The organism is Actinomycetota bacterium (assembly GCA_016700055.1).
In the GTDB taxonomy this organism is placed as follows: domain Bacteria; phylum Actinomycetota; class Acidimicrobiia; order Acidimicrobiales; family Ilumatobacteraceae; genus Kalu-18.
Genome location: CP064997.1, coordinates 3,132,265 through 3,188,772, shown reverse-complemented (window position 1 = coordinate 3,188,772; position 56,508 = coordinate 3,132,265). Strand labels below are relative to the sequence as shown.

Genomic DNA, 56,508 nt, shown 5'->3' with positions numbered 1-56,508 from the left:
GTGAACAGGTGGACGCCGGCGGCCGCGAGCTCGCCGATCGGCGCGAGGGTCTCGCCGGCCCGGCCGACGGTGATGCAGCCCGCGGGCAGCACCTCGCACAGCCCGGCCCGCTCCCCCTCCGCGCGTACGAACTCGACGACCGACACGTCGTCTTGGGCCGGCTCGGTGTTCGGCATCGCGACCACGGCCGTGAACCCGCCGAGCGCGGCCGCCCGGCTGCCCGTCTCTATCGTCTCGGCCTCTTCCCGGCCCGGCTCGCGCAGGTGCACGTGGAGATCGACGAAGCCGGGACTGACCACGCAGCCGCCGGCGTCGAGCACCACGTCGCCGGCCTGTGGGCCGACCACGTCGGCCACCTCGACCACCTGGCCGTGCTCCACGGCGACGTCGGCGCGCCGCTCTCCGTCGCGGTCGACCACGGTGCCGCCCTTCAGCACCAAGCGTCCCGGCGTACCCGACGCTCCCGCGCTCATCCCGATTCTCCGTTCGTCGATCCGGCCAGGTCGGCGCCGCTGCCGAGCAGGTCGAACAGCACCGCCATGCGCACCGCCACCCCGTTCGTGACCTGGCGCACGATCAGTGATCCGGCCAGCTCAGCGGGGTCGACGGCGATCTCCACGCCTCGGTTCAGCGGACCGGGGTGCATCACCAGCGCGTGTTCGCCCAGCCGGCGGGCACGCGCGACGGTCAGCCCGAAGCGCGCCGTGTACTCCCGCAGGGACGGCACGAGTGCCTCGGCGGTCCGCTCGCGCTGCATCCGCAACAGGTACAAGACGTCGACGCTCGGGAGCACCTCGTCGAGTTGCTCGCAGTGCTCCACCGGCCAGCCCGCGATGCTCGGTGGCAACAGCGTGGGGGGCGCGACGAGCGTGACGCGTGCCCCGAGGGCGGCGAAGGCGGCGATGTCGCTGCGGGCGACCCGGCTGTGCTTCACGTCGCCGACGATGGCCACGTGCACACCCTCGAACCCGTCCGGGCGCCCGAGCGCCTCGCGGATCGTGTAGCAGTCGAGCAGCGCCTGCGTCGGGTGCTCGTGCCAGCCGTCACCGGCGTTGACGATGCTCGCTCCCGTCCACTCGGAGAGCCTCCACGGCACGCCCGAGGAGCGGTGCCTGACGACGAACGCGTCGACCCCCATCGCGTCGATGGTCTCCACCGTGTCACGCAAGCTCTCGCCCTTGTTGACGCTCGACGACGAGGCGCTGAACGTCATCGTGTCCGCCGACAGGCGCTTCGCCGCGGTCTCGAAGCTGAGCCGGGTGCGGGTGGAGTCCTCGAAGAACAGGCTGACCACGGTGCGCCCGCGGAGCGCGGGCACCTTCGGTACCGGCCGGCGGTTGACCTCGGCCATGTGGTCGGTGAGCGCCAGCAGCCGGCGCACCCCGTCGGCGCCCAGTTCCTCGATCGAGCGCAGGTGCTTCATGCCGGCGGACCGCTGATCGTGACCCCGTCGGGGGTGGCGAGGACGGTCTCGTCCGACGCGCTGGGAATGTTCTTGCCGACGAAGTCGGGCCGGATCGGCAGCTCGCGGTGGCCGCGGTCGACCAGCACGGCGAGCTGCACCACCCGCGGCCGGCCGTAGTCATGGAGCGCGTCGAGCGCGGCGCGCACGGTGCGGCCGGTGTACAGCACGTCGTCGACGAGCACCACCGTCGCCCCTTCGAGGGGTACGGGGATGTCGCTCGCCGACGCCGGGCTGACCGGGCGCAGGCCGATGTCGTCGCGGTACAGCGAGGCGTCGAGGGTGCCGCAGGGCACGTCTGCACCGGGCTCGATCTCACGCATCGTCGCCGCCAGGCGCTCGGCGATCCACACCCCGCCGCGCTGGATGCCGACCAGCACCACGCCGTCGAGACCGTGGTTGCGTTCGAGGATCTCGTGGGCGATGCGGGTCAAGGCCCTACGGACGTCGTCGGCGCCGAGCACCGTTCCCCGTCGCCCGCCCACGGTGGGCTCGCCGTTCAGCTCTGGGTTTCGATCTTGTCGAGGCAAGTCTTCATGGCTCCTCCGTTCGGGCCTCTCCGGACCCGTTTGACGGTCGCGGGCACCTTAGCCGGGAGAGGTCGTCCGCCGGAAGAGCTCCCACGAGCGGTTGGCGCGCACCAGCTCGAACTCGCTCTCGATAGCCCGCCAGTCGGTCTCCACTTGCGCGTCACGGTTCAGCGGCAGCAGCACGTACTCGACGTCGTCGGCCTGCGGCAGGCGCTGGCCCTCCAGGTCGTCGTTCGGCCCGTACAGCACGGCCCGAAACGGCGTGGGGAACTGGTAGATGCGCTCGCGGTGGGTGAGGTGGGCGCTGATCGAATGGAACGCCGAGACGACGGCCCCTTCCGGCACGTCGCGCACGATGTCGCGGGCGTCGGCGGCGACGGGGTGGGAGGGCGGCCAGTAGGCGGGCGCCTTCTGCGCCCAGCCCATCGGTCCCCAGAGGAATGCCGTCCACACGCTCATCACCGCCACCGCGTAGACGAGCCAGATCCGCCACCGGTGACGCACGACGCCGAGCGCGTGCACCGTGCCCAGCGCGAGCGCGGGCACGGCGACGAGCGAGTAGTGGTACTCCAGGTGGAACTGGTACCAGAACGTGCTCAGCACGTTGGTGAACAGCACCACCGAGCTGATCAGCGCCACGTCGGGCAGGCGGGCGAACACCCATGCGAACGGGGCGGTCATCTGCCACAGGTACCAGGGGCGGCCCTCGCCGCGGAAGTGGTCGTACACGTCGCCGGGGCGTTCGACGACGGCGCGCAGCGTGCCCGTCGGGCCGCCGAAGGGGATCCGCCAGCTGTTGCGCGTGGGCACGCCGATCAGCGAGCGCATCACGACGAACATCGCGACCAGCATGAACCCGATGCTGCCGGCGACCGTCAGCAGCCCGATGCGGCGGTCGCGCCGCACGGCCACCCAGATGCCGAGCGGCACGAGAACGAGCGCGGCGTCCTCCTTCACCAGCAGCGAGAGCACGACGAACACCGTGTACATGCGCCACTTGCGCTGCAGGGCGGCGTAGATCGCGAACCCGACGAACACGCCGAGGAACGAGTCCGGGTGGAAGTTCTCGATGTTCGTCCACCCGACGGCTGGATGCAGCAGATAGCAGCCGGCGAGCACGAACGCCATGGCCTCGCTCGCCAGGCGCTGCCGCGCGTAGAGGAACACCGGCACCGCGCCGAGGCCGATCGCGAGCGACTGGGCGAAGAGCAGCGTCCCCGCGCTCGGGAACAGCCAGTAGAACGGCACCAGGCCGAGCAGTACGAACGAGGTGTGGTCGCCGAACAGGTTGCGCCCCATCAGCGTCACGAACGGCGCCTTGAAGCGAGACATCAGCCAGACGCCCTGGTCGTACAACCCGAAGTCGTAGCTGGAGGTGCCGAGTCCGTGGTGGATGCGCAGCGTCGTGCGCGTGAAGTACCAGGTGTAGGCGCCGACGATGAGCACGAGGCCTCATTGCCACACCGTCATCGCGCCGAGACGAGTTGCCGCACCCCTGACCGTGCGCCGGACGAATTCCCCCCCCGCGGCTAGCGGTGCGCTCGCGCCCCGACTGCCCGCAGGCACCTCCACGCTCGCCTCCATCGCGGACTTCGTCCCCCTACGCCGCCCGCAGCTTGGCGGCGAGAGCGGAGAGCACGCCGTTGACGAACCGCCCGGAGTCGTCGGTGCTGAACCGCTTGACCAGCTCCACCGCCTCATCGATGACCACGCCCACGGGAACGTCCAGGCGATGGGCGAGCTCGAACGTGGCGAGACGCAGCACGTTGCGATCGATGGCGGGCATCCGCTCGAGCGTCCAGTCGTGCGCGTGCTCGGCGATCAACTGGTCGATCTCCTCACGATGGTCCTCGACGCCCGCGACCAGCAACGTGGTGAGTTCGTCCGGCGCGAGCACCTGCTCGGCCAGCACCACGCGGGGAGCGACGCCTTTCGATTCCGCCTCGTACAGGCGGTACAACGCCCGTTCGCGGGCGTCGGAGCGGTGGTCAGCTCGGGGAGGGCGGCGCCGCTCGGCCACGTCGATCGCCCGGTGCTCGTCAGACTCGTGTGATGTAGTCACCCGAGCGGGTGTCCACCTTCACCCGGTCGCCGATGTTGACGAACAGCGGCACCTGCAGCACCTTGCCCGTCTCGAGCGTGGCCGGCTTGCGGGCGCCGGACACCCGGTCGCCCTGCACACCGGGCTCGGTCTCGGAGATGGTGAGCTCGACCGCGGCGGGGATCTCGACCGACACGATCTCACCGTTGTGGACGGCGATGATCGCGGTCATCGACTCGATCAGGTAGTCGGCGGCGTCGCCGAGAGCCGTCGGCGCGACCGTCATCTGGTCGTACGTGTCGGTGTCCATGAACACGTAGTCGTCGCCGTCGCGGTACAGGAACTGCATGTCCTTCTTATCGAGGATCGCCTGCTCCACCCGCACACCCGCGTTGAACGTGCGCTCGAACACGTTGCCGTTCTTCATGTTGCGCAGCTTCGTGCGCACGAAGGCGCCGCCCTTGCCGGGCTTGACGTGCTGGAACTCGACCACCTGGAAGAGGCCGTTGTCGAGCTCGAGGGTGATCCCGTTCTTCAGGTCGTTCGTGGTGATGGCAGGCATGGTGAATCCTTGGGGCTGTGCGTGAGCACGCGGTGGCCGTCGCTGGTGACCACCACCAGGTCTTCGATGCGGACACCGCCGAAGTCGCCACGATAGACCCCCGGCTCGACGGTCACCACGTCGCCGGCACGCAGGGTCCCCTTCGCGGAGCTGTTCACGAACGGGTCCTCGTGGATCTGGAGCCCGACGCCGTGACCCGTGCCGTGGCTGAACGCCGCGCCCCAACCCGCCTCGGCGATCAGGTCGCGACAGATCGCGTCGAGCCCGGCCACCTCGAGCCCGGGTCCGAGCGCGGCGACCCCGGCCCGCTGCGCGGCGAGGACGAGATCGAACACCTCTCGTTGCCGCGGGGTGGGCTCACCGACGACGAACGTGCGCGTCATGTCCGAGTGATAGCCCTCGACGAGCGCACCCACGTCGACGATCACCGTGTGGCCCTCCTCGACCACCGTGCGGTCCGGGCGGTGGTGGGGCAAAGAAGCGTTCACCGGCCCCGTGGCCACGATCGTGTCGAAGCTCGGGCCGGCGGCGCCGAGCCGGCGCATGCGATGTTCGAGCTCGTCGCGCACGTCGACCTCGAGCGGGCGCTCCCCGAGCATCGGCACCACCGCGGCGAGCGCGGCGTCGGTGATGCGGGCGGCCTCCGCGATGCGGGCGACCTCGGCATCGTCCTTCGTCCGCCGCTCGGCCTCGACCAGACCGCTCGCGGGCACCAGGTGGGGGGCGACGGCGGCGGCCAGGCGGCCGTGGACGGCCACGCTCAGGCGCTCGGCCTCGAACGCGAGGGTGGCCACGGACCTCGTCAGCTCGGCGACGCGCTCGATCATCTCGGCCTCGGTGCGCGCCTCCGCCACGTCTGCACCGACGTCGAGCGCGGCGAGCTCGGCGCGGGCCTGTTCGACGTAGCGCCCGTCGGTGACGAGCACCAGGCGGTCGGGCAGCACCAGCAGCCACGCGCTCGACCCGCTGAAGCCAGTCGTCCACCGCAGGTTGGTGAGATCGGTGACGAGCAGCGCCTCGGCGGCACCGCCGCCGGGCAGATCGCCAAGACGAGCCCGCACCCGAGCCGCGCGGGGGCCGACCGGCAGCGGCGCCAGCTCGCCTGGCGCTGTCGGTGCCCCGCCCGTGCTCACCGCCGCAGCCTGCGCGCCACGGCGTCGACGGCCAGTTCGTAGCCGTCGATGCCGAGCCCGGCGATGGTGCCGGTCGCGACAGGGGCGACGACGCTCGTATGGCGCCAAGGCTCACGGGCCGAGGGGTTGGAGATGTGCACCTCGATCACCGGGCCGTCGAAGGTGGCGAGGGCGTCGTGCAGGCTCCACGCGTAGTGCGTCAGCGCGCCGGGGTTGACGACGATCGCCGCGCAGCGGCCGCGCGCGGCGTGGATGGCGTCGACGAGGTCGCCCTCGTGGTTCGACTGCATCGCCTCGACCGCCAGGCCGTGGTGCTCGGCGGCCGTGCGCACGGCGGCCACGTAGTCGTCGAGCGTGACCGTCCCGTACACCTCGGGCTCACGCTGGCCGAGCAGGTTCAGGTTCGGCCCGTGCAACAGCAGGAGGAGCGGGCGTTCGTCCACCCCCGGCACGCTACCCGCCGCCCTGCGGGGGCCTAGGGCATCGCGGCGAGGGCCGCCCGCACGGCGTCGACGGAGACGCCGGCGACGACTTCGACGCCTGCTTCGCCGTCGAGCACGAAGGTGAGGCCGTCGACGGCCTTCTTGTCGCGCGTCATCAAGGCGACGAGCCGGTCGTGGTCGACGCCGCCGGGCAGGGCGATCGGCAGCCCGTACAGGCCCTCGACGACCGCGTCGTGCTCGGTAACTCTCGCCGCGTCGACGCGGCCGAGACAGTGCGCCAGCCGCGCGGCGAAGGCCAGCCCGACCGCCACTGCCTCGCCGTGGGCGATGCGGTGCCCGTCGGCGATCTCGAGGGCGTGAGCGAGGGTGTGCCCGTAGTTGAGCAACGCCCGCCGGCCCCCCTCCCGCTCGTCGTCGGCGACGACGTCGGCCTTGATCTGCACGCAGCGCGCGACGCGCTCGGCGAGCGGCAGGGCGAGCAGGTCGTCGCCGGTGAGGAAGTGGTACTTCGCCATCTCCCCGTACCCGCAGCGCAGCTCGCGCGCGGGCAAGGTGGCGAGGGTGTCGAGGTCGCAGATCACCCCGGAGGGCTGCCAGAACGCGCCGACCAGGTTCTTGCCCTCCGGCAGGTTCACGCCGGTCTTACCGCCGATCGCGGCGTCCACCATCGCCAGCAGGCTCGTGGCGACGTGCACCACCGGTGTCCCCCGGTGCCACGCCGACGCGGCGAAGCCGGCGACGTCGGTGACCATCCCCCCGCCGACGCCGATCACCACGTCGGCACGGGTGAGGCCGATGTCGGCAAAGCTCCTGCAGAGAGCCTCGACCGTGGCCAGGGTCTTCGCCCCTTCGCCGGCGCCGATCGTCAGCACCTCGAACGGCAAGCCGGGGCCGACGACCACCCCGATCCCCTGCTGGGTGACGATCGCCGCCCGCCGCGCGGTCGCGGGCAGCAACGACGCCAGCTCGCCCAGCACGCCGTGTCCGACGACCACCGGGTACGCGCGCGAGCCGAGCTCGACGCGCACCTCATGACGCTCCCGCGGAACGGGTGAGCCAGGCGGCGTCATCGCAGCACCGCCTCCGCGACCTCGCCGGGGGTGCGCCCGTCGGTGCTGATGATCGCGTCGGCCACCTCTCGATACAGGGCGTCGCGCTCGCCGGCCAGCCGTCGCAACACCCCCTCGGGGTCGCCGTCGAGCAGGGGCCGATGGCCACCACCACGCACCCGACCGGCGAGCACACCGGCGTCGGCGCGCAGCCACACCACCCGCACGGACGACGCCGCCAACGCGCGGCGGTTCTCCTCGCGCAGCACCACCCCGCCGGCCGCGGCGATCACGGACGGCTCCTCGGCCGCGAGCGCGCGGAGCAGCACCTGCGACTCGAGGTCGCGAAACGCCGCTTCGCCGTCCTCGGCGAAGATCTCGCGCACCGAGCGCCCGGTGTGGCTCTCGACGAGCTGGTCGGTGTCGAGCAGCCGGCACCCGAGGCGATGGGCGAGCATCCTGCCGACCGTGCTCTTGCCTGCGCCCATCATGCCGACAAGGACGAGATGGTCGGGGCAGTGTGGGCGCGCCCCCTCAGCCGAGCGCGCCACGGTACGCCTCCGCGTTCCGGACGAACTCGTCCACCGAGTCGCCGCCGAACTTGCGTTGCGCCTCGGCCGCCAGCACCAGCGCGACCATCGTCTCGGCGACGACGCCCATCGCGGGCACGGCGGTGACGTCGGTGCGCTCCTTGAAGCTGACCGTCTCGGCCTTCGTGACCACGTCGACCGTCTTCAGCGTCGGCCGGTTGAGCGTGGCGAGCGGCTTCATCGCCGCCCTCACCACCACCAGCTCTCCGGTGGTGATCCCGCCCTCGACCCCGCCGGCCTGGGTCCCCTCCCGCCGGTAGGTGGCCGCGGTCGCGTCCCAGGAGATGGCGTCGTGGGCCGCGCTGCCGCGGCGCCCGGCCACGGTGAACCCGTCGCCGACCTCGACCCCTTTCACCGCCTGGATGCTCATCACGGCCTGGGCCAGCAGCGCGTCGATCTTGCGGTCCCAGTGCACATGGCTGCCCAGACCCACGGGGACGCCGTACGCGAGCACCTCGACCACGCCCCCGAGCGAGTCGCCGTCCTTTGCCGCTGCCGAGATCTCTTCGACCATCGCCGCCTCGGCCGCGGGGTCGAAGCAGCGCACGGCGGACTCGTCGACGACGGCCAGATCTCCCGGGGTCGGGCGTCGCGCGCACTCGGGCGTGCACGCCGCGCCGAGCTGCACCACGTGGGAGATCACTTGTACGTCGAGCGCCGACAGCAGGGCCTTCGCGAGGGCACCGGCGGCGACGCGAGCCGCGGTTTCGCGGGCACTCGCCCGTTCGAGCACGTCACGGGCGTCGCCGAAGCCGTACTTCTGCATGCCGGCGAGGTCGGCGTGGCCCGGGCGCGGCGTGGTGAGCGGCTCCTTCGTGGCCCCTGGGGCCGGCGACATCTCCTCGTGCCAGCGGTCGCTGCGGAACCACTCGCTGTTGCGGATCTCGATCGCCACCGGAGAACCGAGCGTGCGTCCGTGGCGCACCCCGCCGACGAGCGTCGCCTCGTCCTGCTCGAATCGCTGACGCGGTCCCCGCCCGTAGCCCAGCCGGCGCCGGGCCAGCTCGGCCTGGACGTCTTCGACCGTCACCGCGAGCCCCGCCGGCAAGCCCTCGACGACGACCACGAGTGCCTGCCCGTGCGACTCGCCGGCGGTCAGGAACCTGAGCATCGGGGCAGGTTACCGGCGTCGCTCGCGCCGGATCGTGCTTCAGCCGCCACGGCGGGAGAGCTCGCGTTCGCCGGCTGCGCGCATCACCGCGACGTCGGGGCAGCGACCGGTCCAGAGCAGCTGCTGCAGCGCGGCCTGGTGCACGAGCATCCCCAGCCCGTCGAGCACCGCGGCACCCTGCGCTCGCGCAGCCGCGAGCAGGCCGGTCTCGAGCGGGTGGTAGACGAGATCGGCCACGAGCTGTCCGGCGTGGAGCAGGTGGGGGTCGCAGGGCAGCGACGCCTCGGTCGCCGCCTGCCCCATGCCGACGCTCGTCGCGTTCACCACCAAGTCCGCGTCGCGCACGGCCGTGGGTGTACCGACACGTCCTCGCCCGCCCGCGAGAGCGGCCGCGCGCTCGGCCCGCTCCGCAGTGCGGTTCACCACCACCACCTCCCCGGCGCCGCAGCCGGCCAGCGCGTGGACGACGGCGCGCGCCGCTCCGCCGCCGCCGAGCACGACCACCCGTGTGTCCTGCGGCTCGAAGCCCGCGTCGGCGCGCAGCGACGCGACGAACCCGGCGCCGTCCGTGTTGCGGCCGACGAGGCGGTCGCCGTCACGCACCACGGTGTTGACGCAGCGCAGCGCGGCAGCGCTCTCGTCGGCTTCGTCGACTGCCGCGAAGGCCTCGTCCTTCAGCGGCATCGTCACCGACAGCCCCCCCAGACCGAGCGTGCGCATCGCGTCGAGCGCGGCCTGCGCACCCCCGGGGCCGACCTCGAACGCGGCGTACGTCCAGTCGAGTCCGGCGGCCTCGAAGGCGGCGTTGTGCAGGGCCGGCGACAGGCTGTGGCGCACCGGCGAGCCGATCACGCCGGCCACGACGGTGGCGCCGGTCGGGGTCACAGCACTCCCGCTTCGCGGGCCTTCGCGATGTTCGCCTCGTGCTGGGCGAGGGTGGCCGCGAAGGCGTGGTGGCCGTCTTCGTCGATCAGCACGTAGTACAGGTAGAAGCACGGCGTGTCAGCGGCGAGGTCGGTGCACAGCTCGTCGTCGCCCCGCGGGTTCGGAGCGGGGTTGAGCGCGGCGGCGATGGATGCCCGCCCGGGGTTGGCGATCGGCGTCGGTGGCAGGCCTGTGTGCAGGTAGGTGTTGAAGGGCGTGTCGAGCGCCACGAGCTCGTCGAACGGGGCCTCGGGGTCCTGGCCGTACAACAGGGTGGCGTCGATCTGCAGCGGCATTCCGAGGAAGAGCCTGTTCAAGATGACCCGCGCGATCTTGGGGCGGTCCTCTGGCACCTTGGCCTCGCGCTCGATCATCGAGGCCACGATCAGCGTCTGGTACGGCGTTAGCCCGACGAGGCGCGCCGAGTCGTCGAGGCCCTCCTGGCGCCCGACGCGCTCCATCAGCGCAACCATCCGCCGGGTCACCTGTGTCTCGGTCTCGGTGCCGGCGACGTAGTAGGTGTCCGGGAACAGCAGACCCTCGAGGCTCTCGATGCCGTCGGGCAGGTACAGCGAGTCGACGTAAGCGCTCGTCGCCCTGGCCACGAACCGCTCGGCGTCGATGCCGGGCACCTCCTCACCCAGCCGCTCGCCGATGCGCGCGACGGTGTATCCCTCCGGGAAGGTCACCTTCACGTAGGTCTCGTTGGGCGGGGTGCGCAGCACGCTCAAGATGTTGCCCATGTGGTCGAGCGGGCGCACCGTGTAGAACCCGGCCACGATCTCCAGACCACCGTGGCGTTCGACGTACCAGCGGAACACGCGCGCGTTCTGGATGAAGCCCTCTTCCTGCAGGCGCTCGCTCGTCGTCTGCAGATCGTCCAGCTCGTGGACCGTGAACGTCTCCGCCGGCAGCGGGTCGCCGTCGGGGTTCACCTGGTGCACGTACCACCAACCGAGCACTCCGGCAGCGACGGCAGCCGCGGCCAGCACCAGGGCGAGCCCGAGCACGACCTTCGGCAGCACCCTGGCCCGGCGCGCCTCGGGCGTCGTCGCGTCGAGTGGGATCCACTCCGGGTCGTCCCAGGCGTCGCCGACCCATCCCGCCTCGGCGTCGTCGCGCACGTCGACGACGGTGCGCCGCCCGCTCACCGCGCTTGCCCCGCGCCGCCGGCGCGCCGGGAGTCGAGCCAGGCCTGCAGCATCACCGCGGCAGCGACCTTGTCGACCACGCGCCGGCGGGCCTTCCCCGACAGCTGAGCTTCGCGCAGCGCGCGGTCTGCGCTGACGGTCGTCAACCGCTCGTCGTGGGTCTCGACCGGCACGCCGACCACGGTACCGATCTCGGACGCCTCGGTAAGGGCAGCCCGCGCGGCGGGGCCGATGTGACCGGACAATCCGAGCGGAAGGCCGACCACGACCACCTCGACGTCTTCCTCGGCGACCAGGTCGGCGATGCGGCGGTGGTCGACCCGGCGGCTGCCAGAGCGGGTGAGCACGAGGAACGGCGTCGCGATCGTGCCGCTGCGGTCGCTGACTGCGACCCCGATCCGCTTGGTGCCGAGGTCGAGCCCGAGCGCCCGGACCGGCGTCGGCGGGGCCCGGTCGGGCATCAGGGGCGCGCGGCCTCGCGGGCGAGGCGCAGCGCGTCGGCGAGACCGTCGGGGTTCTTGCCGCCTGCGGTCGCGACGTCGCCCTTACCGCCCCCGCCGCCACCGACTGCGCGCGCCGCGTCGCGGATCAGGTCGCCGGCCTGGAGCCCGGAGTCGGGGGCCACGGCGGCGACGAGGGACACGCCCCCACCGGTGGTCAACCCGGCGAGCACGGTCGCCCGAACGCCGTCCTGCTGGCGCACGGCGATGGCCAGATCGCGCAGCTCCGGCGGAGCGAGCCCGTCGACGCGCTCGACCACCACGCCGTCGACGGCGGCCGCGGCCAGCTCACCTGCGCGCCCGGTGGCCAACTTGTTGCGCAGCACCTTCACCTCGTCGTGAGCGGCCTTCAGTTCGTCGAGCTTGCGCCGCAACCCGCCGAGCACGTCGTCGGTGGCCGTACCGACGAGGCGCGCGGCCTCGGCCAACGTGCGCTCGTCGTGCTGGAGCAAAGCCACGGAGTGCTCGCCGGTGAGCGCCTCGATGCGGCGCAGGTTGGAGCCGATCGAGCCTTCGCTGACGATCTTGATCGTGCCGATGTCACCGGTGGCGCGCACGTGAGTGCCGCCGCAGAGCTCGATCGAGTTGCCCGCCTCGAGCACCCGCACGATGTCGCCGTACTTGTCACCGAAGAACGCGATCGCGCCCATCGCGGCTGCCTCGTCCTTGGTGGTCTCGTACGCCCTCACCGGCGCGTTGGCCAGGGTCTCGGCGTTGGCCAGCCGCTCGATCTGGTCGATCTCGTCGGGCGTGAGCGCGGCGTAGTGGCTGAAGTCGAAGCGCAGGCGGTCGTCGGTGACGAGCGATCCTGCCTGCTTGACGTGCTCCCCGAGGACGCTGCGCAGGGCGAAGTGCAGCACGTGGGTGCCCGTGTGGTTGCGCCGGATCGCGTCGCGCCGAGCGGCGTCGATGGTGGCGGTCGCGCTCTGGCCGGCGACGACCTGGCCGTGGAGCACGCGCGCGAGATGGCGTCGCAGCCCGGGCAGCGCATACGTGGTGTCGACGACCTCGACCGAGCCGGTGTCGGTGGTGATCGTGCCCGTGTCGCCCACCTGCCCACCGCTCTCCGCGTAGAACGGCGTGCGGTCGAGGAACACCTCGACCATCGTGTGGTCGGGTGTGTCTTGCGGATGCTGCACCTCGAAGACGGCGAGCACCCGAGCGTCGGCGTCGTGTTGCGCATAGCCGACGAAGTCGGTGACGCCGAACTGCTCGACCACCTCGCGGTAGGCGTCGAGACGCGCATCGTCGGCAGCGCCGGCAGCGCCCTTCCGCGCGGCCTTGGCCCGCTCGCGCTGGGTGGCCATCTCGGCGTTGAACCCGCCGAGGTCGACGGCTACACCGCGCTCGGCGGCGATCTCCTCGGTGACCTCCAGCGGGAACCCGTAGGTGTCGTGCAACAAGAACGCGGTCGCCCCGGCGAGATCGGAGCTGCCGGCGGCGAGCTCGTCTTCGAGGATGGCAAGGCCGGTCTTCAGCGTCTGGCGGAAGCGCTCTTCTTCCTTGGTCAGCACGCCGAGGATGAAGTCACGGCTCTTCAACACGTCCGGGTGGGCACCACCCATCACGTCGATCGCTGTCTCGACGAGGCGCGGCATCACCAGGTGCTCGGTGCCGAGCAGGAAGGCGTGGCGCACCGCGCGCCGGATGATGCGCCTGAGCACGTAGCCGCGGCCCTCATTGCTCGGGAAAACACCGTCGCCGACGAGCATCGTCGCGGAGCGCGCGTGCTCGGCGAGGACGCGCAAGCTGAAGCTGTTGCGATCGTCGTAGTCGCCGGGCACGTAGCTGCGCCCGGTGAGCGACTGCGCCTCGTCGACGAGCGGGCGCAGCACATCGGTCTCCCAGACGCTGTCGACGCCCTGGACGAGAGCGAGGATCCGTTCCAGGCCGGCGCCGGTGTCGATCGAAGGCTTGGGCAGCGGCGTGCGGGTGCCGTCCGGCGCCTGGTTGAACTGCATGAACACCAGGTTCCAGAACTCCATGAAGCGATCCCCGAGGGGATCGTGGAGTGGGCCGCCGTCGGGGCCGAACGCCGGGCCGCGGTCGATGTGCAGCTCCGAGCACGGCCCGCACGGGCCGGTCTCGCCCATCTGCCAGAAGTTGTCCGCGTCGCCGAGGCGCTGGATGCGCTCCATCGGCACGCCGACGGACTCGTGCCAGATCTGCTCGGCGTCGTCGTCGGACTCGTGAACGGTGATCCAGATGCGGTCGCCGTCGAGGCCGAACACCTCGGTGGCGAGCTGCCAGCTGAACGGGATGGCGTCGGCCTTGAAGTAGTCGCCGAAGCTGAAGTTGCCGAGCATCTCGAAGAACACGAGGTGGCGCTTCGTGCGCCCGACGTCGTCGAGGTCGTTGTGCTTGCCACCTGCACGAGCGCACTTCTGCACGCTGACGGCCCGCTTGTACGGGGGCACCTCGTCGCCGACGAAGTAGGGCTTGAACGGCACCATGCCGGCGACGGTGAACAGCACCGTCGGGTCGTGGGGGATCAAGCTCGCCGAAGGCACCACGGAGTGATCCCGCTCCGCGAAGAAGCCGACGAAGGCGTCACGGAGCTCGTCGGCGGTGCGGGGAGGCTTCGGCATGGCTCGACAGATGCTACCGACCAGGTGCCTTCGGGCTCCTAGGATTGCACCCCGTGCGAAAGCACCCGCGCCCCCCCGCCGACGTCCACGAGTGGATCAGCTTCGACGACCCTGAAGAAGACAGGACCTGGGCGTTCGACGCCACGTTCCTGCGTTCCGACTGGCAGTGCATCTACGGCGCCGGGTGCCTCGGCGTGCTCGACGCCCCCGCGCCCGAGTTGATGCACGGGTGTTGCAGCCACGGCGCGCACTTCGTCGACGACGACGACGTGCAGACGGTGGTTCACGCCGTCGTGCGACTGACGCCCGCCGTCTGGCAGAACCACAAGTCGGGCCGCCGCTCCGGCTTCCTCGCGCCGGGCGAGGAGGGCTCCACCACCACCCGTCTCGTCGACGGTGCGTGCATCTTCTTGAACCGCCCCGGCTTTCCCGGTGGCGCGGGCTGCGCGTTGCACATCGCTGCGGAGCAGGCCGGCGAGCGCCCGCTCGACTGGAAGCCGAACGTCTGTTGGCAGCTGCCGCTACGTCTCGAACACAGCCGCGACGACAACGATCACCTCACGTCGACGCTGCGCGAATGGAAGCGTCGTGACTGGGGCGAGGGCGGCGAGGAGTTCCACTGGTGGTGCACCGAATCGCCGGAAGCGTTCGTCGGCTCCGTGCCCACCTACCGGTACCTGCGCGACGAGATCGTCGAGATGGTCGGCGAGCGCATCTACGAGCTGGCCGTCCCGCTGCTGGAGCGCCCCGACTGGACGCCCTTGCCCCACCCCGCGGTGCGCAAGCACAAGCGCTGAGTGCTCGCGGCTCAGGCCGTGGCCGGGACCCGCCGGGAGGCCCGTCGACGCTCCTCGAGGCCGAGGTGGCGCTTGCGGATGCGGATCGCGGAGGGAGTGACCTCGACCAACTCGTCTTCGGCGATCCACTCGATCGCGGTCTCCAGCGTGTGTTCCACCGGTGCCGCCAACTTCACCCCGTCGTCGTGGCTGTGCGTGCGGATGTTCGTCTTCTCCTTCGCCCGCACCGCGTTGCACACCATCTCGTCGGGTCGGGCATTCTCGCCGATGACCATGCCCTCGTAGACGTCGTCGCCGGGCTGGACAAACAGCTCGCCGCGGAGCTGCAGGTTGTCGAGCGCGTAGGCGGTCACCATGCCGATCCGGTCGGCGACCATCGCCCCTCCGGTGCGGTGCGGCAGGTCGCCGGCCCACGGGGTCCAGCCGGCATGGTGCTGGTGGAGCATCGCCGTCCCCCGCGTGGCCGTCAGCAGCAAGGAGCGGAACCCGATCAGGCCGCGACTCGGGCACTCGAAGGTGACCACCGTGCGGCCCGGGTCGCCGGGGCGCAGGTCGGTGACTCGGCCCTTGCGCGGGGCGAGTGCCTGGGTGACCGTGCCGACGTGCTCGTCGGGCACGTCGCAGACGCCGCGCTCGAGTGGCTCGAAGCGCTTGCCGTTGACCTCTTTCGTGATCACCTCGGGCCGGCTCACCTGCATCTCGTAGCCCTCGCGACGCATCGACTCGATGAGCACCGCGAGCTGCAGCTCTCCCCGGCCGGCGACCTCCATCACCTCGGTCGAGTCGGTCTCGTGCAGCTTGACCGACACGTTGCCGAGCACCTCGCGGTGCAGGCGATCACGCAGGTGGCGGCTGGTGAGGAACTTGCCGTCGCGCCCCGCAAACGGCGAGGTGTTGACTCCGAACGTCATCCGCAACACCGGCTCGTCGACGGTGAGCCGAGGCAGTGCGGCCGGAGCTTCGACCGAGGCGATGGTGTCGCCGATCTCCACCTCGGGGAACCCGGCGACGACGAACAGGTCGCCCGCCGAGAGCTCTTCGACCTCTTCGCGCCCGACCCCGGAGAACGCCATCAGCTGGGACAGGCGCCGCTTGAGCGGCGGCTGGCCGGCGGCGAACTCCTCTTCCAGCAACGCCACCGTGTCGCCCTTGCGCAGCACCCCGTTGTGGACGCGGCCGATCGCGAGGCGCCCGAGGTAGTCGGAGGCGTCGAGGTTGGTGACGAGCGCCTGCAGCGGCGCCGCGGGGTCGCCCGCCGGAGCGGGGATCTGCTCGACGATGGTGTCGAGCAGCGCCGACAGGTCGGCGTCGGCGGCGGGCATCCCGATGCCACGCACCGCCCGGCCCTCACGGGCGACGGCCGAGACGACTTCGAACTCGATGTGGTGGTCGTCGGCCTCGAGGTCGATGAACAGCTGGTAGACCTCGTCGAGCACCTCGTCGGCGCGGGCGTCGGCGCGGTCGACCTTGTTCACGACGACGATCGCCGGCAGGTCCTGGGCAAGTGCCTTCTGCAGCACGTAGCGGGTCTGGGGCAGCGGGCCTTCGGCCGCGTCGACGAGCAGCAAGATGCCGTCGACCATGGTCAGCGCCCGCTCCACCTCGCCGGCGAAGTCGGCGTGACCGGGGGTGTCGACGAGGTTGATCTTCACCCCGCGCCAGGTGACCGCGGCGGCCTTGGCGAGGATCGTGATCCCCCGCTCGCGCTCCTGGTCGCCGGTGTCCATCACCCGTTCGACGAGCTGCTGATGGGCGGCGAAAGTGCCCGTGGCGCGCAACAGCGCGTCGACGAGGGTGGTCTTGCCATGGTCGACATGCGCGACGAGGGCGACGTTACGTAGGGACGGCTTCATCTCGTGAGGGCGTGATGCGCGGCGGGCTCCGGTGACGGGGCCTCGGCCTGGCTGCTCAGTGCTCTTCGACGTCCTCGTCGTCGTCGTCGTCGAACCGCACGCCGTACTTCTCGGCGATGGCGGCGTACTCGTCGTCTTCTGACTCGTACGGGCGGGATTCCTGGGCTCCGAGGCCCAGGTCAGACGCGCTGGGACCGGACTGCTTGAGCTTGCGCGCTTCTTCGAAGCGGCGATGACGACCCTTCTTCACGGTAGGGCTCCGAACTTAGTGTGCTGACATTGGATTCGAGTCTACCGGTTGCACCCTGCAACGAGGGTGTTCGGTCGGGCGACGTATCGTACCAGCTCATGGCGCATGCAGGGCCTTGGTGGCAGTCGGCTGTGATCTACCAGATCTACCCCCGCAGCTTCGCCGACGCCGATGCCGACGGCATCGGCGACCTGGCCGGGATCCTCGCCCACCTCGACCACGTGGAGTGGCTGGGAGTCGACGCGATCTGGTTGTCGCCGATCTTTCCCTCCCCGATGGCCGACTTCGGGTACGACGTCAGCGACTACTGCTCCGTCGACCCCGTGTTCGGTGACCTCGACACGTTCGACCGCCTCGTCGCCGAGGCCCACCGCCGCGGGTTGAAGGTGATGCTCGACTGGGTGCCGAACCACACCTCCGACCAGCACCCGTGGTTCCTGGAGAGCCGCTCCGGGCGCTCCAGCGCGAAGCGCGACTGGTACGTGTGGCGCGACGCCCCGGCCAACAACTGGCGGGCGGCCTTCGACACCGCCGAGCCGGCGTGGACGCTCGACCCGGCGACCGAGCAGTGGTATCTGCACTGCTTCCTGCCCGAGCAGCCCGACCTGAACTGGGCCAACGGCGAGGTACGCGCGGCGATGCTCGACACGTTGCGCTTCTGGCTCGACCGTGGCGTCGACGGCTTCCGGATGGACGTCGTGCACCTGCTCGGCAAGGACGTCGACGCCGACGACCCCGCCGACCTCGTCCACTGGTCGCACGTGCCGTTCAACGACCACCCCGACACCCACCGTTACCTGCGTGAGATCCGGGCGGTGCTCGATTCCTACCCCGGCGACCGCACGAGTGTCGGCGAGGTGTACCTGCTCGACCCGGAAAAGGTGGTCAAGTACTACGGCGACGGCGACGAGCTGCACCTCAGCTTCAACTTCGGCCTCACCCACTCGCGCTGGGAGGCCGCCGAGCTGCACCGCCACGTGCGCGACGGCCTCGCGGTGCTGGAGCCCGCCGGAGCGTGGCCGGTGTGGGTGCTGTCCAACCACGACCAACCCCGCCACCGCGGCCGCTACGGAGGTGACGAGCGCGTCGCCCGTGCAGCCGCCGTGCTGCTCACCACGCTGCCCGGCACACCGTTCCTGTATGCCGGCGAGGAGCTCGGCCTGGTCGACGCCGACATACCCCCCGAGCGCGTCGTCGACCCCGGCGGGCGCGACGGCTGCCGGGCTCCGCTGCCCTGGACCGCGGCGGCGCCGCACGGATGGCCGGCCGATCCGTGGTTGCCATTCCCGCCCGAAGCGGGCGAGCGCTCGGTCGAGGCACAGCGAGGCGATCCGACGTCCGTGCTGCACCTCTACCGCACCTTGCTCGCCCTCCGGCGGGCCGGCGATGCGCTGCGCACGGGCTCGTTCGAGCTGCGCGACGACGCCCCTGCCGGGGTCCTCGCCTACGAGCGGGAGGGCAGCGAGCGGCTCACGATCCAGGTGTCGACGAGCGAACACCCGGCACGATCGCTGACCGACGACGGCGAGGTGCTGCTCGACACCGCCGGCGCGCAGACCCCCGGCGAGGACCTCGCCCCGTTCGGCGCTCGAATCGTTCGCCGTCCCTGAGCGGCAAGGCGGGTGGTGCCAACATGGGCACCCATGGCGTCGAGGGGTGCGATCGCGGCGATCGTCAACCAGAAGGGCGGGGTCGGCAAGACGACGGTCACCGTCGGGCTCACCTCCGCGGCGATGCGCGCCGGCAAGCGCGTGCTCGTCGTCGACCTCGACCCGCAGGGCTCCTCGACGTGGGTGCTCGGGCGAGATCCGACCACCGTCGGCGTGTCGACTGCCGAGGTGCTCCACGGTGCGCCGGCGGAGAACGCCATCGTGGCCTCGTCCTGGAGCGAGCGCGTGCACCTGCTGCCCTCTTCACACCGGCTGCTCCCCCACGAGGTCACCTGCGAGCCCGGGCGGCTCGCGGCGGCGTTGGCGACAGTGGTCGGCCACTACCACGTCGTGCTGCTCGACTGCCCGCCCTCGCTCGGCAGCCTCACCCTGAACGGCCTCACCGCCGCCCAGCACGCGGTGATCGTCGTCGAACCGGCGGCGCTGAGCCTGCGCGGGATCGGTGCGGTGGCAGACGTGGTCGACGAGGTGTGGGACGCCCACAACCCGAACCTCGACCTGGCCGGCGTGATCGTCAACAAGGTGCCGCCGGTGTCGGGCGAGGCCGATCGACGTCTCGAGGAGCTGGCCCGCATCGTCGGGCGCAAGGCGATCTGGGAGCCGTTCGTCCCCCAGCGCGTGATCATCAACCAGGCGATCGGCGACCGTCAGCCGATCCACGCCTACGGGGTACGCGCCGCCGACGTGGTCGAGGTGTTCGACCAGCTCTGGCGACACCTGCGCCGCCACGTGAAAGAGCACCGCCGCTGAACCGGTGACCGCTCACTACCTGGGCCTACTACCTGGTCTAACTACAGGGCGATCCGCCACTGAAGGGCCTTCATCGCCGCAGTGACCAGCCACAACGCAACGAGGACGCTGAACCCGATCGCCAGGCCGGCTCGGTCGGGTGAGGCGTTCAGCACGTCGGCCAGCCACTCGTGCGCCGGGCGGCCGTCCACCGTGGTGTGCTGGAGCGCTCCGTTCACGAATCGCTCCCCCATGTACACGACGAGCGAGTTGATCCCGAGCACGGAGGCCGTCCAGCACAGCTGCTTGCCGACCGGCAGGTGCTCGAGGGCGCGGCACACGAGCAGCAACGTGAGCGCCGCGGCGGCCGTGATGGCCACGTAGGACGGCGTCGCCAACCGCTTGTTCGGATCGACGACCGTCATCGCGATCAGCCCCGCCGCGCCGAGGCCGGCCGCGTAGAGCCATGTGCGGAGCAGGTTCCGCTCCCCCTCCAGCAAGGTGGCCGCGATCCAGCCGAGCAGCACCAGCGCGACCGCGATCAGCATCTGCCCCACTCCCTCGGGGTCGATCCCCGACGCGGCGCCGCGGTAGAGGTGTTGATCGTTGACGATCGCGCGGTCCAGCCAGAACATCGGGCTGCAGCGCCCTTCGCAGGGGCGGCCGACGAGCACTCCCCACCCCATCACGATCACGGCGGTGACGGCAGCGACGGGGAGGCGGCGGCCCCGCGTCGCCCAGATCACGATCGCGCCGAGGCCCCCGGCGATGCCGATCGTCTGCAGCACACCGGTGAAGCGCAGGTTGGTCAGGTCTGCTCCGGTGTCCCAGGCGTTGTAGACGAGTCCGGCGACGATCAGCGCGATCACCCGCTTGACCAGCCGGCGGACCACCTTTGCCGAGAACCCGCGCCTGGTGAGGAACCACAGCGAGAACCCGGACAGGAACATGAAGGCGGGAAAGACGAAATCGCTCACCGTCAGCCCGTCCCAAGGCGAGTGGTGGAGCCAAGGGTACGCGTCGCCCTCCCCGAAGGCCGGCGTGACCAGCATCACGGCGAGCAGCAGGCCTCGCGCGGCGTCGATGTAGAGGCTGCGGGTGCGCGGCGGGTCCGGCGGCACGGGCTCGGCGGGAGCGGTGGCTTCCGGCGCCTCAGCGGCGAGGGCGTCGGCGCCGATGGCGCTAGACATCGGGCGCGGTCACGACCGGCACGGGGATGAGCGAAAGACCGCCCCGGCCGTCGAAGGTGAGCGCGGCGGTGCCTTCCACCAGGTGGCGGATGTCGTCGCCGACCACTGCCGCCCGCCAGCCGCTCGCCAGCCTGGCTTCGGGATCGCCGCGCAGCAGCGCGGCGATGTCGGCCCGTGTCCCGAGCAGCACGGTGTCGATGCGCTCCTTGCGGGCGAGCTCGCTGACCCACGCCGACACGAGGGTGACGGCCGGGCGCAGGTGGCGGTCGAGCTCGTCGGCGTCGTTCGCGGGCACGGCGACCTCTTGGTCGACCCCGCGGGCGACGGCGTCGACGATCTCTCGGCCGAGACCTCCCCGGTAGTGCCGCTCGTCCACCCCGCGGGCGTGCGCGAGCTCTTGCGGCGTGCGCGGCGCCTTCTGGGCGATGCCGAGGATCGCGAGGTCGGGCAACACCTGCCGAGGCGGGATGTCGCTCGCCGCCGCCCGGCGCTCACGCCACTCGGCCACCGCCTGGGCCACGCCGCGCGCCTTCGCCTTCAGCGTGCGCACGTCCTTCAGGCGCAGCCAGGCGTCTGCCGGGTCGTTGCTGCCGTAAGCGCGGGTGCGCAGCTCTTCACAGGCCTCGTCGACCCATGCCGCGCGCCCGAGCGCGGCCGCCTGCGCGGTGAGCGTGTCGTGCAGGGCGAGCAGGTGCGTCACGTCGGAAGCCGCGTATTCGCGCTGGGCCTCGGTGAGCGGCCGGCGCAGCCAGTCGGTGAGGCGGTCACCCTTCGGGAGCGTCGTCGCCAGCTCGCCCTGCGCCAGCGCGCTCAACGCCGGCGTGCTGTAGCCGACGAAGCCCGCCGCGAGCTGGGTGTCGTAGAGGTGGGCCGGCACCGCCCCGATCGAGGACTGCAACACGTCGAGGTCCTGCTGGGCAGCGTGCAACACCGCGAGCCCGGGACCCTCGAGCAGGGGGACCAGACCGCGGCAGTCGCACGCCAGCGGGTCGATCAGCACGGTGCCCCCCGGCCAGGACAGCTGCACCAGAGCGAGACGTGGGTAGTACGTGCGCTCCCGGTGGAACTCGGTGTCGAGGGCGTAGCGCGGCTCACTGCGCACCTCGTCGACCACCCGTGCCAGCTCCTCGTCGGTCGACACCCAGCGGTGGCTCACGACGGGTCGATCCCCTCCACGACGTGGCGCCCGCTCGACACCCAGGCGATCATCCCACCCTGCACGTTCACCGCGTCGAGACCCTGCTCGGCCAGGTAGACGCAGGCGTTCGCGCTGCGACCCCCGCTGCGGCAGATCAGGTAGACGGGCTTGCCGTCGGCGCTCGTCATCAGGCCGAGGTTCTCCGGAACGGTGGCGAGGGGCACCAAGACGGCACCGGGCACGTGCCCGCTCGTGTACTCCTCCGGCTGGCGGACGTCGACCAGCGCCGCGCCGTCGGCCAGCTGCCGGGCGAGCTCGTCGACGGTGATCTCCGGCACTGCAACCATGGAGCCAGAACCTACCCGCCTCCCAGGTCACCGGGGCTGTTCGCGTTCACCAACCGGGAGGGGTCGACACCCACCGATACGACCTGCAGGCCGCTCCAGGCGCGCCGGATCGCCCGCTCCCCCGAAGAGAACGCGGCGGCGAGCGTCGGCTCGCAGCGTTGCACCCTCCAGGCGGCACAGAGCGGTTCGCGACGGTCGCCGCCCTGTGCCGCGGCGACGTCGGCGGCCTCGGCGTGGTCGGCGGCCTCGACATGGTCGGCGGGCCGGCGGAGTGCGGCGACGACGCGTGACACCGTCTCGGCGTCCAGCCCCACGAGGTCCACCGCGACCACCACGAGCACCGGGCACGGAGACCAATGCAGTGCGCTCAGCAAGCCGCCGAGGGGCCCCTGGCCGGGGTGCTCGTCGGGCAGCGAGTCGACGCCGGCACGGGCGTGCAAGCTGCTGTCGCCGCCCACCGCCACGACGGCGTCGGCGCCGGCGGCGCGCAGGACGCCCGCCAGCCGGGCGACGAGCGGCTCGCCACCCAGCTCGAGCGCGGCCTTGTCGCTGCCCATCCGGCGGCTCGCCCCACCCGCGAGCACCGCCCCCGCCCAACAGTCGCCGGGCAACAGCTCAGCCCTCGTCCGGAACGCCCGACGGGTCTAGTTGGCGCAGGAGCAGCGCGCAGCGATCGGCCTCGTCGAGCTCGCCGATCGCCGCCGCGGTGCGCTGCAGCCCGCGCAGGGCGCGCAGGAAGCCGCGGTTCGTCGGCGCGCTCCAGCGTACGTAGCCCGAACCCCTCCAGCCGCTGGCCCGCAGGGCGTCGAGGCCGCGGTGGTAGCCGACCCGGTAGCACGCGTACTGCTCGACCAGGTCACGCCCGGCGTCGCCGAGCAGCGCCCATGCGTCGAGGTAGCGGGGCCAGCGCGCGACGACGGCGGCGACGGCAGTACGCCGTTCGGCGACGGGCGCCGCGAGCGCGGCCCTCAGCGCGGCAGCGGCCGCGGGATCCGCCTCCGGGAGCACGGTCGACGGCGGGCCCTGCGGCTGCAGATCGACCGTCTGGTCGCTCATTCCTCCTGCCCCGGTACGTCGAGCTCGGGCAGGTCGACGGTCACCTCGAAACCCAGGAACCGACACCGCGGCGGCTCCTGCTGCTCCCCGTCGGTGGCGAGCAGCGCCTCGTCCTTCACGTCCTCGGCGCAGTCCTGCAACGCCTGGCGCTGACTCCACACCAGCACCCCGGCGGCCACGACGAGCGCGACCGTGAGCAGTCGCACGGTGCCGTTGACGATCACCTTCACCGCGATCGCCGCGATGACGACGAGCACCACGATCACGCCGATGGCGAGGGCCTTCATCGACTCCACCTCGATCCCCAGCACGGGCAGCACCCTACGACGGCCCACCCCCGCCCCCCGAGCATCCATCGTCCCCCGTCGCCACCCCGCCCACGCTTTCGCGGCTTCCGCGGCTTCGCGGCTTCGCGACGTTCGCGACTGCCACAGGTTTCGCGGCTTCGCGACGTTCGCGACTGCCACAGGTTTCGCGGCTTCGCGACGTTCGCGGCTGCCGCAGGTTTCGCGGCTTCCGCGCCAATCTGTCAACGAAGCTGCGGCTAGCGCAGGTTGGTTGACAGATTGGCGCGATAGCTGCGGTTTGTGGTGGGAGTCGCGGCACGCGGCGATGTCGTCTGACTCAGGGGATCCCGAGAATCAGGGGACCTCGACGACGCGGAGCAGGTCCGTGGCGGCGTGGCTCGGGCGGTCGGGGGCGCCGGCGAGGACGGCCAGCAGGTCGCCGGAGCGGACATGACCGGCCACCTCGGCACGGGCGACGACGGTCCACACCAGGTCGTCTGTGCTTCGCGCGGCTTCGACGGCGAGCGGCGTCACCCCCCAGACGAGGGCCAGGTGGCGAACGGTCGCCGGCACCGGGCTGAGCCCGAGCAGCGGTGTGGCGGGGCGGTAGCGGGCGATCGCCTGGGCAGTGCGCCCGGATCGGGTGACGGCGGCGATGGCCGCCAGCCCGAGATCGGCCTGAACCTGCCAGGCGGCGTGGGTCATCGCCATCGTGACCGGGTCGGTCGACGCCTCCGGCCGTCGTGGCAGCACCCGCCCCAGACGGGCTCCCCACCCCGGATAGTCGGCGCCCGCCTCCGCGCGCTCGACGATGCGGGACATGGTCCGCACCACGTTTGCCGGGTCGGCGCCGATCGCCGTCTCTCCCGACAACATCACCGCGTCGGTTCCGTCGAACACGGCGTTCGCGACGTCGCTCACCTCGGCGCGGGTCGGTTCCGGGGCGTCGATCATGCTCTCCAGCATCTGGGTGGCGGTGATCACCGGGATCCCGGCCTCGACGCAGTGCCGCACGATCCGCTTCTGCAGGTGCGGGACGTCTTCGAGCGGGCACTCGATGCCGAGGTCGCCCCTCGCGACCATCACGGCGTCGGCAGCGTCGGCGATCGCGGCCAACGCCTCGACCGCCGCCGCTGTCTCGATCTTGGCCACCAACCGCACCGGATGCTGCGCTACCGCGGCCCGCAGGGCGGAGACGTCGCCGGCCGAGCGCACGAACGACACCGCCAGGAAGTCGACTTCGGCAGCCACCGCCCGAGCGAGCACCAGGTCGTTTTCGGTCGGGGTCTGCATCCGTAGGCGCTCGCCGGGCAGGTGGACACCGGGACGGCCGCTGACCCGGCCGCCAGCAACGACCCGGCACTCGACCGTCTCGCCGGCCACCGCATCTACCTCCATCACGATCGACCCGTCGCCGATCACCACCCGATCGCCGGCGGCGAGGTCTTCCGCCAGGCCGGGGTAGTCCACCGAGATCGTCGACGCGGTGCTCGGCCCCTCACCGAAGGTCAGTCCGACGACTGCGCCCGCAGCGAGGTCCACCCCGCCGCTCGGCATCTCCCCCGCACGCAGCTTGGGGCCGGGGAGGTCGGCGAGAACGGCGACGACGCGGCCCGCCCGCTCGGCCGCGGAGCGCACCGCCGCGATCCGGGCGCGGTGCTCGTCGAGGGTTCCGTGGCTCAGGTTCAGCCGCACCACGTCGACGCCCGCGGCGACGAGCTCGTCGGGACAGCCGCCTCGGTCGGTAGCCGGTCCGAGGGTGGCCACGATCTTCGTGCGACGGTTCACACCTGCTTATCTAGTCCCCCATGGAGCTGCTGCTGGTACGCCACGCGCTGCCCGTGCGCCGCGAGTTGGAGAGCGGTGTCGCCGACCCGGAGCTCTCCGCGGCCGGCCGCCAGCAGGCAGAGCACCTCGCCGACTACCTCGCCGCCGAGCGGCTTCACGCGATCTACGCCAGCCCGCTGCAGCGGGCCCGGCAGACCGCAGAACCGATCGCGCTCTCCCAGGAGCTCAGCGTCGTGATCGAGGACGCAGTCGCCGAGTGGGACCGCAACTCGAACGAGTACGTCCCGGTGGAGGAGCTGAAGGCCGAGAACGACCCGCGCTGGCACGCGCTGCTCAACGGGGAGTGGCCGGTCGACGACGAGAGTCCCGACATCTTCGTCCGACGCTGTGTCGACGCCATCGAGCGCCTCGTCGATGCCCACCCGTCGCAGAAGATCGCCGTCGTCTGCCACGGCGGCGTGATCAACGCTTACCTCGCCCACGTCCTCGGCACGCCCAACTCGATGGGCTTCTTCTACCCGAACTACACCTCGATCCACCGGGTGGCCGCGGCGGGCAGCGGTCAGCGCTCGATCGTGACGGTCAACGAGACCGCGCACCTGCGCGGCACCGGGCTGCCGACGGGTCTCCACCAGTGACCTCCGTCGACGCGCTTGCCGGCTTCCTCGATGCCTCCCCGTCGCCGTGGCACGCCGTCTCCTCCGCGGCAGCCATGCTCGACGCCGAGGGCTACATCGCCGTCGACGAGGCGGCGGCCCCGTGGACGAGCGTGCCGCGCGGCTACGTGATCCGCGGCGGCGCTCTCGTCGCGTGGTGTGGGGACGGTTCGATCCCGGGCTCGTTCCGCATCGTCGGAGCGCACACCGACTCGCCCGGGCTGCGTGTGAAGCCGCTGCCCGACACGGGCAGGCTCGGCTGGCGCCAGCTCGGCGTCGAGGTGTACGGGGGCGCACTCACCAACTCCTGGCTCGACCGCGATCTCGGAGTCGCCGGACGCCTCGTCGAGCGCAACGGGACGGCGCGCCTCGTCCGTGTCGACGAACCGGTGGCCCGTGTTCCCCAGCTCGCGATCCACCTCGACCGCGACGTCGGCGAAAGAGGGCTGAAGCTCGACCGCCAGGCTCACCTCACCCCGGTGTGGGGCACCGGCAAGTTCGCTCCCGGTGAGTTCGCCGAGTGGATCGCCGCGATGGCGTCCCTCGAAAGGGGGGCACTGGCGGCCTGGGAGCTCTGCCTCTACGACATCACACCGGCAGCGGTGCTCGGCGCCGACCGCACGCTCTTCGCGAGCGGGCGCCTCGACAACCTGGTGTCCTGCTGGGCGGCGACCACGGCGCTTCGCTCCTGCGCTCAGCTCGACGATGGAACGTGGCGAGTCGTCGCGCTGTTCGACCACGAAGAGGTCGGCTCGCAGAGCTCCGTCGGCGCCAGCGGGCCGCTGCTCGAGACCGTGCTCGAACGGCTCGTGCTCGCCGCGGGCGGCGGCCGCGAGCACCTGCACCGCGCGTTCGCGGCCAGCACCTGCATCTCGGCCGACAACGCCCACGCCGTGCACCCCAACTACCCCGAACGCCACGAGCCCGACCATTGTCCTCTCGTCAACCACGGTCCGGCGCTGAAGCTGAACAGCAACCAGCGCTACGCGACCTCGGCCGAGACCGCGGCGGTCTTCCAGCGCGCATGTGAGGCGGCGGGGGTCCCGTGGCAGGTGTTCGTGAGCCGCAACAACATGCCCTGCGGCTCGACCATCGGCCCGCTCAGCGCGACGAGGCTCGGCATCGCCACGGTCGACGTCGGGGTGCCCCAGCTCTCCATGCACTCGGCACGTGAGCTCTGCGGCGCAGACGACCCCCTGCACCTGCAGGCGGCCCTCGCCGCGTACTACGCCGGCGCCTGAGAGCGCCCCTTCCCCCAAGTTTCTCGGTCGGATTTGTGACACATAGCGCGACTCATCCGACCGAGAACGGGGGGCGTTGTCAGCCGACCCGGGCTTGGGCGGCGTCGAACAGGCGCTGCATCTCGGCGTGGAGCTCAGCCGACAGCTCCTTCACCGCCTCGCGCGGCGCGCGCCCGCTGCCGTCGACCCGGGGGTGGATCGGCGCGCCGATGATCATGTGCACCTTGCGGGGATAGACGAACTTGGCGCCCTTCGGCATCGCTCGCTCGCTGCCGCCGATCCCGACGGGCACGATCGGCACGTTGGCCTTGCAAGCGGCATATGCGGCGCCGTTGAACAGCGGTTGCACGATCGGGCCGCACTTCCGCTCGCCCTCGGCGAACAGCACCAGCGGCTCGCCCGCCCGGAGCACCTCGATGCAGCGCATGAGCGCTTCGCGGTCGGCCTTGCCGCGGCTCACCGGGAAGGCCCCGAGCGCAGACAGCATCCAGCCAAAACGCGGCCTGTGCCAGAGCGTGTCCTTGCCCATGTAGCGCATCCGCCGGCGAGTGGCCGAGGCCACGATGGGCGTGTCGACGTACGAACGGTGCACCGGCGCGAGCACGAACGCACCCGACGTCGGCACGTGCTCGCGGCCCTCCACGGACTGGCGCAGGTACAACCTGCAGAACGTGACGACGAGGAAGCGCATGAACTGGTAGAACGCCCGGCTCGCGGGGCCCGAGCCGGCGAGGAACGTGTCGACCCCGGTCACTGCGGCCCCCCTTCCCCGAGGGAGGCGAGCTGGCGCTCTCGGCGCCGCACGAGCGTCACGAGCTCGTCGACGACATCGTCGATCCCGCGGTCGCTCGTGTCGACGACGACGGATCCGTCGGCTTCGACGAGCGGGCTGTCGACCCGGGTCGAGTCCAACCGGTCGCGCTCCGCGATCGCGCGCTCGATCTCGTCGACATCGCCGCCGGCCTCGGCCACGCGGCGCAGGGCGCGCACCCTCGGGCTAGCGGTGAGGTACACCTTCAGCACCGCGTCGGGAAACACCACCGAGCCGATGTCTCGGCCTTCGATCACACCACCGCGGCGCTCCTCGCCCCAGGCCCGCTGGCGGCGACGCAGCTCATGGCGAACGGCCGGGTTCGCGGCGACGGTGCTGACGAGCGCGGTGACTTCGGGCGATCGGATCGCGGCGGTGGCGTCGACGCCGTCGACCCGCACCCCGCGCTCGTCGAGCTCCAGCGTGAGATCGCGAGCGAGACGAGCGACGGCCTCCTCGGCGTCGACCGGCACCCGCCGCTCCAGCGCGCCGAACGTCACGGCTCGGTACATCGCTCCGGTGTCGAGGTATTCGAGCCCCAGCCGATCGGCCAGAAAGCGCGCCACGGTGGACTTGCCGGCGCCGGCCGGGCCGTCGATGGCGACGACGCGCAGCAGCCGCTGCCCGGGCGCGCCGGGCCTGGTCGTGGACGCGCTCACCACGAGGTTCCCTGAGGCTGCCCCTCGTCGAAGCCGGCCGCGCTCTGCACGCCGACGACAGCACGCTCCTGGAACTCGGGGATGGTCGAGGCGCCCGCGTACGTGCATGCGCTGCGCACCCCGGCGACGATCTGGTCGAGGATGTCCTCCACGCCGGGGCGGTCGGGATCGAGGTACATCCGCGAGGTGCTGATCCCCTCCTCGAACAGCTCCTTGCGCGCTCGCTCGAACAGCGATTCCGAACGGGTGCGCACCTTGACCGCGCGGTTCGACGCCATTCCGAAGCTCTCCTTGTAGAGGCGCCCCTCGGTGTCGCGCAGCGTGTCTGCGGCCGACTCGTAGGTTCCGGCGAGCCACGACCCGAACATCACGTTCGACGCTCCGGCGGCGAGTGCGAGCGCCACGTCGCGGGGATGGCGCACGCCGCCGTCGGCCCACACGTGGCATCCGTGGCGGCGGGCCTCGGCGGCGCACTCGAGCACGGCCGAGAACTGCGGGCGACCGACGCCGGTCATCATCCGCGTCGTGCACATCGCCCCCGGGCCGACCCCCACCTTCACCACGTCGGCACCGGCCTCGATGAGCTGGCGCGTGCCCTCCTCGGTGACGACGTTGCCGGCGACGATCGGCTGGTCGGGCACCAACCTGCGCACCTCGGCGATGGTGCGCAGCATGCGCGTCTGGTGACCGTGGGCGGTGTCGATGACGAGGACGTCGACGCCAAGAGCAGCGAGCTCCTTCGCCCGCGTGGCCGGTTCGCCGTTGATGCCGACCGCCGCCGAGGTGAGCAACTGACCAGCCGCGTTCAGCGCCGGGCGGTAGATCGCGGAGCGCAGCGCCCCCCGACGTGTCATGCAGCCGAGCAGCCGCCCGTCGGCGCCGACGACGGGTGCGGCGTTGATCCGCTTGTGGGAGAGCAGTTCGTAGATGTGCTCGAGGTCAGTTCCCTCGGCGACGGTCACCAGGTCGGTGCGCATCACGGTGTGGAGCTGGGCGAAGCGGTCGAAGCCGGCAGCGTCGGCGTCGGTGAACACACCGAGGGGACGCTCGTCGTCGTCCACCACGACGACGATCCCGTGCGCACGTTTGTGGATCAGGCTCAAGGCGTCGCCCACCGTGTGGTGGGGCCCGAGCGTGATCGGCGTGTCGTAGATCGGGTGGCGGCTCTTCATCCAGCCGACGACGCTCTCGATCACGTCGAGGGGGATGTCCTGGGGCAGCACGGTCAGCCCGCCGCGACGGGCGACCGTCTCGGCCATCCGGCGTCCTGCCACGGCGGTCATGTTGGCGACGACGACCGGGATCGTCGTACCGAGCCCGTCCGGGGTGACGAGGTCGACGACCAGGCGTGACGGAACGTCGGAGATGCTCGGCACCATGAAGGCGTCGCTGTACGTGAGCTCGTACGGAGGGGCGGTGTCGTTCAAGAAGCGCATCGGGTCGGCCTCGGCGGGGGGTTGGCCCGGTTGAGGCCGCCCCAGGCTAATGGCGGCCCGGGTGCCGGTGCACCGACCGTGCGCTCGGTGAGCAGATCCCCCTGCAGGTAGCTTCACGCAGATGGCCCACCCGGTTGTCCTCGTGCACGGATGGGGTGGCTCGTTCGCCGAGACGTGGCAGCGCAGCGGGTTCACCGAACTGCTCGCCGATGCCGGGCGGGAGGTGATCGGCATCGACCTGCTCGGTCATGGCACGGCACCCAAGCCCCACGACACTGACGCCTACGCCGATCTGACCTTACGCATCGAAGACGCGCTGCCACCGGGGCAGGTCGATGCCGTCGGCTTCTCTCTCGGTGCGATCACCCTGCTCCGCCTGGCCTGCCGGGCACCCGAGAGGTTCCACCGGCTGGTGCTCGCCGGCATCGGGCGCAACCTGTTCGAGCCGGAGGAGGAAGGCCACGCCCGCATCGTCGCCGCCCTCGAAGGCCGCGGTGACCCGACCGACAACATCGCCCGCATGTTCGTCCAGTACGCCGACCAGCCGGGCAACGACAAGACCGCATTGACGCTCGTGATGAAACGGCCTCCTGCACCGCCGTTCACCGACGAGCTGCTTTCCGGGGTGACCTGCCCGGTGCTCGTCGCCATCGGCGATCGCGACTTCGCCGGGCCCGGTGACCCCCTCGCGGACCGCCTTCCGGAGGCGACGTTGAAGGTGCTGCGCGGGGTCGATCACTTCGCCACTCCGGAGTCGTTCGCGTTCATCGACGCCGCGCTCGAGTTCCTGGACGCCGTCCCGGCGTGAGCCGCGCATCGCGCGAGGGCCGACCGGCGGGAGCCATCGGCTCGGACGTCGACCACGCCCTCGCAGTGCTGCGCGGCGGGGGCCTCGTCGCGATCCCGACCGAGACGGTCTACGGCCTGGCCGCCGATGCCGAGCAAGCCGACGCCGTGCGCCGGATCTTCGCCGTCAAGGACCGCCCACCCGACCATCCGCTGATCGTCCACGTCCAGTCGCTGGCCGCGGCCCGCACGTGGACCACCCAGCCATTGCCCGCCGCAGCCGAGCAGCTTGCCCGAGCGTGCTGGCCGGGGCCGCTCACCGTGCTCGTCCCCCGCGGAGCTCGGGTGATCGACCAGGTCACGGGGGGCCGGGACACCGTCGGCCTGCGCGTACCTGCTCACCCGCTTACCGCCGAACTGCTCGAGCGCTTCGGGGGCGGGTTGGCCGCCCCGAGCGCGAACCGCTTCGGCCGGGTCAGCCCGACGACTGCCGAGCACGTGCTGGGCGACCTCGGCGACGACGTCGACTACGTGCTCGACGGCGGGCCATGCCCCGTCGGCGTCGAGTCGACGATCGTCGACTGCACCGTCACCCCGCCCCAGGTGCTGCGCCCCGGCGGGATCCCGACGGAGGACATCTCGCGCCTGCTCGGCGAGAGCGACGGACTCGGCCGGGTGAGTGGCGGACGGCGCGCCCCCGGGATGCTCGAGTCGCACTACGCCCCCCGTTGCCGGGTGGTGCTGGCCGAGTCCAGCGAGGCCGCGACCGCCCTCGCTGCCGCTGAGCGCATCGCCGCACGTGAGGTCGGTGTGCTCGATCCCGGGCCGGAAGACCTCGTCGCCTATGCACAGGGGCTCTACCGCTGGCTACGTGAGGCCGACGACGCCGGCGTGGCGGTGCTCGTCGCCGTGCTGCCACCGCCGGAGGGGCTCGGCCATGCCGTGCGCGACAGGCTGCAGAAGGCCGCCGCTCACCGCTAGAGGCGGTTGAGCTGTTCCACCCACAGGTCGCGCACCGCTTCCACATCGGGCGCCGCGCCGCCCGGCACCGCCGCCACCGTCAGGGTGATCGTGCTCGCCCCGGCGTCGGGTACGAGCTCCAGCCTGCACCAGCACGCGGTCGGCTCGTCCAGGTGCACCTCAAGCAGGTACGGCGGCTCGTCCACCAGCACCTCACCCATCCACGACGTCACCACCAGCAGAGCCTCGAACGCCTCGGCAGGCAGCGCCTCGATCACGAACGACGGCATGTCGGAAATGGCCCGGCCAGCGGCTGGGAAGCCGGGTTCAGCGGCGTCTTCCCGCACGACCTCGGGAGACGGCTCGGTGTGCAACAGCGCGGCCGCAGCCTCGAAAGCGGCGTTGACCGCACGCATCCGGTTCCCGTCGCCGCCGAGGTCCGGATGGGTTTCGCGGGCGATGCGCCGCCTGGCGACGCGAAGATCTTCGAGCGTCGCCTGCGGCGTCAGGCCGAGCACGGCGAACGGGTCATCGCCCACGGAACACGGGTGCTCGCTTCTCCATGAACGCCGCGACGCCCTCGCCGAAGTCGTCGGTGCGGAACAACGGCAGGAGCTGGAGGAACACGTGGTGCACGTTCTGCTCGAAGGTCTCGGTCTCCGCGGCGCGCATCATCCGCTTGATCGCTCGTACCGCGAGCGGCGCGTTGGCGGCGATCTCGCCAGCCAGCGCACCGGCGCGCTCGGCGAGCTCGGCCGCGGGCACGACGTGGTTGACGAGACCCAGCTCGTGCGCCTCGGTGGCGCTCAGCGTCCGCCCGGTGAAGGCGATCTCGGCCGCTCGGGCGTATCCGACGATGCGGGGCAGGAGCCACGTACCGCCGCTCTCGGGAAGGATGCCGCGCTTCGCGAAACCCGGGTTGAGCTTGGCCGTGTCGGCGGCCACCCGGATGTCGCAGCCGAGCGCGACGTCGAGTCCGTACCCTGCGGCTCCGCCGTTCAAGGCGCACACGGTGGGCGTGTCGAGGTTGTGCAGCACCACCGGTGGCGCCGTGCGCAGGTCGAGCTCGCCGGCGGCGTTGTCGAGCCCGCCGAGGCCCCCGAGCGTGCCCTTCGGGGCCGACATCTGCGACCCGAGGTCGAGGCCGGCGCAGAACGCCCGGCCGGCGCCGGTCAGCACGATGCAGCGCACCTCACGGTCGGCGTCGGCCTGCAACAGGCGCGCCGACAGGTCTTCGAGCATGGCCGCTGAGATGGTGTTCATCCGCTGCGGCGCATTGAGCGTGATCGTGGCAACGTGCTCGTCGACCGCGTACAGCACCTCGTCCGTCGGGGCAGTCATGACCGGGCACCGTAGCGGTTGCTCCTGCCAGCGAGTCGACCCTGCGGGGCGAGGCCGAGGCAGGAATGCCTAGCAATGACGGTGGGGCTCCACTACCGTCGCGCGCCAACACACATCACGGGTGGTCCTGGATCGCCCGTATCTCCTAGGGGGAGAACCAACAACATGCAGAAGACCCGCGCACGGCGCCTTGGTGCCCTGCTCGCCGGACTCGTACTCGTAGGCGCTGCCTGCGGTGGCGACGACGGCGGCGCAGACAGCACCGATGCACCGTCAACTGACGCCCCGTCCACCGACGCGCCGTCAACCGACGCCCCGTCCACCGACGCGCCGTCCACGGACGCCCCGTCCACCGATGCTCCGTCGGGCGGCGGCGAGCTGGAAGGCATGCGGGGCACGACACCAAAGGGTGCCGATGTCAGCGAGGAGTGGATCGCCGCGGTCAACGATGCCTGGGTGGCAAAGGGCAACGCGGCGCTGGTCGACTTCAACTACGCCGGCGAGTCCTACGACGCGGTGATCACCATCGCGCTCGCGGCCGCGGTAGCCGGCACCGACGGCAGCGCTCTCGGCAACGAGATCGTCGGCGTCACCCGGGACGGCGAGAAGTGCACCACGTTCGCCGATTGCATGGCGATCGTCGAAGCCGACGGCGACGTCGACTACGACGGCATCTCCGGCCCGCTCGACTTCAACGGCAACGGCGAGCCCCTCGCGGGCAGCTACGCGGTGCTCGAGTTCGGCGCCGACAACCGCCTCGACGACAGCCTCACCGAGATCCGCACGATCGAAGCCCCCGAGGCGATGGTCGTCGACCCGGTGCCGGTGGCCGTCGAGCGTGAAGGCGACGGCGTGCTGATGATCGGTTCGCTGCTGCCCGAGACGGGCAGCCTTGCGTTCCTCGGCCCACCCGAGTTCGCTGGCGTCGAGTTCGCCATCGACGAGATCAACGCTGCTGGCGGCGTGCTCGGCGCCGACGTCGAGTACTCCCAGGGTGACTCGGGCGACACGTCGACCGACATCGCGAGCGTCACCTCCGACCGCCTGATCGGCGAGGGTGTCGACGCAATCGTGGGCGCCGCTTCCTCGAGCGTCACGCTGACCGTGATCGACAAGATCACCGAGGCGGGTGTGGCCATGTTCAGCCCGGCCAACACCAGCCCCGCGCTGACCGACTACGACGACAACGGCCTGTACTTCCGCTCGGCTCCGCCCGACGGCCTGCAGGGCGCCATCGTCTCCAACCTGATCCAGGAAGACGGCAACGCGTCCGTCTACATCCTCAACCTGGACGACGCGTACGGCAACGGCATCGCCGGTGTGATCGAAGGCCTGCTCACCGACGCCGGCGTTGAGGTGCGCGGTGTGAAGGCCTACGACCCGACGGCGGCAAGCTTCGACGCCGAGGTGGCCGAGGTCGTCGCCGCCGATCCTGACGCGGTCGTGCTGGTCAGCTTCGACGAAGGCAGCCGCATCCTGCGCACGATGGTGGAGCAGGGTGTCGGTCCGCAGACGAAGAACCTGTACGGCACCGACGGCAACATGGGCAACGCGCTCGGCGAGAACTTCGACGCCGGCAACTGAGCCCACAAGACAATCAGTTCAACTTTGGAAAGGGGGCCCCGGGAAACCGGGGCCCCCTTTTCGCGTGCCCGCCCCCAATCCCCAAACCGCAAACCGCAGCTTGCGCGCCAATGTGTCAACCAAGCTGCGGCAGGAGCAGGTTCATTGACAGATTGGCGCGCAAGCTGCGCGCGGCGGTGGCCAGTGCTGGGGTCAGCCGCCGGTCGCGCGAGCGAGGGTGCCGAGGTACAGCTCGATCACGTTCGGGTCCGCGAGCAGTTCGCGCCCGGTGCCGGTGTAGGCGTTGCGGCCCTGGTCGAGGACGTACCCGCGATGCACCACCTGCAGGCAGCGCCGCGCGTTCTGCTCGACCATCAAGATCGCGACTCCGGTGGCATTGATCGCCCGGCACTGCACGAACACCTCGTCCTGCAGGATCGGCGACAGCCCGGCGGAGGGCTCGTCGAGCAGCAGCACGGAGGGCTTCATCATGAGGGCGCGCCCCATCGCCACCATCTGGCGCTCGCCGCCGGACAGCGCGCTGGCCTTCTGGCCGGCCCGCTCCAGCAGGCGGGGGAACAACGCGGTGACGTACTCGAACCGCTCGGCGAACAGCGAGCGCTTCAGGAAGCAGCCCATCTCCAGGTTCTCGCGCACGGTGAGGCTGGGGAAGACGTTCTTCGTCTGGGGTACGTAGCCGACGCCCATCGACACCAGCTCGTGGGCCTTGCGCCCGGTGATGTCGGCGTCGTGCAGCCTGACCGTCCCGGAGCGGATCGTGCACTGGCCGAGGACTGCCTTCAAGAGCGTCGACTTCCCGGCGCCGTTCGGCCCGATGATCCCGACGAACTCGCCCTCTTCGACGACCAGGTTGCAGCCGTTCAAGATGTTGACCTCGGGGATGTACCCGGCGACGAGCTCGGTTGCTTCGAGCACCGGCGCCTTCGCCGACACGGTGGGCTCGGTCATGTCGGATCCTCCAGCAGCGACTTGCCCTGATGGGTTCCGAGGTAGGCGTCGATCACCGCGGGGTTGGCCGAGATCTGGTCGGGTGTGCCTTCGGCGATCACCATGCCCTCGGCCATCACGATCACCCAGTCGGAGACGTCGTGGACCATGTCCATGTCGTGCTCCACGAACAGCACGGTCATCCCCTCGTCGCGCAAGCCGCGGATGTGGTCGTTGAGGCTCTGCTTCAGCGCCGGGTTGACCCCCGCCATCGGCTCGTCGAGCATCACCAGGCGGGGCTCGGTCATCAGCGCCCGCGCCATCTCGAGCAGCTTGCGCTGCCCGCCCGAGAGCGCTCCGGCGTATTCGTCACGCATGTGGTCGAGCTTGAAGCGGGTGAGCAGATCGAGGGCCCGACCCTCGATCTCGGCCTCCTGCGCACGCCACCGTGGCGGGAACATCCCGTTCCACCACTTCTCGCCCCGTTGACCCGTCGCCCCGAGCTTCATGTTCTCGATCACCGGCAACTTGGTGAGGCTCTTCGTCAGCTGGAACGTGCGCACCATGCCCAAGCTCGCGGTGCGGTGCGGGGCGACCCCGATCATCTCCCGGCCGTCGAACACCCACCTGCCGTTGTCGGGCTCGTCGAAGCCGGTGAGCAGGTTGAAGAACGTGGTCTTGCCCGCGCCGTTCGGCCCGATCAGGGCAGTGATCGACCCGCGCTGCACCTCGGCATGGTCGACGTCGACGGCGACGATGCCGCCGAACGTGCGCCGCACGCCGTCGGCGACGAGGATCGGATCGGGCTTGCGCGCCCCCGGGATCGGCTCCACCCCCGCCAGCGCTTCGCGCGCCGCCGTCGCGATCGGTCCGAACGTCCGCTCAGCGCCCATCGAAGGCCATCTCCTTGCGGTTGCCGAAGAGCCCCTGTGGTCGGTACACCATCAGCAATATCAGCAGCAATCCGATCAACGCGAAGTTCACCTGCCCGACCTGGGTCGAGGCGATGAGCGTGAAGTCGCCGATGCGGATCGGGCCGTTGCGGGTCCACTCCCGCAACACGCTGTCGACGAACACGAAGATGCCCCAGAACAGCATCGGGCCGACGATCGAACCGGCCACACGGGCGACCCCGCCGAGCACCAGCGCGGTCAGCACGTAGAACGTGACGTCGCGGCTGTAGTTGTCCGGCTGCACCGACCCCCGGTCGAGCGAGAAGATCATGCCGGAGAAGGTGGCGATGACGCCGCCGAGGATCAGAGCCTGCATCTTGTAGCTGTAGACGTTCTTGCCGAGGCTGCGCACGGCGTCCTCGTCCTCGCGGATCGCCTTCAGTACCCGCCCCCAGGGGCTCTTCATCAAGAAGTAGACGAGGGTGCCGAACAGGGCAACGAGAGCCCAGCCGACGACCATCGCCCACAGCTGACGACCGGTGAACGTGAACCACCAGAACCCGTACTCCTCGGCCTGCACCAGCCCGAGGTCGGTGCCGATGTCGCGGAACTGGCCGGAGAACTCGTTGATCCCGTCCGAGCCGCCGAAGAAGTGCTTGAACCGCACCGAGCGCACGATGAGCCGCAAGATCTCGGCGGCCGCGATGGTGACGATCGCCAGGTAGTCCGCGCGCAGGCGCAACGTGGGCAGGCCCATCAGCAGGCCGAGGATCAGCGCATACCCGATGCCGATCGGGATCCCCCACCAGAACGAGATGTCGAAGTAGTGCGCCGTCATGCCAAGGCCGTAGGCGCCGGCGGCCATGAACGCGGCCTGGCCGAAGTTGAGCAGGCCGGCGTAGCCGAACTGCACGTTCAACCCGATCGCGGCGATGGCGAAGTACACCGCGTTGATGCCGATGAACGACTTCACCGTGTTCTCGAGGATCGCCGACCAGTTCATCGTCCTCTCATCCCACTCGTTGTGCCTTGCCGAGGAGCCCCTGCGGGCGGAACAGCAGCACGAGGATCAGGATCAGCAGCGCCGGCGCGTTCTTCAGCTCGGTCGGCACCACGAGCGTCGAAACCTCGACGAAGACCCCGACGACGATCCCGCCGGCGAGCGCCCCGAAGGCGTTCCCCAGGCCACCGAGGGTGATCGCGGCGAACATCAGGAACAGCAGCCTGCCACCCATCTCGAACCCGACCTGTTCGTCCATCCCGCGGAAGACACCGCCGAGCGCGGCGAGTGCCCCGCCGGCGATCCACACGATGCGGATCACCTTCTGCGTGTCGATGCCGGTGGCCGAGGCGAGGTCGGGGTTGTCGGACACAGCACGCGTGGCCTTGCCGAGCTGTGTGTACTGGAGCGAGAGCGCCACCCCCACCAGGACGGCCAGCGACAGCAGCGTGACGACGAGGTCGCGCGGGGTGATCGTGATCGGCCCGAGCTCGATGCCTTCTTGCAGCGAGTACTCGCGCAGCGGTCGGGTACGGCCGCCGAACTGGAACAAGAACATGTTGCGCAGCAGGATCGACAACCCGACCGTGATCACCATCTGCGAGATCAACCCGATGCCGCGCCGCCGCAAGCGGGCGAAGAGCCCGGCGTTGAGCGCCCACCCGAACACACCACCGGCGACCGTCGCCAAGAGCGCAGCGATCACCAGATGGAACCGACCGTCACTGTCGACGAGGGGCAAGAAGCCGAGGAACCCGAGGAACCCGATGCCGGTGACGTTGAACAGGAACGCCATCATCCCGCCGAAGGTGACCATCTCCCCGTGGGCGAAGTTGGTGAGCCCAGTGGTGCCGAAGATCAACGACAGGCCGACCGCGCACATCGCGATCACCAGGCCGAGGCGGATGCCGTCGGCGAGACGCTGCGCGACACGCTCGAAGCCGCTTTCGTCTCCCGTCTGGGACTCGCCGGTGAAGAAGTTGACGATTCGCCTCGCCGTCGTGAACGACCCCTCGCTGACCGCCTGCTCGGCCGCCGAGTTCGGCGCGATCGTGATGCCGTCGGGCAGCGTCGATTCGTCGAGGCGCACCGTGTAGTCCGCTCGTGCCGGAACCGGAACGTCGGCGACGCCTTCGTCGTCGGTGACCGCCGAGCCGATCTCTGCGCCTTCGGCGTCGACGACCGTGATCGTGACCCCGGCGACGGGCTGATTGTCGGTTCCCCCGCTCTCGTCGCGCTGTTGATCGCGCACGATCGCGCGGATGGCGACTTCCTCGTCGTCCTGCGCCCTCGCAGGGGCGGCGCCGAAACCGAGAGCGAGGGCACCGAACGCGGCCAGAAGCGCCGTCGGGAACACGACGAGCACGAGCCAGGCTCGCCCTAGCTTTCGCTGGCCCAAAGTCTCCCCCCGAGGCATCCACGGGCACTGGTGGCCCGCGGCGTGCTATTCCACTCTGTCGTGTCGGTAGACGTCAACTACAGAATGCCCAGCGCCAAGTCGCGGCCCGCGCTGGCCGTCCTCTTGGCAGCGGTGCTCTGGGGGACGACCGGCACCGCGCAAGCGCTCGGCCCGGACGCGACGAGCGCGTTCGGGGTCGGCGCGCTGCGGCTGCTGGTCGGTGCGGTGTCGCTCGTCGTCACCGCGCTCCTGAGCGGGGCGACGGCCCATCAGCCCTGGCGCCGCTGCCTCCGCCCGCTGCTGGCAGGCGGTCTGGCCGTCGCCGCCTATCAGCTCATGTTCTTCGTCAGCACCAGGCGTGCAGGGGTGGCGGTGGCGACGGTGGTCACGATCGGCAGCGCACCGGTGTTCAGCGCGCTCGTCGCCATCGCCCGCGGCCGCGGGTTGGCCGCGCCCGCCGCGGCGGCCACGGCGGTGACGATCGCGGGCGTCGCCCTGCTCGGACTGTCCGGCACGGAGGGGTCCGACGCAGCCGGAGCCGCCAGATGGGGGATCGTCGCCGCGCTGCTCGCCGGTGCCGGCTACGCCGCCTACGCGGAGCTCGGGCGCGAGGCGATGGACCGCGGCATGCACTCGACGACGGCGATGGCCGGGCTGTTCACGGTCGGGGCGGCCGCTGCCGCGTTCGTGTTGCCGTGGCAGCCCCTCGGCTGGGTGGCGTCCGCATCGGGCCTGGTGATGCTCGTCCACCTGGGCGTGGTCACGCTCGCCGTGGCCTATGTGTCGTTCGGATGGGGGCTCCACCGCCTCCCGGTGCCGACGGTGGTCACGCTGACTCTCGCCGAGCCTCTCGTGGCGGCACTGCTGGCCGTGGTCGTGCTCGACGAGCGGCTCTCTGCCGCCGGCTGGGCGGGGGTCGGTGTGGTGGTGCTCGGCCTGGCGCTCACGGGCCGCGCCGCCCGCGCACCGGACACCGGTTCCGGCGCCTCGACTGATTACGGTCGACCGCCGTGAGCGAACCCCGCCCGGAACCGATCCACACCAGAGTCAGCGAACTGCTCGGTGTCGACTACCCGATCGTGCAGGCACCGATGGGCTGGATCGCGCGCGCGCAGCTCGCCGCTGCCGTGTCCGAGGCGGGCGCGCTCGGCATCATCGAGACGTCGTCGGGCGAGCTCGACGCGGTGCGCGCCGAGATCCTCGCGATGCGCGAGCGCACCGATCGCCCGTTCGGCGTCAACATCGCCCAGCTGTTCGTGCGCGACCCGGCGATCGTCGACTTCGTCGTCGAGCAGGGCGTGCGCTTCGTCACCACGTCGGCGGGCGACCCGACGCGCTACACGGCCAAGCTGAAAGACGCCGGGCTCACCGTCTTCCACGTGGTGCCGACCCTCGCCGCGGCAATGAAGGCCGTCGCCGCGGGTGTCGACGGGCTCGTCGTCGAGGGAGGAGAGGGCGGCGGGTTCAAGAACCCGCGCGACGTCTCGACGATGGTGCTGCTGCCCCTCGTCACCTCCCGTGTGGACGTGCCGGTGATCGCGGCCGGCGGGATCTGTGACGGCGTCTCGATGGCAGCCGCCTTCGCTCTCGGCGCGGAGGGCGTGCAGATGGGCACGCGGATGGTGTCGGCGGCCGAGTCGCCGGTGCACGACAACTGGAAGCGGGCCATCGTCGACGCAGCCGAGACCGACACGGTCTTCCTCAACCGCTTCTCCCGGCCCGGTCTGCGCGCGCTGCGCACCGAGCGCTCCAGCCGCCTGGAGCGTGACGAGCACGTCGACCTGAGCGAGTTCGGCAACGTCGCCGACCTGTACTTCGGCGGCGACATGGAGGCCGCGATCGCCCTCGCCGGCCAGGTGGCGGGGCGCATCGACTCGGTCCGCCCCGTCGCGGACATCCTCTACGACACGGTGAGGGAGTTCCGCTGCGTCGCGGCCTCCCTGGCCGCGTTCGCCTGACCGGGCTCCTGGCTCGGCGCCAGCGCCTTCCGGGTGGCGAGGACCAGCCACACCGCGGCGAGGAACACCGCCGTCGCCAGCGCGACGTGGATGGCGACGAGCGCCGCGGGCACGTCGTTGAAGTACTGCGTGTAGCCGACGGCTCCCTGCACGACGGCGAGGACGAGGAACGTCTCGAGCGGCTGGGCCAACACGGCGCGGTCGGTGCGGGACCGCCGGAGCAGCCACCAGCCGAGCACGACTGCCGCGGCGACGGCGGCCAACACCGCACCTGCGTGGATCCGGGCGACGTTCGAAATGTCGAACCCGAACCGGCGGGCCTCCTCGTCGCCGGCGTGGGGTCCCGTCCCGGTGACGACGGTGCCGCTCAGCACGGCGAGCGTGGTGAGAGCGGCCACGAGCCACACCAGACGGGTCGTGACGGGGCCGACCGCAGCCAGCCGGCGGGCGCCGTCGGGCTCGCCGGCCCGCTTGACGAGTACCAGGGCATTGGCGACGAGGATCATCGACAGCAGGAAGTGGCCCTGGTTCGCCGCCGGATGCAGATCGGTCAGCACCACGATCCCGCCGAGCACGATCTGGCCGACCACGCCGGCAACCAGGCCGAGCGACAGCCGCACGAGGTCACTCCGGCGAGGAACGCGCCAGATCGAGCCCAGCACCGCGAACGCCACGGCGATTGCGACCACACCGGTGAACAACCTGTTCAGCTGCTCGATCGCCCCGTGGCCGGTGGAGACGTCGATGATCCGCTCTTCGTTGCAGGCCGGCCAGTCGGTGCAACCGAGTCCGGACCCGGTGAGGCGCACCAGCGCCCCGGTGACCACGATCACGCACAGCATGACGAGCGCGACCACGGCGGTGCGCTGGTATCCGGCAGGGGTGACGCGACGCGGCGACATCGGGTTCGAGCGTAGGACCGCCGCGTCGGCGGCTCCCAGTCGCGTCGCCCGGTGGGGCTACCGTCGGTCGTCGTGCTGAGCTCTTTCGACGACTTCCCCATCCATCAGGGCACCTTGCCGGTCGCACACACTGCGACCGCGGACCTGAACCACTACGACCGCTACTTCTTCAACGGCTACACGACCGACGCCTCGCTCTACTTCGCGCTGGCGATGGGCCTCTATCCGAACCGCCACGTGGCCGACGCGTCGTTCAGCGTGGTGCGCGGTGGCACGGAGCAGGTCAACGTGCACGCTTCTCGCCGCGCGCCCGACGACCGTCGTGACGCGAACGAGGTCGGCCCGATGAGGGTGGTCGTGGTGGAGCCGTTGCAGACGCTCCAGCTCCTCGTCGACGCTCCCGAGCATGGGCTGCGCGCCGACCTGACGTTTCGCGCCAGGAGCACGCCGATCCAGGAGCCGCACTTCCTCCAGCAGGTCGGTGTGCGGGTGCTGTTCGACTACACGCGCCTCACCCAGTTCGGCACGTGGGAGGGCTGGGTCGAGGTGGACGGCGAGCGCACCGAGTGCGCCAGCTCCTCCACCTGGGGCTCTCGCGACCGGTCCTGGGGCATCCGGCCCGTGGGCGAGCGCAGTCCCACCGGCGCCCCGCTCGGCGACCCGCAGTTCTACTGGCTGTGGGCACCGATCTCCTTCGAGCGCTACAGCACCCACTTCGACGTGAACGAGTACGTCGACGGCCGGCGCTGGCACGAGACGGGGTTCGTGGCTCCCCTCGACACGCCGGCCGAGGCGATGCGCGCGATCGACTACCGCATCGAGTGGGAGCCCGGCACCCGCTACGCCCGGTCGTTCGAGATCGACCTCGTGCCGTGGGACGGCCCGGCGCGCACGGTCGTTCTCGAACCGCTCTACAACTTCATGATGAAGGGCCTCGGCTACACGCACCCGGAGTGGGGGCACGGAGTGTGGAAGGGCGAGCTCGCCGTGGGCGGCGACCGCTTCACGCTGCCGGTCGACGATCCCTGCGCGCTGGACCACACCCACATCCAGGCCGTCTGCCGCGCCCGCTGCGGCGACGACGAGGGCATCGGCATCCTGGAGCAGTTCGTGATCGGTGCACACGATCCGACGGGGCTGACCGGGCTGCTCGACGGCGCCCCGGGGGCGAAGCAGTAGCTCTGCCTGCTCACGTGTGGCGCACGGTCATCCCCCCGTCGACCACGATCGTTGCCCCCGTGACGAAGCTCGCCGACGGCAGGCAGAGGGCGAGGGTCATGTGCGCGACCTCCTCCGGGTCGCCGTACCGGCGCAGCGGCACCTTGCGCCTGGCATAGGTCTCCTTCGCCTCGTCAGGGATGCCCGCGGTCATCGCGGTGGAGATCGGCCCGGGACAGATCGCGTTGACGGTGACCCCGAACCGGCCGAGCTCCACCGCCAGGCTGCGCGTCAGCCCGGTGACACCGGCCTTGGAGGCCGAGTACGCGGCGATCCCGCCCGTGGCCACGATCGCCTCTGTCGAGGCGATGTTCACCACCCGTCCCCCGCCGTCGGCGGCGCGCAGGTGCTGCAGGGCGGCACGCACCAAGCGCACGTGGGCGCCGAGGTTGACCGTGAGCGTGCGTTCCCAGCCGGCCTCGAACTCGTCGTCGGGCGAGAACACCGAGGTCACCGCGGACACGCCGGCGTTGTTAACAACGATGTCGATCCCGCCGAGGCGTTCCACGACGTCGACGACGAGCTGTTGGATCGCCTCCCGGTCGGCGACGTCGACCACGAAGCCCTCCGCGGCGCCGATGCCGTGGGCCGCGCGCACCTCGTCGACCACCTGCAGCACCCGCTCGGCGTCGACGTCGACGACCGCGACCTGCGCGCCCTCGTCGGCGAACAGATGAGCCGTCGCCCGGCCCATCCCGCTGCCGGCGCCGGTGACCAGCGCTCGCTTGCCCGCGATCGACCTGGACAGCCTCGTAAGGCGAGCCATCAGTGAGCCTTCCTTCCTGGTCGCGCCGAGTGGCACCGGATCGGAAGAGACGGTAGGTGATCAGTCACCGGCGCCGCGACGTTCGAGATGCGCACAGCGGTGGCTAGCGTGCGGCAACGGTGAAGAAGCCGACCGTCGAAGAGCGCCGCACCGAGATCCTCGACATCACCCGTGAGGTACTGATCGAGCGCGGCTTCGCCCACACGCGCATCTCCGACGTCGCCTCGAGGCTCGGCGTGTCGACGAGTCTGATCCACTACCACTTCGACTCCAAGGACGAACTGCTCGCCGAGGCCTTCCGCCACGCCGCATCTCTCGACCTGGCCGAGATGGAGGCCGAGATCGAGGCCGCACCCTCCGCGATCGGCAAGCTCGACGCGCTCATCCAGCAGTCGGTGCCGGAGGGCAGCGACGACGTCGAGTGGATGCTCTGGATCGACGCGTGGGGCGAGGCGCTGCGCCATCCGGAGCTGAAGGCGATCAGCCAGGAGCTGGACCGCCAGTCGACCGAGCTCATCGAGCGGGTGATCGAGACCGGCCTGCGCTCGGGCGAGTTCCGCTGCGCCGATCCGCACGGCGCCGCCCTGAGGTTGACGTCGCTCATCGACGGGCTGGCGGTCCAGTTCGCCGCGCACGTCGACGTCGTCACGCGTGACCAGGTGATCGAGCACGTACGCGTTGCGGCGGCGGCGGAGATGGGGATCCGCGCCGCCGCGCTCGCCGATCCGGCCGGGCGCGGCGCCGTCGACACCAGTGCCGCGGCACCCACCACGTCGGAGGCGACGCCGCCCCCCAGCCCGGCCACCGAGCTCGCCATCCGGGCGCTGATCGACCGCTACGGCGACGCCGTACTACGGCGGGACGCCGAGGCGTTTGCCGCCACCTGGACCGACGACGCCCTGTGGGACCTCGGCCGCGGCGCCGTCGAGGGACGGCCCGCCGTGGTGAACGCGTTCGAGCGGGGCTTCTCCCGCTTCCGATGGGTGGTGCAGAGCGCGTCGACGGTGATCCTCGACGTCGACGAGGACGCCGGTACCGGCACCGGTCGGGTCACCATCGAGGAACGGTTCCAGCTCAACGACGGCACGCGTGGCCAGCTCGCCGCCGTCTACCACGACCGCTACCGGCGCACAGGCAGCGGATGGCGCTTCGCCGCGCGCCGGATGGAGCTGATCGACCGCTCTTAGCACTCGGTGACGGTGCGCAACAGGGACTTTCGACCGGGTTGACATCGACGCCCGACGGGCGCACCATCACGGCACAGATGCCGCTCGTGCGGCACCGGGCACACCCTTCGGGGGTGACCCTCTGGGAGTCCTGCCCCCGGCTTCGCCGGGGGCGGCTCCATCTTCGGGCCCGGGCGCGCCGAAGTGCGATATCTGGAGACAGACGGGTGTCCTGAGATATCGCACTTCCGGGCTGGCGGGCCAGCTACGACTCGGCCTCGACGCAGCCGAGCACCTGGTCGCGGAACTCGCCGGCCGCGTTGCCGTTGAACACCAGCGCGTTCTTGCTGACGACGTACTCGGCGTTGGTGCCGAGCATGTCGCTCAGGAACCCCTTCTCGGCCTCTGCCGCCGCCTCGCTCTCGAAGACGAAGACCACGACCGAGAAGCCAGCGGTGTCGGTCTCGTCCGCGGCGTTCACTCCGATCCCGCTGACACCCGACAGCAGCACCGCGCCGGGGGTCACCTGGAGCCCCGTGTCACGCAGGCACGATTCGACGGCAGCAGTCGTGAGCAGCTCCGCACCTGCCGGTGCGGTGCTCTCCGCCACCTCCGTCACCTCGGTCACCTCCGGTTCGGTGACCGCCACGCTCGTGTCGACCGTGCTCGTGGTGGGCGCGGTCGTCGTGTCGGGTGCGCCGCCGGTGGTCTGGGACTCGACCGTGCCCTCGGCGGTTGGTGGCGTCGAGACGCCGTCGTCGCCGCCACAGGCTCCGAGCAGCAGCGAAAGCGCGGCGATGACCGGTGACAACCAGCTCCTCCGCATTGCTACCTCCTCTCACCAGTCCTCCATGATGAGTGACGCGCCCGGCGCCACCGGGTGCAAGAGGACAAGGTTGGGAAGTGCGGCCCGCCCGCGGAGACGTCAGGGGCGGATCTCGTAGAACGCGTTCACCGCGTGGTCCACGTCGAGCTTGCGGAAGCGGGTGAAGCCGGCCTCGCGGGCCATCTCCTCGGCCCGGCGCATGGACAACCCGAGCGTGCCGAGACCCGCCCCGCCGGGCTCGCTCAGTGCCGAGGACATGCACGACAGCACGCTGATCCCGTACATCAACGAGGCCATCGGGTTCTTGGACGCGTTCTCCGCGAAGGTGTCCTGGGCCTTGATGTCGACGAGCAGCCAGGTGCCGTCGGGGGTGATCGCCTGGCGGATCGCGTGCATCATCCCCTGCGGGTCGGTCATGTCGTGGATGCAGTCGAAGGTGGTGATCAAGTCGACGGAGTGGTTCGAGGGCAGCGGATCCTGGCGGGGATCGTGGAAGTGCGCGTTCGTGCCGGCGGCCCCGGCCTCTTCCCGCTTCTGCTCGGCCCGCCCGAGCGCGTACCGGGAGATGTCGTAGCCGTGGAACTGGCTGGCCGGGAACGCGCCGGCCATCAACAGCACCGCGCCGCCGGCACCGCACCCGACGTCCGCGACGTGCGCGCCCGCGGTGAGCTTGTCGACGACACCGTCGAGCGCCGGCAGCACCACCGGCAGCAGGAACGCCCGGTTCCAGGGCTCGAAGCTGCGCTCGATGCCGACCGCGCCCTCCGGGCCGTGGCTGTCGTAGTCGAGCCCGAGTCCGGTGCGAAAGCACTCCGGCATCTCGCCGAGGGCGGCCATCGTCTGGGGCAGGCGGTGGAACATGCCCATCCCGAACGCCGGGTGATCGGAGGTGGCGAGCACGGCCGCGGCCTCGGGCGAAAGCGTGAAGCGCTCCCCCGTCGGGTCGAGCTCCACCAGGGCAGCGGCGGCCTGGTTGTACGCCCACTCACGCACCCAGCGCTCGTCGAGACCAGCGCGCGCGGCGAGCTCGGTGGTGGTGAGCGGCCCCTCCGCGTCTTTCAACGCCTTGTAGAGGCCGAGTTGGTCGCCGAGATGGATCATCCCCGACGTCACCGCGCCTTCGAGCTTGGTGAACACCAGGAACGAGTACAGCTTCAGCTTGTCAGGATCGAGCTCCCCCATGGCGGCCCACCCTAGGCACTAGGCGATGTTGATGAAGATCTGCTTGGTCTCCAGGTATGCGTCGAGGGCGTACGGCCCGAGCTCGCGCCCGATGCCGCTCTGCTTGTAGCCGCCCCACAGCGCCTCGGTGGGCGCCGGCTGGCTGTCGTTCACCCACACCACGCCGGCGCGTACCGCCCGGGCGGTGCGCAGCGCCTTCTTCAAGTCGGTGGTCCAGATCGCGGCCGCGAGGCCGTACTCGGTGTCGTTGGCGAGGCGGACGACCTCGTCGACGTCGGTGAAGGGGATCACCGTGGCCACCGGGCCGAAGATCTCCTCACGGGCGATCCGCAGATCGTTCGAGGCGGCCTCGAAGACCACCGGCGGCACGAAGTAGCCGTGCTCCAGCGCGGGGTCGCTCGGGGGCCGTCCCTGGTATGCCACACGCGCGCCCTCTTCGCGACCGATGTCGATGTACGACTCCACCCGGTGCTGTTGCTCGCGCGAGACGAGCGGGCCCATCGTCGTGGCCGGGTCGAGCCCGCTGCCGAGACGCAGCTCGGCCGCGGCGTCGCTCATCGCCTGCAGGACGTCGTCGTAGATGGCGGCCTCGACGAAGATGCGACTGCCCGCCGAGCACACCTCGCCCTGGTTGCCGAACACGCCGGCGGCCGAACCGGGAACCGCAGCCGCGAGATCTGCATCTGCGAAGACGATGTTCGGGCTCTTGCCGCCGAGCTCGAGCGTCACCCGCTTCAGCTGGTCGGCGCACGTCCTCATGATCAACTTGCCGATGTCCTTGGAGCCGGTGAACGAGATCTTGTCGACCATCGGGTGCACGAGGAGCGGCCCTCCCGCATCTGGGCCGAACCCGGTCACGACGTTCAGCGCGCCTGCCGGCAACCCGGCCGCTTCGGCGATCGCGGCGAGGCGCAGCGCGGTGAGCGGCGTCTGCTCGGCGGGCTTCAGCACGACTGTGCAGCCTGTGGCGAGCGCGGGCGCCACCTTCTGCGTCGCCATCAGCATCGGGTAGTTCCACGGCACGATCAGCCCGCACACCCCGACCGGCTCCTTGACGACGAGGCTCATCGCGTCGGGCCCCACCGGCGGGATGTCGCCGGTGATCTTCGTCGCCCAGCCCGCGTAGTAGTCGAGCTGGAACGCGACCTCTTCGATGTCGGCCCGCGCGTCGGCGATCGGCTTGCCGCAGTCACGCACCTCTAGCACCGCGAGCTCCTCGAGCTGATCGCGCACGAGCGCGGCCATCGCGTGGAGGATCCGGGCCCTCTCCCGCTCGGGCACCGCGTTGGACCAGGTGCCGTCGTCGAACGCGCGCCGTGCCGCCCGCACCGCGCGATCGACGTCGGCCGAGTCGGCCGCGGGCACCGTCGCGAGCTCCTCGCCCGTGGCGGGGTCGTGGGTCTCGAACACCTCGCCCTCGATGCCTTGCACCCAGCGACCGTCGACGTACATCCCGAGCGCGTCAGCCATGAGCGGACGCTAGCAACGGTTCATCTGGTGCGGTCGGTGACCGTGAGGTGCTCCAGGTCGCTCAGCCTGCTCAGGCTGAACGTGTGCCCGTCGCCGAGCTGCAGCGACTCGACGCGCGAGATCGAGCCATGGCCGAGGACGAAGCGCTCCCACTCCCACGGCGTCGGATCGAGGCCGAGCAGGTGACAGATGGTGACGCTGTTGGTACCCGCATGGGCGACGAGAGCGATGCGACGATCGGGAGCGTCGCATCTCCCACACCGGCAGCTCGTGCGAAGCTCTGCGCACGCCACGCTCGGCGAGGAAGGCCCGTGCGCCGGTGTGGATCCGCTGGACGAAGTCGCGTACCGGCTCGCCGCCTTCCAGGCCGAGCCAGCGCTGCTCGGCGGGACGGGCGCGGTCTTCGCGATAAGCCGCTTCGGCCTTGTCGCGAGGCGTGCCGTGCCAGATCGGGTTGCGGATCTCCTCCAGCCACGGGTCGACCACCTCGGCCCGGGCAAGAGCCTCCAACAGGGGGCGCGCGGTCTCGCGCGCCCGGACGAGAGGCGAGACGAGGACATCGTCGAACTGCTCGCCGGCGAGGGCTTCAGCCATCTGCTCGGCCTGGCGCCGGCCCCGCTCGGTGAGCGGGGGATTGTCGACGTTCCAGCCGTCACGGACCCACTCCGGCTCGCCGTGTCGGATGAGGACGATCTCCACGCCGCACGATGGTACGGCCAGTACGATGCCGCCGTGGCTGGCGGCCTCGACGAATCGACGGGCCAGGTGCTGCGTCCACCCGCCTGGCACCCGGATCCGCTCCGGCGCTGCGAGCTGCGCTACCACAACGGCCGGGCGTGGACCGCCGACGTCGCCGCCGAGGGCAAGCGCTACGTCGACCCGCTGGGCATCGGCGCGACCACCCCAAGCGCGGCGTTCTCTGCGGCCGGGGCGACCCGCCCGCTGGTCAGGCGCACGAGCGGGCTCGCGATCACCTCGTTGGTGCTCGGGCTCTGCGGCGTGGTGCTCGCCTGGCTGCCGTTCCTGTTCGTGCTCGGCGCGGTGGCGGGGGTGGGCGCCGTCGTCTTCGGTGTCGTCGCCCGGCGTCACACGCGCCCGGACGTGCCCCCTCCCGCAGGCCGTACGGGCCGGGGCATGGCCAACGCCGGGCTGATCCTCGGCCCGCTCGCTCTCGGCCTGGCGGTGGTCGGATTATGGATGACCACCGAACTGCTCGAGCTCGTCGACCCCGGCGAGTACACCGTCGAAGGGGGCGAGTGCGCCGCCGACGGCTCCTTCGCCACCCTGGAGGGCACCATCCGCAACGACGGTTTCCGCACGCGCTCGTACCTCGTCACCGTCGGGTTCGAGTCGACGGGCTCAGCCAGGACCCGCACCCGCGACACGGTCACCGTACGCGACGTCGCCGCGGGCGAGACCGAGCGCTGGACCGCCCGCACCCGCTGGCGCGACGACGAGGTGTCGTGCACGATCGTCGACGTCGGCGGTTCGCTGGCGGCTTTCGGGTCCGGCTGAGGCCGTACTTGCGGGACTCACACCTCGGGGTGCACCGGCAGGTCGGCGTGGCCGGCATGCGCGCTGATCCCACCGTCGACCGCCAGGGTGACCCCGGTGATGAACGATGCCGCGGGGCTGGCCAGGAACCAGATCGCCTCGGCCAGCTCGTGGGGCTGACCCCAGCGCTGCATCGGGATCCGCCGCGCCATCGCCGCGTGCACCTCGGGCAGGTCGTGTAGCGGCTTTGTCATCCCGGTCTCGACGGGCCCGGGGGCGACGGCGTTCACGCGGATGCCCTGCATCGCGTAGTCGAGCGCCGCCGCGCGCACCAGGTTGACGACCGCGGCCTTCGACGCGTTGTACGCCCAGTTGCCCGGGTCGGCCCGCAAGGCGGAGGTAGACGCCGTGGCGACGATCGCCCCTCCCCCCGAGGACCGCATCGCCGGGGCGGAGCAGGCGATGCCGAGGGCCACGCCGCGCACGTTCACCGCGAGCACCTCGTCGAAGCGCTCCATCGCCCCTGCGGCTTCGAAGGCAGGCGAACCGACCACCCCGGCGTTCAGCACGGCCACGTCGAGTCGCTGCCAGCGATCCATCGCCGCGGCGACCATCTCCCGGTTCGTCGCTGACCGCGCGACGTCACCGGTCACGGCGACGACGTCGTTGCGACCCGAGCACCAGCGCAGCCCGTCGGCGTCCACGTCGACCGCGATCACGTTGCACCCGCGCGACGCGAACAGCTCGGCCGTCGCCTTCCCGATGCCGCTCGCCGCTCCGGTGATCACCGCCACTCGAGCTTCGCTCACGGCAGCACCCTATGCGCAGCAGTCGACCGGCTCAGTCGGCGGCCGTCGTCGAGGCCACCCACGCGTCGTACATGCGGGAGTAGGTCCCGCCTGCTCCGACGAGGTCGGCGTGGGCGCCGTCTTCCACCAGGCGGCCGTGGTCGAACACGAGCACGCGATGGGCGCGGGCGGCGGTGGAGAGCCGGTGGGCGATGGCGATCGTCGTACGGCCGAGGGAGAGGTTCGACAGCGCCCGCGCCAGGCGCACCTCGGTCAGCGCGTCGACCGACGACGTCGCCTCGTCGAGCACCAGCACGTCGGGATCCACGAGCGAGGCCCGTACGAGGGCGACGAGCTGGCGCTCGCCTGCCGAGAGCTGAGAGCCGCGCGGCCCGACGCGGGTCTCCAGCCCGTCGGGCAGAGAGGCCAGCCAGTCGGCAAGACCGATCCCGGCGACCGCCTTCTGCAGGTCGGCCGGCGAAAGGGTGGGCTGGGCGAACGCCAGGTTGGCGCCGATCGTGTCGTCGAACAGGAACGGTTCCTGGGGCACCACCACCAGCCGCCGGCGCAGCTCGGCGTTGTCGACACGGTGCAGCGGCACCCCGCCGAGGCGGATCGAACCGGCCGTCGGGTCCGCGAAGCGGGCGATCAGGCGCCCGAGGGTGGTCTTGCCCGAGCCGGTCTCCCCGACGATCGCCACCTGTGAGCCGGCAACGAGCGAAGCGGAGACGTCGACGAGCGCGGGCGGCTCCTCGTCGTCACCGCGCTGGCGATAGGCGAACGTGACGTGGTCGATGGTCACGTCGAGGCGACCCGCGGGCAGATGCAGCGGATCCTCCGGGGGAGGCGGCCCGACGGGGATCTCCAGGATCCCGAGCACCCGCCGCAGGCCGGCGACGGCTGTCTGGGTCTGGTCGAGCACCTCGGTAAGCTCGGCGATCGGCTCCAAGAAGCGATACGTGAGGAACACGAAGCCGATCAGGGCGCCGGCGGTCAGACCGCTCCCTGGGCCGCGCCACACGCCGACGCCGATCACCGCGGCCACGGTCAGCACGCCGAACACCTCCCCGGAGGGGAACAGGAAGGCCGCGATCGTCCCGGCCTTGATCTGGGAGTCGCTGCGTTGCCGGGCGGCGACACGCGTGCGCTCCGAGTAGGAGGACGCGGCGCCGTACGCGTGCAGTGTCTCGGTGCCCGTCACCAGCTCACCCACCGACGCGAGCAGCTCGGCGTTGGTCGAGCGCGCCTCTTCGTACGCGGCCACCAGGTGGGCCTGCACGCGTCGCAACACGTAAGCGAGGGGCGCCGAGACGACCAACGCGACCACGGCCAGGATCCAGTCGTAGGAGAGCATCACCGCGGCGACGACGGCCATCAGCGTGCCGTCGAGCAGAATGGCCAGCCCGCCCCACGCGAAGAACTGCGCGAGTGTCTCGACGTCGGAGGTGACCCGCGCGACGAGCGCTCCCCGCCGCTCGTCGTTGTGGTCCTCCAGGCTCATCCGGTGGATGTGCTCGAACAGCCGCACACGCAGCCCGTAGAGCGCATGCTCCGCGCTGCGCCCGAGCCGGTTCACCGCCGTCCGCTGGGCGATGGTGGCGACGACTATCGCCACCGCCCCGATCACCGCCAGCCGCACGACCTCGTCGACGTCTACCTGGCCCGCCGCCAGGCCGCGGTCGATCACCTGCTGGACGAGGATCGGCACCGTCACCCGGCCGCCGGCACCGACCACCGCGAGCGCCAGCGTTATGCCGAACCCTCGCCGCAGGGCAGGGGCCGCCTGCACTCCCCGCCCGATCGTCGACACCGCTCCCCAGCGCGTGTACGCCTCGGTCATCCGGCCACCTCGTCCGGCGATGGTTCTTCGTCGAGCTCGGCGCGGTCGTGCTCGAAGGCGGCCATCAGCTCGGTGTACTCGGGAACCTCGGCCAGCAGCTGGGTATGGGTACCGTTGGCCCGGACGGTGCCGTCGACGAGGAACAGCACGGTGTCGGAGAGCGCGATCGTCGACGGCCGGGAGGCCACGGCGAGCACCGTTGTTCCGGCCAGTTCCTCACGCAGGTTCGCGAGCACCTTGGCCTCGGTCGCGGGGTCGAGCGCCGAGGTCGTGTCGTCGAGCAGCAGCACCGCCGGCTGGCGTACCAGGGCACGGGCGAGCGCGATCCGCTGGCGTTGACCGCCCGACAGCCCGACGCCCCGTTCGCCGAGCACGGTGTCGAGGCCGCGCGGCAGCTCGCGGACGAAGGCGGCCTCGGCCAGATCGAGCGCGGCGAGCACCTGTTCGTCGCTGTAGGAACCGCCGAGCGTCACGTTCGCGCGCACGGTGTCGGCCAGCAGGAACGGTTCCTGGAAGACGATCGCCCGGCCACCGGCAGGCAGCCCGATGCGGCCCGCGGCCGTCGGGATCAGCCCGGCCGTTGCCTGGAGAAGGGTGGTCTTGCCGGCACCGGTGTGGCCGACGACGGCCACCGTGCGACCCGCGGGCAGGGTCGCCGACACGCCGCGCAGCACGTCACGATCGGCTTCGTACCGGGCGACGACGCCGTCGAGCACCACCGGCGCTCCCTCCTCCGCGATGTCGAGTTCGGCGGCCGGGTCGGGAACGAGCGGATCGTCGAGGGTCGCGCGCACCCTGTCCCACCCGGCCTGGCTGTGGGGCAGCTCGCTCAGGGCGTAACCGATGAGCCGCAGCGGCCACACGAGCAACGTGAACAGGTAGACGAAGCTGGTCACCTCACCGATGGTCATGTCGCCCGAGCGCACCCGGTAGGCGCCGCCGACGACGAGCATGATGTTGACGATGCTCGGCAGGCCGTCGAGCAGGGACTCGAACACGCTGCGCAACGCCACCGCCTCGATCCGGGCCTGGCGCAGCCTGGACGCGATCACCGCGAGGCGCTCCGTCTCCCGATGCTCGGCACCGAACGCCTTCACCACCGTCACGCCTTCGAAGCTCTCGTGCACCGCGGAGGAGAGCGAACCGAGCTCTCGCTGCGCGGCATCGAAGTACTGGTCGACCCGGCGCTGGTAGACCACGTTCAGACCGACGAGCACGGGGAACACGCACGTCGCGGCGAGCCCGAGCGGTGGGTCGACGGCGATCAGCCAGCCGGACGAGACGAACACCATCAGCACCACGCTGCTCGCGAACGGCATCGGCGCGAGCACAGCGGTGGCAGCCTCCACGTCGACACCGGCGCGAGCGACGAGGTCGCCGGTGGACTGCCGTCGGTGCCACGGCACCGGCTGCGCGACGAGCCGATCGACGACGTCACCGGACAGGGATTCGGCGACGCGCCAGACGGTGCGTCCCGCCCATGTGCGGCGCACGATCACCCCCGCGGCGCGGATGAACCCGATCGCCACGATGCCGCCGAGGCCGGCGAGCACCGTCGCCCTCGCCACCTCGCCGCTTTCGAACCGGGGCAGGATCACGTGGTCGGTGACCCACTGGAGCATCACCGACGACGCCACGGTGCACAGCGCGAACACGGCCGCACCGGCCACGGCGGTGAGGAACAGCCGGGGGTGATAGCTGAGCAGCGAGCGCAGCAGGGCCCAGCCTTCGCGCAGCCGCGACGGCGCGACACCAGGGCTTTCGACGGGCTCGGCCAAGGCGAGTCGTTCTACCAGCGCCTAGCCTGAAGACGTGGATCAGTTGAATCTCGGACTGCTCGTGCTGCGCCTGACGCTCGGCCTCTTCGTCGCCATGCACGGGTACAACAAGGTGTTCGGTCCCGGCGGGCTGGCGGGCACGACGCGGTGGTTCGGCGGCATCGGCATGCGCTGGCCCCATTGGCAGGCACGCCTCGCGGCAACGACCGAGATCGGCGCCGGACTGATGATGGCTGCCGGCCTGCTCACGCCTCTCGCCGCGGCAGGTCTGATCGGATTGATGCTCGTCGCCCTGGTCGTCGAGCACTGGAAGGTCGGCTTCTTCGTCTTCCGCCCCGGTCAGGGCTGGGAGTACGTGGGCATGATCGCTCTCGCCGCGTTCGCGGTGGGGACGATGGGCGCCGGCGAGTGGTCGCTCGACGAGGTCCTCGATTGGCACTACGACGGCTGGTGGGGCGCGATCGTGGCCGGTGGGCTCGGTGTGGGGAGCGCGTTGGTGCAACTGGCCGTCAGCTACCGGCCCCCGGCGAAGGCGCCGGCCGCCTGACGATGGGTTCACCGCGCCGGCGCTACCTCACCGTGTTGCTCACCCTCGTATCGGTGAGCATCGCCGCGTTCTGGGTGTGGGCCTTGTTCTTCGCCCCGCGGAGCAACGTCGCGAAGCTCGACGACACCGCCTGGGCCGAGCGCGCCGAGCAGATCTGCCAGCAGGCGAACACCGAACGCGCGGCACTGGTCGACACCCGCCGCATCGACGACGCCGGGCCGGACGCACTTGCCGAGCGGGCCGCGATCGTCGACCGGGCGACCGCAATCGTCGAGCAGATGTTGGACGACGTGGTCGCCGCGACGCCGACCGGCACCGACGACGCAGCCCTCCTCTCCCGCTGGGAGGAGTACTACCGGACGCTCATCGACAACCGCCGCGCTTATACCGACGTACTGCGCTCCGGGGAGAACCCGCCGTTTCGCGAAGGGGCACTCGACGGTGTGCCGATCAGCGAGTTCATCAACGACTTCACCATCGCGAACCGGATGAAGTCCTGCGCCGCACCCGCCGACCTCGCCGTCTGAAGCTGCAGCGTCGTCAGGGACGGATCCAGCCACTGCCCTCGACGTAGCGGCGCACGACCTTTGCCGGCGATCCGACGGCCACCGAGTAGCTGGGGATCACTCCGGTGACGACGCTGTTCGCGCCGATCACGACGTGTTCACCGATGTGGCTGCCGGGGAGCACCACGCTGCCGTGACCGAGCCAGGAGCCGCTGCCAATGTGCACCTCCTGCTCGGGCATCGACTGCTTGCTGATCGGCAGCGAGACGTCCTCGTAGCCGTGGTTCTGGTCGGTGATGTACACGTGGTGGCCCGTCCACACGTCGTCACCGATGACGATCTGGAAGTGGCCGACGACACCGCTGCCCTTGCCGATCAGGCACCGGTCGCCGATGGTCACCACCGGATCACGCACGCAGCGCTGACCGGGTGCCATACCCGCCGACAGCGTGGCCTGCGGCCCGATGATCGTGAACGCTCCGATGCGGATGTAGTGCTCGTTGAAGATCGTGTTGGGAGGGAAGCAGACGATGCTCCCCTCACCGAAGCCGCCGAAGCGCTTGCCGCGGCGGGTCAGCGGGCCGATCGCGCCGAGCTCGGTGGCCAAACCCCACGCGCGGTGCACAACCTCGCCGGCCGCGCGGCGTGCCGCGTCGACGGCGCGGATGCGCGCCGTGTCGGGTCGGGGCGGGCGTGACAACACGCCTGCGCACGTTAGATGGCACAGTGGGCGCGATGGCATCCCGGGAGGGCACCGGCTACCTCACCGACGTGCCCGGCGTCAGCGTCGGGCACCACCAACGCTGCGGGCGTGGCTGGCGCACGGGTACGACGGTGGTGCTGACGCCCGACGGCGCGACCGGCGGGGTCGACGTGAGAGGCGGCGGCCCAGGCACCCGCGAGACAGACCTGTTGCGCCCGGAGAACCTCGTCCAGCACGTCGACGGGATCTGCCTGAGCGGGGGCAGCGCGTACGGCCTGGCCGCGGCCGACGGCGTCGTCGCCCACCTCGCGACTGCCGGGATCGGCTTCTCCGTCGGGCCCGACCCGGCGTGGGTGGTGCCGATCGTGCCCGCGGCGGTGATCTTCGACCTCGGCCGCGGCGGTCGCTTCGACGCCCGACCGGACGCGACGTTCGGCCTGCGGGCCGCCCGCCGCGCGAGCCGCGGTCCCGAGCGCGTCGGC

59 protein-coding genes (2 of these 59 cut by a window edge) are annotated in these 56,508 nt (G+C 71.0%); 16 read left to right on the top strand and 43 right to left on the bottom strand.

What is annotated here, in order from left to right:
• The 15 genes from IPM43_15405 to alaS all read right to left on the bottom strand — a co-directional run.
• Nucleotides 1–473: the 5' end (the start) of a dihydroorotase gene (locus tag IPM43_15405; GenBank protein ID QQS24744.1), read on the bottom strand. Its footprint begins 847 nt before the window's first position; 473 of the gene's 1,320 nt are visible here — the first part of the coding sequence; it begins with the start codon at nt 471–473; its stop codon lies off the left edge, out of view.
• Entirely contained in the window at nt 470–1,423 is a 954-nt protein-coding gene (locus IPM43_15400) for an aspartate carbamoyltransferase catalytic subunit (protein ID QQS24743.1), read from the bottom strand. The genes IPM43_15405 and IPM43_15400 overlap by 4 nt, the downstream gene beginning before the upstream one ends.
• Nucleotides 1,420–1,947, bottom strand: a complete 528-nt coding sequence (pyrR, locus tag IPM43_15395) for a bifunctional pyr operon transcriptional regulator/uracil phosphoribosyltransferase PyrR (protein QQS24742.1) — start codon at nt 1,945–1,947, stop codon at nt 1,420–1,422. The genes IPM43_15400 and pyrR overlap by 4 nt, the downstream gene beginning before the upstream one ends.
• A 102-nt stretch (nt 1,948–2,049) precedes the next feature.
• On the bottom strand, nt 2,050–3,438 hold the full coding sequence (locus IPM43_15390) for a DUF2079 domain-containing protein (GenBank protein ID QQS24741.1): 1,389 nt from the start codon (nt 3,436–3,438) through the stop codon (nt 2,050–2,052).
• A 154-nt stretch (nt 3,439–3,592) separates the two neighbouring features.
• The gene (nusB, locus tag IPM43_15385; GenBank protein QQS26497.1) at nt 3,593–4,012 is read right to left on the bottom strand and encodes a transcription antitermination factor NusB; all 420 of its coding nucleotides are present in this window, start codon (nt 4,010–4,012) and stop codon (nt 3,593–3,595) included.
• A 19-nt stretch (nt 4,013–4,031) separates the two neighbouring features.
• Nucleotides 4,032–4,595, bottom strand: coding sequence for an elongation factor P (efp, locus tag IPM43_15380; GenBank protein QQS24740.1), 564 nt, complete (start codon nt 4,593–4,595; stop codon nt 4,032–4,034).
• Nucleotides 4,568–5,656, bottom strand: coding sequence for an aminopeptidase P family protein (locus IPM43_15375; protein ID QQS26496.1), 1,089 nt, complete (start codon nt 5,654–5,656; stop codon nt 4,568–4,570). Before IPM43_15375 ends, efp begins: the two co-directional genes overlap by 28 nt.
• 68 nt (nt 5,657–5,724) lie before the next feature.
• Nucleotides 5,725–6,171 carry a type II 3-dehydroquinate dehydratase gene (aroQ, locus tag IPM43_15370; GenBank protein ID QQS24739.1) on the bottom strand — a complete coding sequence of 149 codons (447 nt, stop codon included), beginning with the start codon at nt 6,169–6,171 and terminating at the stop codon, nt 5,725–5,727.
• A 32-nt stretch (nt 6,172–6,203) separates the two neighbouring features.
• Entirely contained in the window at nt 6,204–7,241 is a 1,038-nt protein-coding gene (locus IPM43_15365; protein ID QQS24738.1) for a 3-dehydroquinate synthase, read from the bottom strand.
• Nucleotides 7,238–7,711, bottom strand: coding sequence for a shikimate kinase (locus tag IPM43_15360; GenBank protein QQS26495.1), 474 nt, complete (start codon nt 7,709–7,711; stop codon nt 7,238–7,240). The genes IPM43_15365 and IPM43_15360 overlap by 4 nt, the downstream gene beginning before the upstream one ends.
• A 43-nt stretch (nt 7,712–7,754) precedes the next feature.
• Nucleotides 7,755–8,921, bottom strand: coding sequence for a chorismate synthase (aroC, locus tag IPM43_15355; GenBank protein ID QQS24737.1), 1,167 nt, complete (start codon nt 8,919–8,921; stop codon nt 7,755–7,757).
• A gap of 39 nt (nt 8,922–8,960) precedes the next feature.
• A complete protein-coding gene (gene aroE, locus IPM43_15350) occupies nt 8,961–9,806 on the bottom strand; it encodes a shikimate dehydrogenase (GenBank protein ID QQS24736.1) in 846 nt (281 codons plus the stop codon).
• Nucleotides 9,803–10,996, bottom strand: a complete 1,194-nt coding sequence (gene mltG, locus IPM43_15345; GenBank protein QQS24735.1) for an endolytic transglycosylase MltG — start codon at nt 10,994–10,996, stop codon at nt 9,803–9,805. Before mltG ends, aroE begins: the two co-directional genes overlap by 4 nt.
• Nucleotides 10,993–11,457: a Holliday junction resolvase RuvX gene (ruvX, locus tag IPM43_15340; protein QQS24734.1), complete on the bottom strand. Its 465-nt coding sequence runs from the start codon at nt 11,455–11,457 to the stop codon at nt 10,993–10,995. Before ruvX ends, mltG begins: the two co-directional genes overlap by 4 nt.
• Nucleotides 11,457–14,084 (bottom strand): alanine--tRNA ligase, encoded by a 2,628-nt coding sequence (gene alaS, locus IPM43_15335; GenBank protein ID QQS24733.1) that lies wholly within the window; start codon nt 14,082–14,084, stop codon nt 11,457–11,459. The genes ruvX and alaS overlap by 1 nt, the downstream gene beginning before the upstream one ends.
• A gap of 53 nt (nt 14,085–14,137) precedes the next feature.
• Between alaS and IPM43_15330 the strand changes: the two genes are divergently transcribed.
• Nucleotides 14,138–14,881 (top strand): hypothetical protein, encoded by a 744-nt coding sequence (locus tag IPM43_15330; protein QQS24732.1) that lies wholly within the window; start codon nt 14,138–14,140, stop codon nt 14,879–14,881.
• Nucleotides 14,882–14,892: 11 nt separating this feature from the next.
• On the opposite strand, the gene typA is transcribed toward IPM43_15330, so the two are convergent.
• Together typA and IPM43_15320 are read right to left on the bottom strand one after the other, a co-directional pair.
• Nucleotides 14,893–16,734, bottom strand: a complete 1,842-nt coding sequence (gene typA / locus IPM43_15325) for a translational GTPase TypA (GenBank protein QQS24731.1) — start codon at nt 16,732–16,734, stop codon at nt 14,893–14,895.
• A 55-nt stretch (nt 16,735–16,789) separates the two neighbouring features.
• Entirely contained in the window at nt 16,790–16,984 is a 195-nt protein-coding gene (locus IPM43_15320; GenBank protein ID QQS24730.1) for a hypothetical protein, read from the bottom strand.
• A 98-nt stretch (nt 16,985–17,082) separates the two neighbouring features.
• Between IPM43_15320 and IPM43_15315 the strand changes: the two genes are divergently transcribed.
• Both IPM43_15315 and IPM43_15310 read left to right on the top strand, forming a co-directional pair.
• A complete protein-coding gene (locus tag IPM43_15315; GenBank protein ID QQS24729.1) occupies nt 17,083–18,594 on the top strand; it encodes a DUF3459 domain-containing protein in 1,512 nt (503 codons plus the stop codon).
• Nucleotides 18,595–18,627: 33 nt separating this feature from the next.
• Complete coding sequence (locus IPM43_15310; GenBank protein QQS24728.1) at nt 18,628–19,404, top strand: ParA family protein; 777 nt, start codon at nt 18,628–18,630, stop codon at nt 19,402–19,404.
• Between the two features lie 41 nt (nt 19,405–19,445).
• Here the strand turns inward: IPM43_15310 and IPM43_15305 are convergent, their stop codons facing one another.
• From IPM43_15305 to pyk, 7 genes are all read right to left on the bottom strand, one after another.
• Nucleotides 19,446–20,573 (bottom strand): DUF1624 domain-containing protein, encoded by a 1,128-nt coding sequence (locus IPM43_15305; GenBank protein ID QQS24727.1) that lies wholly within the window; start codon nt 20,571–20,573, stop codon nt 19,446–19,448.
• The gene (locus tag IPM43_15300; protein QQS24726.1) at nt 20,566–21,729 is read right to left on the bottom strand and encodes an HRDC domain-containing protein; all 1,164 of its coding nucleotides are present in this window, start codon (nt 21,727–21,729) and stop codon (nt 20,566–20,568) included. Before IPM43_15300 ends, IPM43_15305 begins: the two co-directional genes overlap by 8 nt.
• Nucleotides 21,726–22,058: a rhodanese-like domain-containing protein gene (locus tag IPM43_15295; GenBank protein QQS24725.1), complete on the bottom strand. Its 333-nt coding sequence runs from the start codon at nt 22,056–22,058 to the stop codon at nt 21,726–21,728. The genes IPM43_15300 and IPM43_15295 overlap by 4 nt, the downstream gene beginning before the upstream one ends.
• Nucleotides 22,059–22,069: 11 nt before the next feature.
• On the bottom strand, nt 22,070–22,669 hold the full coding sequence (locus IPM43_15290) for a molybdenum cofactor guanylyltransferase (GenBank protein QQS24724.1): 600 nt from the start codon (nt 22,667–22,669) through the stop codon (nt 22,070–22,072).
• Between the two features lie 4 nt (nt 22,670–22,673).
• The gene (locus tag IPM43_15285) at nt 22,674–23,114 is read right to left on the bottom strand and encodes a DUF3151 family protein (GenBank protein QQS24723.1); all 441 of its coding nucleotides are present in this window, start codon (nt 23,112–23,114) and stop codon (nt 22,674–22,676) included.
• Nucleotides 23,111–23,425 (bottom strand): hypothetical protein, encoded by a 315-nt coding sequence (locus IPM43_15280; protein QQS24722.1) that lies wholly within the window; start codon nt 23,423–23,425, stop codon nt 23,111–23,113. Before IPM43_15280 ends, IPM43_15285 begins: the two co-directional genes overlap by 4 nt.
• 330 nt (nt 23,426–23,755) lie before the next feature.
• On the bottom strand, nt 23,756–25,189 hold the full coding sequence (gene pyk, locus IPM43_15275; GenBank protein QQS24721.1) for a pyruvate kinase: 1,434 nt from the start codon (nt 25,187–25,189) through the stop codon (nt 23,756–23,758).
• A gap of 20 nt (nt 25,190–25,209) precedes the next feature.
• Between pyk and IPM43_15270 the strand changes: the two genes are divergently transcribed.
• Nucleotides 25,210–25,827, top strand: a complete 618-nt coding sequence (locus IPM43_15270) for a histidine phosphatase family protein (protein ID QQS24720.1) — start codon at nt 25,210–25,212, stop codon at nt 25,825–25,827.
• Nucleotides 25,824–27,086 (top strand): M18 family aminopeptidase, encoded by a 1,263-nt coding sequence (locus IPM43_15265; protein QQS24719.1) that lies wholly within the window; start codon nt 25,824–25,826, stop codon nt 27,084–27,086. Before IPM43_15270 ends, IPM43_15265 begins: the two co-directional genes overlap by 4 nt.
• A gap of 79 nt (nt 27,087–27,165) precedes the next feature.
• Here the strand turns inward: IPM43_15265 and IPM43_15260 are convergent, their stop codons facing one another.
• Genes IPM43_15260 through IPM43_15250 form a run of 3 tightly spaced genes read right to left on the bottom strand, consistent with a single transcriptional unit; the run spans nt 27,166 to nt 29,992 of the window.
• Entirely contained in the window at nt 27,166–27,840 is a 675-nt protein-coding gene (locus tag IPM43_15260; protein ID QQS24718.1) for a 1-acyl-sn-glycerol-3-phosphate acyltransferase, read from the bottom strand.
• Nucleotides 27,837–28,664 (bottom strand): (d)CMP kinase, encoded by an 828-nt coding sequence (locus IPM43_15255; GenBank protein ID QQS24717.1) that lies wholly within the window; start codon nt 28,662–28,664, stop codon nt 27,837–27,839. Before IPM43_15255 ends, IPM43_15260 begins: the two co-directional genes overlap by 4 nt.
• Nucleotides 28,553–29,992 (bottom strand): GuaB1 family IMP dehydrogenase-related protein, encoded by a 1,440-nt coding sequence (locus IPM43_15250; protein ID QQS24716.1) that lies wholly within the window; start codon nt 29,990–29,992, stop codon nt 28,553–28,555. The genes IPM43_15255 and IPM43_15250 overlap by 112 nt, the downstream gene beginning before the upstream one ends.
• Before the next feature lie 121 nt (nt 29,993–30,113).
• Between IPM43_15250 and IPM43_15245 the strand changes: the two genes are divergently transcribed.
• Nucleotides 30,114–30,800 (top strand): alpha/beta fold hydrolase, encoded by a 687-nt coding sequence (locus IPM43_15245; GenBank protein QQS24715.1) that lies wholly within the window; start codon nt 30,114–30,116, stop codon nt 30,798–30,800.
• Nucleotides 30,801–30,835: 35 nt separating this feature from the next.
• Nucleotides 30,836–31,759, top strand: coding sequence for a threonylcarbamoyl-AMP synthase (locus IPM43_15240; protein ID QQS26494.1), 924 nt, complete (start codon nt 30,836–30,838; stop codon nt 31,757–31,759).
• Here the strand turns inward: IPM43_15240 and IPM43_15235 are convergent.
• Together IPM43_15235 and IPM43_15230 are read right to left on the bottom strand one after the other, a co-directional pair.
• Nucleotides 31,756–32,277 carry a J domain-containing protein gene (locus tag IPM43_15235; protein ID QQS24714.1) on the bottom strand — a complete coding sequence of 174 codons (522 nt, stop codon included), beginning with the start codon at nt 32,275–32,277 and terminating at the stop codon, nt 31,756–31,758. The two genes, IPM43_15240 and IPM43_15235, sit on opposite strands and share 4 nt — an antisense overlap.
• Nucleotides 32,267–33,079 carry an enoyl-CoA hydratase/isomerase family protein gene (locus IPM43_15230; GenBank protein QQS24713.1) on the bottom strand — a complete coding sequence of 271 codons (813 nt, stop codon included), beginning with the start codon at nt 33,077–33,079 and terminating at the stop codon, nt 32,267–32,269. Before IPM43_15230 ends, IPM43_15235 begins: the two co-directional genes overlap by 11 nt.
• Before the next feature lie 630 nt (nt 33,080–33,709).
• On the opposite strand from IPM43_15230, the gene IPM43_15225 reads away from it, so the two are divergent.
• A complete protein-coding gene (locus IPM43_15225) occupies nt 33,710–34,663 on the top strand; it encodes an ABC transporter substrate-binding protein (protein QQS26493.1) in 954 nt (317 codons plus the stop codon).
• A gap of 192 nt (nt 34,664–34,855) precedes the next feature.
• Here IPM43_15225 and IPM43_15220 read toward each other — a convergent pair whose 3' ends face one another.
• From IPM43_15220 to IPM43_15205, 4 genes are read right to left on the bottom strand one after another with little or no spacing between them, the layout of a single operon-like run.
• Entirely contained in the window at nt 34,856–35,611 is a 756-nt protein-coding gene (locus tag IPM43_15220) for an ABC transporter ATP-binding protein (GenBank protein ID QQS24712.1), read from the bottom strand.
• Nucleotides 35,608–36,483 (bottom strand): ABC transporter ATP-binding protein, encoded by an 876-nt coding sequence (locus IPM43_15215; protein ID QQS24711.1) that lies wholly within the window; start codon nt 36,481–36,483, stop codon nt 35,608–35,610. Before IPM43_15215 ends, IPM43_15220 begins: the two co-directional genes overlap by 4 nt.
• On the bottom strand, nt 36,473–37,486 hold the full coding sequence (locus IPM43_15210; GenBank protein ID QQS24710.1) for a branched-chain amino acid ABC transporter permease: 1,014 nt from the start codon (nt 37,484–37,486) through the stop codon (nt 36,473–36,475). The genes IPM43_15215 and IPM43_15210 overlap by 11 nt, the downstream gene beginning before the upstream one ends.
• A 7-nt stretch (nt 37,487–37,493) precedes the next feature.
• The gene (locus tag IPM43_15205; GenBank protein ID QQS24709.1) at nt 37,494–38,849 is read right to left on the bottom strand and encodes a branched-chain amino acid ABC transporter permease; all 1,356 of its coding nucleotides are present in this window, start codon (nt 38,847–38,849) and stop codon (nt 37,494–37,496) included.
• Between the two features lie 117 nt (nt 38,850–38,966).
• Here IPM43_15205 and IPM43_15200 point away from each other — a divergent pair, with 117 nt between their 5' ends.
• A complete protein-coding gene (locus IPM43_15200; GenBank protein QQS24708.1) occupies nt 38,967–39,896 on the top strand; it encodes an EamA family transporter in 930 nt (309 codons plus the stop codon).
• Nucleotides 39,897–39,916: 20 nt separating this feature from the next.
• Nucleotides 39,917–40,840: a nitronate monooxygenase gene (locus IPM43_15195; GenBank protein QQS26492.1), complete on the top strand. Its 924-nt coding sequence runs from the start codon at nt 39,917–39,919 to the stop codon at nt 40,838–40,840.
• On the opposite strand, the gene IPM43_15190 is transcribed toward IPM43_15195, so the two are convergent.
• Nucleotides 40,783–41,742, bottom strand: a complete 960-nt coding sequence (locus IPM43_15190; GenBank protein QQS24707.1) for a heme A synthase — start codon at nt 41,740–41,742, stop codon at nt 40,783–40,785. The genes IPM43_15195 and IPM43_15190 overlap by 58 nt on opposite strands.
• A gap of 72 nt (nt 41,743–41,814) precedes the next feature.
• Here IPM43_15190 and IPM43_15185 point away from each other — a divergent pair, with 72 nt between their 5' ends.
• On the top strand, nt 41,815–42,921 hold the full coding sequence (locus IPM43_15185; protein QQS24706.1) for a hypothetical protein: 1,107 nt from the start codon (nt 41,815–41,817) through the stop codon (nt 42,919–42,921).
• A 10-nt stretch (nt 42,922–42,931) separates the two neighbouring features.
• Here IPM43_15185 and IPM43_15180 read toward each other — a convergent pair whose 3' ends face one another.
• Nucleotides 42,932–43,726: an SDR family oxidoreductase gene (locus IPM43_15180; GenBank protein QQS24705.1), complete on the bottom strand. Its 795-nt coding sequence runs from the start codon at nt 43,724–43,726 to the stop codon at nt 42,932–42,934.
• 119 nt (nt 43,727–43,845) lie between these two features.
• On the opposite strand from IPM43_15180, the gene IPM43_15175 reads away from it, so the two are divergent.
• Nucleotides 43,846–44,913, top strand: coding sequence for a TetR family transcriptional regulator C-terminal domain-containing protein (locus tag IPM43_15175; protein QQS24704.1), 1,068 nt, complete (start codon nt 43,846–43,848; stop codon nt 44,911–44,913).
• 244 nt (nt 44,914–45,157) lie between these two features.
• Here IPM43_15175 and IPM43_15170 read toward each other — a convergent pair whose 3' ends face one another.
• From IPM43_15170 to IPM43_15155, 4 genes are all read right to left on the bottom strand, one after another.
• Entirely contained in the window at nt 45,158–45,718 is a 561-nt protein-coding gene (locus IPM43_15170) for a hypothetical protein (protein ID QQS24703.1), read from the bottom strand.
• Between the two features lie 99 nt (nt 45,719–45,817).
• A complete protein-coding gene (locus IPM43_15165) occupies nt 45,818–46,900 on the bottom strand; it encodes a class I SAM-dependent methyltransferase (protein ID QQS24702.1) in 1,083 nt (360 codons plus the stop codon).
• 18 nt (nt 46,901–46,918) lie between these two features.
• Nucleotides 46,919–48,352 carry an aldehyde dehydrogenase family protein gene (locus IPM43_15160; GenBank protein QQS26491.1) on the bottom strand — a complete coding sequence of 478 codons (1,434 nt, stop codon included), beginning with the start codon at nt 48,350–48,352 and terminating at the stop codon, nt 46,919–46,921.
• 27 nt (nt 48,353–48,379) lie between these two features.
• Nucleotides 48,380–49,069, bottom strand: a complete 690-nt coding sequence (locus tag IPM43_15155) for a histidine phosphatase family protein (protein ID QQS24701.1) — start codon at nt 49,067–49,069, stop codon at nt 48,380–48,382.
• 33 nt (nt 49,070–49,102) lie between these two features.
• Between IPM43_15155 and IPM43_15150 the strand changes: the two genes are divergently transcribed.
• The gene (locus IPM43_15150; GenBank protein QQS24700.1) at nt 49,103–49,885 is read left to right on the top strand and encodes a DUF4190 domain-containing protein; all 783 of its coding nucleotides are present in this window, start codon (nt 49,103–49,105) and stop codon (nt 49,883–49,885) included.
• A gap of 17 nt (nt 49,886–49,902) precedes the next feature.
• Here the strand turns inward: IPM43_15150 and IPM43_15145 are convergent, their stop codons facing one another.
• From IPM43_15145 to IPM43_15135, 3 genes are read right to left on the bottom strand one after another with little or no spacing between them, the layout of a single operon-like run.
• The gene (locus IPM43_15145; protein ID QQS24699.1) at nt 49,903–50,673 is read right to left on the bottom strand and encodes an SDR family oxidoreductase; all 771 of its coding nucleotides are present in this window, start codon (nt 50,671–50,673) and stop codon (nt 49,903–49,905) included.
• Between the two features lie 31 nt (nt 50,674–50,704).
• On the bottom strand, nt 50,705–52,492 hold the full coding sequence (locus tag IPM43_15140; protein ID QQS24698.1) for an ABC transporter ATP-binding protein: 1,788 nt from the start codon (nt 52,490–52,492) through the stop codon (nt 50,705–50,707).
• Nucleotides 52,489–54,270 carry an ABC transporter ATP-binding protein gene (locus tag IPM43_15135; protein QQS24697.1) on the bottom strand — a complete coding sequence of 594 codons (1,782 nt, stop codon included), beginning with the start codon at nt 54,268–54,270 and terminating at the stop codon, nt 52,489–52,491. Before IPM43_15135 ends, IPM43_15140 begins: the two co-directional genes overlap by 4 nt.
• 34 nt (nt 54,271–54,304) lie before the next feature.
• Between IPM43_15135 and IPM43_15130 the strand changes: the two genes are divergently transcribed.
• Together IPM43_15130 and IPM43_15125 are read left to right on the top strand one after the other, a co-directional pair.
• Nucleotides 54,305–54,817: a DoxX family protein gene (locus IPM43_15130; protein ID QQS24696.1), complete on the top strand. Its 513-nt coding sequence runs from the start codon at nt 54,305–54,307 to the stop codon at nt 54,815–54,817.
• Nucleotides 54,818–54,819: 2 nt separating this feature from the next.
• Nucleotides 54,820–55,344: a hypothetical protein gene (locus IPM43_15125; GenBank protein ID QQS24695.1), complete on the top strand. Its 525-nt coding sequence runs from the start codon at nt 54,820–54,822 to the stop codon at nt 55,342–55,344.
• 13 nt (nt 55,345–55,357) lie between these two features.
• Here IPM43_15125 and IPM43_15120 read toward each other — a convergent pair whose 3' ends face one another.
• Nucleotides 55,358–56,065 (bottom strand): acyltransferase, encoded by a 708-nt coding sequence (locus tag IPM43_15120; protein QQS24694.1) that lies wholly within the window; start codon nt 56,063–56,065, stop codon nt 55,358–55,360.
• On the opposite strand from IPM43_15120, the gene IPM43_15115 reads away from it, so the two are divergent.
• Nucleotides 56,059–56,508, top strand: the start of a protein-coding gene (locus IPM43_15115; GenBank protein QQS24693.1) for a P1 family peptidase. It continues 618 nt past the right edge of the window; the window shows 450 of its 1,068 coding nt (coding positions 1–450); the start codon lies at nt 56,059–56,061; the stop codon falls past the right edge of the window. The genes IPM43_15120 and IPM43_15115 overlap by 7 nt on opposite strands.

Coding starts and splice junctions, on each gene's coding strand:
- IPM43_15365 (QQS24738.1), bottom strand. CDS start 7,241: ATGACGCCGCCTGGCTCACCCGTTCCGCGGGAGCGTCATGAGGTGCGC.
- IPM43_15215 (QQS24711.1), bottom strand. CDS start 36,483: ATGGGCGCTGAGCGGACGTTCGGACCGATCGCGACGGCGGCGCGCGAA.
- ruvX (QQS24734.1), bottom strand. CDS start 11,457: ATGCCCGACCGGGCCCCGCCGACGCCGGTCCGGGCGCTCGGGCTCGAC.
- IPM43_15250 (QQS24716.1), bottom strand. CDS start 29,992: ATGCGCTTCTTGAACGACACCGCCCCTCCGTACGAGCTCACGTACAGC.
- IPM43_15225 (QQS26493.1), top strand. CDS start 33,710: ATGGCGATCGTCGAAGCCGACGGCGACGTCGACTACGACGGCATCTCC.
- IPM43_15180 (QQS24705.1), bottom strand. CDS start 43,726: ATGGCTCGCCTTACGAGGCTGTCCAGGTCGATCGCGGGCAAGCGAGCG.
- aroC (QQS24737.1), bottom strand. CDS start 8,921: ATGCTCAGGTTCCTGACCGCCGGCGAGTCGCACGGGCAGGCACTCGTG.
- IPM43_15160 (QQS26491.1), bottom strand. CDS start 48,352: ATGTACGTCGACGGTCGCTGGGTGCAAGGCATCGAGGGCGAGGTGTTC.
- typA (QQS24731.1), bottom strand. CDS start 16,734: ATGAAGCCGTCCCTACGTAACGTCGCCCTCGTCGCGCATGTCGACCAT.
- IPM43_15315 (QQS24729.1), top strand. CDS start 17,083: ATGGCGCATGCAGGGCCTTGGTGGCAGTCGGCTGTGATCTACCAGATC.
- IPM43_15295 (QQS24725.1), bottom strand. CDS start 22,058: ATGGTTGCAGTGCCGGAGATCACCGTCGACGAGCTCGCCCGGCAGCTG.
- IPM43_15310 (QQS24728.1), top strand. CDS start 18,628: ATGGCGTCGAGGGGTGCGATCGCGGCGATCGTCAACCAGAAGGGCGGG.
- IPM43_15140 (QQS24698.1), bottom strand. CDS start 52,492: ATGACCGAGGCGTACACGCGCTGGGGAGCGGTGTCGACGATCGGGCGG.
- IPM43_15245 (QQS24715.1), top strand. CDS start 30,114: ATGGCCCACCCGGTTGTCCTCGTGCACGGATGGGGTGGCTCGTTCGCC.
- IPM43_15200 (QQS24708.1), top strand. CDS start 38,967: ATGCCCAGCGCCAAGTCGCGGCCCGCGCTGGCCGTCCTCTTGGCAGCG.
- IPM43_15170 (QQS24703.1), bottom strand. CDS start 45,718: ATGCGGAGGAGCTGGTTGTCACCGGTCATCGCCGCGCTTTCGCTGCTG.
- IPM43_15285 (QQS24723.1), bottom strand. CDS start 23,114: ATGAGCGACCAGACGGTCGATCTGCAGCCGCAGGGCCCGCCGTCGACC.
- IPM43_15165 (QQS24702.1), bottom strand. CDS start 46,900: ATGGGGGAGCTCGATCCTGACAAGCTGAAGCTGTACTCGTTCCTGGTG.
- IPM43_15230 (QQS24713.1), bottom strand. CDS start 33,079: ATGACTGCCCCGACGGACGAGGTGCTGTACGCGGTCGACGAGCACGTT.
- efp (QQS24740.1), bottom strand. CDS start 4,595: ATGCCTGCCATCACCACGAACGACCTGAAGAACGGGATCACCCTCGAG.
- IPM43_15210 (QQS24710.1), bottom strand. CDS start 37,486: ATGAACTGGTCGGCGATCCTCGAGAACACGGTGAAGTCGTTCATCGGC.
- IPM43_15255 (QQS24717.1), bottom strand. CDS start 28,664: ATGCACGTACGCGGGCGCCTCGACCATCCCCGAGTTCCAGGAGCGTGC.
- IPM43_15305 (QQS24727.1), bottom strand. CDS start 20,573: ATGTCTAGCGCCATCGGCGCCGACGCCCTCGCCGCTGAGGCGCCGGAA.
- IPM43_15120 (QQS24694.1), bottom strand. CDS start 56,065: ATGCCATCGCGCCCACTGTGCCATCTAACGTGCGCAGGCGTGTTGTCA.
- IPM43_15220 (QQS24712.1), bottom strand. CDS start 35,611: ATGACCGAGCCCACCGTGTCGGCGAAGGCGCCGGTGCTCGAAGCAACC.
- IPM43_15125 (QQS24695.1), top strand. CDS start 54,820: ATGGGTTCACCGCGCCGGCGCTACCTCACCGTGTTGCTCACCCTCGTA.
- IPM43_15270 (QQS24720.1), top strand. CDS start 25,210: ATGGAGCTGCTGCTGGTACGCCACGCGCTGCCCGTGCGCCGCGAGTTG.
- IPM43_15400 (QQS24743.1), bottom strand. CDS start 1,423: ATGAAGCACCTGCGCTCGATCGAGGAACTGGGCGCCGACGGGGTGCGC.
- alaS (QQS24733.1), bottom strand. CDS start 14,084: ATGCCGAAGCCTCCCCGCACCGCCGACGAGCTCCGTGACGCCTTCGTC.
- IPM43_15360 (QQS26495.1), bottom strand. CDS start 7,711: ATGATGGGCGCAGGCAAGAGCACGGTCGGCAGGATGCTCGCCCATCGC.
- IPM43_15190 (QQS24707.1), bottom strand. CDS start 41,742: ATGTCGCCGCGTCGCGTCACCCCTGCCGGATACCAGCGCACCGCCGTG.